The sequence below is a fragment of the Streptomyces sp. NPDC050732 genome, from assembly GCF_040654255.1.
Taxonomy (GTDB): Bacteria; Actinomycetota; Actinomycetes; order Streptomycetales; family Streptomycetaceae; genus Streptomyces.
The window spans coordinates 57,672-113,708 of the sequence record NZ_JBFAHP010000028.1 but is presented as its reverse complement, the minus strand read 5'-3'; the positions used below and the strand labels follow the sequence as shown (position 1 = coordinate 113,708).

53 protein-coding genes and 1 pseudogene (2 of these 54 running past the window's edge) are annotated in these 56,037 nt (G+C 70.6%); 30 read left to right on the top strand and 24 right to left on the bottom strand.

Translation table 11 applies throughout. The features are described 5' to 3' along the window. A protein-coding gene (locus AB0H82_RS24845) for a gluconate:H+ symporter (RefSeq protein WP_362996215.1) crosses the window boundary here: on the top strand, window positions 1-466 show its final stretch. Its footprint begins 1,025 nt before the window's first position; the window shows 466 of its 1,491 coding nt (coding positions 1,026-1,491); its start codon lies off the left edge, out of view; its stop codon occupies window positions 464-466. 67 nt (window positions 467-533) lie between these two features. Here AB0H82_RS24845 and AB0H82_RS24840 read toward each other — a convergent pair whose 3' ends face one another. The 3 genes and pseudogenes from AB0H82_RS24840 to AB0H82_RS24830 all read right to left on the bottom strand — a co-directional run bounded on the left by AB0H82_RS24840 (window position 534) and on the right by AB0H82_RS24830 (window position 3,067). Continuing rightward, the gene (locus tag AB0H82_RS24840; RefSeq protein ID WP_362996213.1) at window positions 534-725 is read right to left on the bottom strand and encodes a hypothetical protein; all 192 of its coding nucleotides are present in this window, start codon (window positions 723-725) and stop codon (window positions 534-536) included. Window positions 726-748: 23 nt separating this feature from the next. Beyond that, window positions 749-1,165 (bottom strand): annotated as a pseudogene (locus AB0H82_RS24835) (Scr1 family TA system antitoxin-like transcriptional regulator); the annotation flags it as partial. 558 nt (window positions 1,166-1,723) lie between these two features. Next, window positions 1,724-3,067 (bottom strand): M14 family metallopeptidase, encoded by a 1,344-nt coding sequence (locus tag AB0H82_RS24830; protein WP_362996212.1) that lies wholly within the window; start codon window positions 3,065-3,067, stop codon window positions 1,724-1,726. A 305-nt stretch (window positions 3,068-3,372) separates the two neighbouring features. Between AB0H82_RS24830 and AB0H82_RS24825 the strand changes: the two genes are divergently transcribed. The 14 genes from AB0H82_RS24825 to AB0H82_RS24760 all read left to right on the top strand — a co-directional run bounded on the left by AB0H82_RS24825 (window position 3,373) and on the right by AB0H82_RS24760 (window position 15,449). Further along, window positions 3,373-4,704: an Nramp family divalent metal transporter gene (locus AB0H82_RS24825; protein ID WP_362996210.1), complete on the top strand. Its 1,332-nt coding sequence runs from the start codon at window positions 3,373-3,375 to the stop codon at window positions 4,702-4,704. An 81-nt stretch (window positions 4,705-4,785) separates the two neighbouring features. Next, a complete protein-coding gene (locus tag AB0H82_RS24820) occupies window positions 4,786-5,697 on the top strand; it encodes a hypothetical protein (protein ID WP_362996208.1) in 912 nt (303 codons plus the stop codon). A gap of 105 nt (window positions 5,698-5,802) precedes the next feature. Continuing rightward, window positions 5,803-6,513 carry a Flp pilus assembly protein CpaB gene (gene cpaB, locus AB0H82_RS24815; protein WP_362996207.1) on the top strand — a complete coding sequence of 237 codons (711 nt, stop codon included), beginning with the start codon at window positions 5,803-5,805 and terminating at the stop codon, window positions 6,511-6,513. A gap of 10 nt (window positions 6,514-6,523) precedes the next feature. Then, window positions 6,524-8,137, top strand: coding sequence for an AAA family ATPase (locus tag AB0H82_RS24810; RefSeq protein WP_362996205.1), 1,614 nt, complete (start codon window positions 6,524-6,526; stop codon window positions 8,135-8,137). A 35-nt stretch (window positions 8,138-8,172) separates the two neighbouring features. Beyond that, window positions 8,173-8,496: a TadE/TadG family type IV pilus assembly protein gene (locus AB0H82_RS24805; RefSeq protein WP_362996251.1), complete on the top strand. Its 324-nt coding sequence runs from the start codon at window positions 8,173-8,175 to the stop codon at window positions 8,494-8,496. Window positions 8,497-8,556: 60 nt separating this feature from the next. Further along, window positions 8,557-9,894 carry a CpaF family protein gene (locus tag AB0H82_RS24800; RefSeq protein ID WP_362996203.1) on the top strand — a complete coding sequence of 446 codons (1,338 nt, stop codon included), beginning with the start codon at window positions 8,557-8,559 and terminating at the stop codon, window positions 9,892-9,894. Then, window positions 9,891-10,838, top strand: coding sequence for a type II secretion system F family protein (locus AB0H82_RS24795; protein ID WP_362996201.1), 948 nt, complete (start codon window positions 9,891-9,893; stop codon window positions 10,836-10,838). Before AB0H82_RS24800 ends, AB0H82_RS24795 begins: the two co-directional genes overlap by 4 nt. A 34-nt stretch (window positions 10,839-10,872) precedes the next feature. Further along, window positions 10,873-11,763, top strand: coding sequence for a DUF5936 domain-containing protein (locus AB0H82_RS24790; RefSeq protein ID WP_362996199.1), 891 nt, complete (start codon window positions 10,873-10,875; stop codon window positions 11,761-11,763). Window positions 11,764-12,071: 308 nt separating this feature from the next. Next, a complete protein-coding gene (locus tag AB0H82_RS24785) occupies window positions 12,072-12,290 on the top strand; it encodes a hypothetical protein (RefSeq protein WP_362996249.1) in 219 nt (72 codons plus the stop codon). Continuing rightward, on the top strand, window positions 12,287-12,892 hold the full coding sequence (locus tag AB0H82_RS24780; RefSeq protein ID WP_362996247.1) for a pilus assembly protein TadG-related protein: 606 nt from the start codon (window positions 12,287-12,289) through the stop codon (window positions 12,890-12,892). The genes AB0H82_RS24785 and AB0H82_RS24780 overlap by 4 nt, the downstream gene beginning before the upstream one ends. Before the next feature lie 32 nt (window positions 12,893-12,924). After that, window positions 12,925-13,539 (top strand): hypothetical protein, encoded by a 615-nt coding sequence (locus tag AB0H82_RS24775; RefSeq protein WP_362996197.1) that lies wholly within the window; start codon window positions 12,925-12,927, stop codon window positions 13,537-13,539. A 3-nt stretch (window positions 13,540-13,542) separates the two neighbouring features. Then, window positions 13,543-14,193 carry an OmpA family protein gene (locus AB0H82_RS24770; protein ID WP_362996195.1) on the top strand — a complete coding sequence of 217 codons (651 nt, stop codon included), beginning with the start codon at window positions 13,543-13,545 and terminating at the stop codon, window positions 14,191-14,193. Between the two features lie 16 nt (window positions 14,194-14,209). After that, on the top strand, window positions 14,210-15,049 hold the full coding sequence (locus AB0H82_RS24765; protein ID WP_362996193.1) for a methyltransferase domain-containing protein: 840 nt from the start codon (window positions 14,210-14,212) through the stop codon (window positions 15,047-15,049). Window positions 15,050-15,077: 28 nt separating this feature from the next. Then, window positions 15,078-15,449 carry a helix-turn-helix domain-containing protein gene (locus tag AB0H82_RS24760; protein WP_362996191.1) on the top strand — a complete coding sequence of 124 codons (372 nt, stop codon included), beginning with the start codon at window positions 15,078-15,080 and terminating at the stop codon, window positions 15,447-15,449. Window positions 15,450-15,660: 211 nt separating this feature from the next. On the opposite strand, the gene AB0H82_RS24755 is transcribed toward AB0H82_RS24760, so the two are convergent. Beyond that, window positions 15,661-16,038 (bottom strand): DUF192 domain-containing protein, encoded by a 378-nt coding sequence (locus AB0H82_RS24755; protein ID WP_362996245.1) that lies wholly within the window; start codon window positions 16,036-16,038, stop codon window positions 15,661-15,663. A 355-nt stretch (window positions 16,039-16,393) separates the two neighbouring features. Between AB0H82_RS24755 and AB0H82_RS24750 the strand changes: the two genes are divergently transcribed. Continuing rightward, entirely contained in the window at window positions 16,394-16,936 is a 543-nt protein-coding gene (locus AB0H82_RS24750; RefSeq protein ID WP_362996189.1) for a hypothetical protein, read from the top strand. Between the two features lie 69 nt (window positions 16,937-17,005). On the opposite strand, the gene mgrA is transcribed toward AB0H82_RS24750, so the two are convergent. Next, window positions 17,006-18,043 (bottom strand): L-glyceraldehyde 3-phosphate reductase, encoded by a 1,038-nt coding sequence (mgrA, locus tag AB0H82_RS24745; RefSeq protein WP_362996187.1) that lies wholly within the window; start codon window positions 18,041-18,043, stop codon window positions 17,006-17,008. Window positions 18,044-18,172: 129 nt separating this feature from the next. Here mgrA and AB0H82_RS24740 point away from each other — a divergent pair, with 129 nt between their 5' ends. The 4 genes from AB0H82_RS24740 to AB0H82_RS24725 all read left to right on the top strand — a co-directional run bounded on the left by AB0H82_RS24740 (window position 18,173) and on the right by AB0H82_RS24725 (window position 23,149). Then, a complete protein-coding gene (locus AB0H82_RS24740; protein WP_362996185.1) occupies window positions 18,173-18,934 on the top strand; it encodes an isoprenyl transferase in 762 nt (253 codons plus the stop codon). A gap of 306 nt (window positions 18,935-19,240) precedes the next feature. After that, window positions 19,241-20,563, top strand: a complete 1,323-nt coding sequence (locus tag AB0H82_RS24735) for a PhoH family protein (protein WP_362996183.1) — start codon at window positions 19,241-19,243, stop codon at window positions 20,561-20,563. A 371-nt stretch (window positions 20,564-20,934) separates the two neighbouring features. Next, window positions 20,935-21,681: a lytic transglycosylase domain-containing protein gene (locus tag AB0H82_RS24730; RefSeq protein WP_362996181.1), complete on the top strand. Its 747-nt coding sequence runs from the start codon at window positions 20,935-20,937 to the stop codon at window positions 21,679-21,681. Window positions 21,682-21,820: 139 nt separating this feature from the next. Beyond that, on the top strand, window positions 21,821-23,149 hold the full coding sequence (locus AB0H82_RS24725) for an AI-2E family transporter (RefSeq protein WP_362996179.1): 1,329 nt from the start codon (window positions 21,821-21,823) through the stop codon (window positions 23,147-23,149). Between the two features lie 77 nt (window positions 23,150-23,226). Here AB0H82_RS24725 and AB0H82_RS24720 read toward each other — a convergent pair whose 3' ends face one another. After that, window positions 23,227-23,757, bottom strand: coding sequence for an alkyl hydroperoxide reductase (locus AB0H82_RS24720; protein ID WP_362996177.1), 531 nt, complete (start codon window positions 23,755-23,757; stop codon window positions 23,227-23,229). A 15-nt stretch (window positions 23,758-23,772) separates the two neighbouring features. After that, complete coding sequence (locus AB0H82_RS24715) at window positions 23,773-24,327, bottom strand: peroxiredoxin (protein WP_150171589.1); 555 nt, start codon at window positions 24,325-24,327, stop codon at window positions 23,773-23,775. Between the two features lie 141 nt (window positions 24,328-24,468). Between AB0H82_RS24715 and AB0H82_RS24710 the strand changes: the two genes are divergently transcribed. Further along, on the top strand, window positions 24,469-25,413 hold the full coding sequence (locus AB0H82_RS24710; protein ID WP_362996243.1) for a LysR substrate-binding domain-containing protein: 945 nt from the start codon (window positions 24,469-24,471) through the stop codon (window positions 25,411-25,413). 131 nt (window positions 25,414-25,544) lie between these two features. On the opposite strand, the gene AB0H82_RS24705 is transcribed toward AB0H82_RS24710, so the two are convergent. From AB0H82_RS24705 to AB0H82_RS24695, 3 genes are read right to left on the bottom strand one after another with little or no spacing between them, the layout of a single operon-like run. Further along, complete coding sequence (locus AB0H82_RS24705) at window positions 25,545-27,890, bottom strand: FtsX-like permease family protein (RefSeq protein WP_362996175.1); 2,346 nt, start codon at window positions 27,888-27,890, stop codon at window positions 25,545-25,547. Then, the gene (locus AB0H82_RS24700; RefSeq protein ID WP_362996173.1) at window positions 27,887-28,573 is read right to left on the bottom strand and encodes an ABC transporter ATP-binding protein; all 687 of its coding nucleotides are present in this window, start codon (window positions 28,571-28,573) and stop codon (window positions 27,887-27,889) included. Before AB0H82_RS24700 ends, AB0H82_RS24705 begins: the two co-directional genes overlap by 4 nt. Next, window positions 28,570-29,097, bottom strand: a complete 528-nt coding sequence (locus AB0H82_RS24695) for a PadR family transcriptional regulator (RefSeq protein WP_268773229.1) — start codon at window positions 29,095-29,097, stop codon at window positions 28,570-28,572. The genes AB0H82_RS24700 and AB0H82_RS24695 overlap by 4 nt, the downstream gene beginning before the upstream one ends. Before the next feature lie 238 nt (window positions 29,098-29,335). Here AB0H82_RS24695 and AB0H82_RS24690 point away from each other — a divergent pair, with 238 nt between their 5' ends. Next, entirely contained in the window at window positions 29,336-31,597 is a 2,262-nt protein-coding gene (locus tag AB0H82_RS24690) for a transglycosylase domain-containing protein (protein ID WP_362996171.1), read from the top strand. A 98-nt stretch (window positions 31,598-31,695) separates the two neighbouring features. Here AB0H82_RS24690 and AB0H82_RS24685 read toward each other — a convergent pair whose 3' ends face one another. The 4 genes from AB0H82_RS24685 to AB0H82_RS24670 all read right to left on the bottom strand — a co-directional run bounded on the left by AB0H82_RS24685 (window position 31,696) and on the right by AB0H82_RS24670 (window position 36,707). Then, complete coding sequence (locus tag AB0H82_RS24685) at window positions 31,696-33,612, bottom strand: SpoIIE family protein phosphatase (RefSeq protein WP_362996241.1); 1,917 nt, start codon at window positions 33,610-33,612, stop codon at window positions 31,696-31,698. 195 nt (window positions 33,613-33,807) lie between these two features. Further along, complete coding sequence (locus AB0H82_RS24680) at window positions 33,808-34,449, bottom strand: class I SAM-dependent methyltransferase (RefSeq protein WP_362996169.1); 642 nt, start codon at window positions 34,447-34,449, stop codon at window positions 33,808-33,810. A 116-nt stretch (window positions 34,450-34,565) separates the two neighbouring features. Next, a complete protein-coding gene (locus AB0H82_RS24675; RefSeq protein ID WP_362996167.1) occupies window positions 34,566-35,252 on the bottom strand; it encodes a DUF402 domain-containing protein in 687 nt (228 codons plus the stop codon). A 42-nt stretch (window positions 35,253-35,294) separates the two neighbouring features. Continuing rightward, window positions 35,295-36,707, bottom strand: a complete 1,413-nt coding sequence (locus AB0H82_RS24670; RefSeq protein WP_362996165.1) for a class II fumarate hydratase — start codon at window positions 36,705-36,707, stop codon at window positions 35,295-35,297. A 206-nt stretch (window positions 36,708-36,913) separates the two neighbouring features. Here AB0H82_RS24670 and AB0H82_RS24665 point away from each other — a divergent pair, with 206 nt between their 5' ends. Beyond that, on the top strand, window positions 36,914-38,380 hold the full coding sequence (locus tag AB0H82_RS24665) for a ricin-type beta-trefoil lectin domain protein (protein WP_362996239.1): 1,467 nt from the start codon (window positions 36,914-36,916) through the stop codon (window positions 38,378-38,380). A 93-nt stretch (window positions 38,381-38,473) separates the two neighbouring features. Here the strand turns inward: AB0H82_RS24665 and AB0H82_RS24660 are convergent, their stop codons facing one another. Next, complete coding sequence (locus tag AB0H82_RS24660; protein WP_362996237.1) at window positions 38,474-40,141, bottom strand: fumarate hydratase; 1,668 nt, start codon at window positions 40,139-40,141, stop codon at window positions 38,474-38,476. 205 nt (window positions 40,142-40,346) lie between these two features. Between AB0H82_RS24660 and AB0H82_RS24655 the strand changes: the two genes are divergently transcribed. Continuing rightward, window positions 40,347-41,003 (top strand): DUF1707 domain-containing protein, encoded by a 657-nt coding sequence (locus tag AB0H82_RS24655; RefSeq protein WP_362996163.1) that lies wholly within the window; start codon window positions 40,347-40,349, stop codon window positions 41,001-41,003. Window positions 41,004-41,130: 127 nt separating this feature from the next. Next, window positions 41,131-41,544 carry a WhiB family transcriptional regulator gene (locus tag AB0H82_RS24650; protein ID WP_362996161.1) on the top strand — a complete coding sequence of 138 codons (414 nt, stop codon included), beginning with the start codon at window positions 41,131-41,133 and terminating at the stop codon, window positions 41,542-41,544. A 116-nt stretch (window positions 41,545-41,660) separates the two neighbouring features. Here AB0H82_RS24650 and glpX read toward each other — a convergent pair whose 3' ends face one another. After that, window positions 41,661-42,692, bottom strand: a complete 1,032-nt coding sequence (gene glpX / locus AB0H82_RS24645; RefSeq protein ID WP_127909988.1) for a class II fructose-bisphosphatase — start codon at window positions 42,690-42,692, stop codon at window positions 41,661-41,663. 127 nt (window positions 42,693-42,819) lie between these two features. On the opposite strand from glpX, the gene AB0H82_RS24640 reads away from it, so the two are divergent. Continuing rightward, window positions 42,820-43,338 (top strand): DUF4245 domain-containing protein, encoded by a 519-nt coding sequence (locus tag AB0H82_RS24640; protein WP_362996159.1) that lies wholly within the window; start codon window positions 42,820-42,822, stop codon window positions 43,336-43,338. 81 nt (window positions 43,339-43,419) lie between these two features. On the opposite strand, the gene AB0H82_RS24635 is transcribed toward AB0H82_RS24640, so the two are convergent. From AB0H82_RS24635 to AB0H82_RS24620, 4 genes are all read right to left on the bottom strand, one after another. Beyond that, window positions 43,420-44,010 (bottom strand): malonic semialdehyde reductase, encoded by a 591-nt coding sequence (locus AB0H82_RS24635; protein WP_362996157.1) that lies wholly within the window; start codon window positions 44,008-44,010, stop codon window positions 43,420-43,422. 167 nt (window positions 44,011-44,177) lie between these two features. Then, window positions 44,178-44,456 (bottom strand): exodeoxyribonuclease VII small subunit, encoded by a 279-nt coding sequence (locus tag AB0H82_RS24630; RefSeq protein WP_362996155.1) that lies wholly within the window; start codon window positions 44,454-44,456, stop codon window positions 44,178-44,180. Window positions 44,457-44,465: 9 nt separating this feature from the next. Continuing rightward, window positions 44,466-45,674 carry an exodeoxyribonuclease VII large subunit gene (gene xseA, locus AB0H82_RS24625; protein ID WP_362996153.1) on the bottom strand — a complete coding sequence of 403 codons (1,209 nt, stop codon included), beginning with the start codon at window positions 45,672-45,674 and terminating at the stop codon, window positions 44,466-44,468. Window positions 45,675-46,131: 457 nt separating this feature from the next. Then, window positions 46,132-47,487 (bottom strand): APC family permease, encoded by a 1,356-nt coding sequence (locus AB0H82_RS24620; RefSeq protein WP_362996235.1) that lies wholly within the window; start codon window positions 47,485-47,487, stop codon window positions 46,132-46,134. Between the two features lie 242 nt (window positions 47,488-47,729). On the opposite strand from AB0H82_RS24620, the gene AB0H82_RS24615 reads away from it, so the two are divergent. Together AB0H82_RS24615 and ppgK are read left to right on the top strand one after the other, a co-directional pair. Then, on the top strand, window positions 47,730-48,722 hold the full coding sequence (locus AB0H82_RS24615) for a 4-hydroxy-3-methylbut-2-enyl diphosphate reductase (RefSeq protein WP_362996151.1): 993 nt from the start codon (window positions 47,730-47,732) through the stop codon (window positions 48,720-48,722). A 41-nt stretch (window positions 48,723-48,763) separates the two neighbouring features. Next, the gene (ppgK, locus tag AB0H82_RS24610; protein WP_362996149.1) at window positions 48,764-49,504 is read left to right on the top strand and encodes a polyphosphate--glucose phosphotransferase; all 741 of its coding nucleotides are present in this window, start codon (window positions 48,764-48,766) and stop codon (window positions 49,502-49,504) included. Window positions 49,505-49,534: 30 nt separating this feature from the next. Here the strand turns inward: ppgK and AB0H82_RS24605 are convergent, their stop codons facing one another. Then, window positions 49,535-50,089 (bottom strand): DUF6542 domain-containing protein, encoded by a 555-nt coding sequence (locus AB0H82_RS24605; RefSeq protein WP_362996147.1) that lies wholly within the window; start codon window positions 50,087-50,089, stop codon window positions 49,535-49,537. Window positions 50,090-50,411: 322 nt separating this feature from the next. Here AB0H82_RS24605 and ychF point away from each other — a divergent pair, with 322 nt between their 5' ends. Then, the gene (gene ychF, locus AB0H82_RS24600; protein ID WP_362996146.1) at window positions 50,412-51,500 is read left to right on the top strand and encodes a redox-regulated ATPase YchF; all 1,089 of its coding nucleotides are present in this window, start codon (window positions 50,412-50,414) and stop codon (window positions 51,498-51,500) included. 90 nt (window positions 51,501-51,590) lie between these two features. On the opposite strand, the gene AB0H82_RS24595 is transcribed toward ychF, so the two are convergent. From AB0H82_RS24595 to AB0H82_RS24585, 3 genes are all read right to left on the bottom strand, one after another. Continuing rightward, complete coding sequence (locus AB0H82_RS24595) at window positions 51,591-52,700, bottom strand: hypothetical protein (RefSeq protein ID WP_362996144.1); 1,110 nt, start codon at window positions 52,698-52,700, stop codon at window positions 51,591-51,593. 2 nt (window positions 52,701-52,702) lie between these two features. Then, window positions 52,703-53,755, bottom strand: a complete 1,053-nt coding sequence (locus AB0H82_RS24590; protein WP_362996142.1) for a hypothetical protein — start codon at window positions 53,753-53,755, stop codon at window positions 52,703-52,705. 109 nt (window positions 53,756-53,864) lie between these two features. Next, on the bottom strand, window positions 53,865-55,007 hold the full coding sequence (locus AB0H82_RS24585) for a threonine synthase (RefSeq protein ID WP_362996140.1): 1,143 nt from the start codon (window positions 55,005-55,007) through the stop codon (window positions 53,865-53,867). A 268-nt stretch (window positions 55,008-55,275) separates the two neighbouring features. Here AB0H82_RS24585 and AB0H82_RS24580 point away from each other — a divergent pair, with 268 nt between their 5' ends. Beyond that, window positions 55,276-56,037, top strand: partial view of a S8 family peptidase gene (locus tag AB0H82_RS24580; protein WP_362996138.1) — the 5' end (the start) only. Its footprint extends 813 nt past the window's final position; the window shows 762 of its 1,575 coding nt (coding positions 1-762); its start codon is at window positions 55,276-55,278; its stop codon lies off the right edge, out of view.

Genomic DNA, 56,037 nt, shown 5'->3' with positions numbered 1-56,037 from the left:
CCTCGAAACGGTGTCGACTTCGTCCCTCAAGCCGGTCGGCAACATCCTGCTCGTGGTCGGCGCCGGCGGGATCTTCGGCGCGGTCCTCAAGGCGAGCGGCGTCGCCGGGGCCCTCTCGGACACCTTCCAGGACGTGGGCCTGCCCATCATCGTCCTGGCCTACCTGCTCTCCCTGGTGCTGCGCGTCGCCCAGGGCTCGGCGACGGTCGCGATCGTCACGACCGCCGGCATCGTCGCCCCCCTCCTCGCCGAGGGCGACCACTCCCAGGCCTTCGTCGCCCTGGTCATCATGGCGATCTCGGCGGGCTCCATCTTCGCCTCGCACGTCAACGACGGCGGCTTCTGGATGGTCGCGAAGTACTTCGGCATCAGCGAACGGGACACGCTGAAGACGTGGACCGTACTGGAGTCGGTGCTGTCGGTGGCGGGGTTCGCGGTGGCGGCTCTGGTGAGCCTGTTCGTGTAGCGCGTACGTGGATGGGGGGAGGCGTCCGGCAGTGCTGCCGGGCGCCCCCCATTGTTCGCGGTGCTCGCTAGAGGAGGTGGTCGGCCTTGCCGGCTTTGATGTCGTGGATGAGGGTGAGGAGGGCTTCGCGGGTGTCGGTGAGGTAGTGGTCCTCTTGGCCGGCGATGGTGATGTAGGCGTTGCCGGTGGCGTCGGTGCCTATGCGGAAGCAGGAGTTTCCCTCGCCGCAGAAGGGGTCTTCCCAGTTGATGTCGGGCATCGGAACGTCTCCTCAGAGTTGGCCTGCTCGGACTTCTTCAGCAGGTGTTCGAGTTGGGCGCGCGCCACATCCCGGCCGCCGAACTGCATGCGCAGAGCGGCCTCGTGGACGAGGGCTACGAACTCGGGTGGGCTGTCCCCTTCCAGGACCTGCTGACGCTCCACGCGATGAGCGAGGCGCAGGGCGACCTCGTGCGGTGGAAGTTCCGGGATCACGACACGGAACAGCGCCAGCGCATGGTCCGAGGTCTGGAGCAGGCCGGGGATGTGCACGGTGTATGCGGCACGCATGCGTACGGCGTAGAACTCCAACTCCGCGATGTCCAGCAGGGCTTGAGGGAGCGATTCGCGGTACTTGTCCCACCAGCCTCGTTGGCCCGGCTGGGCCATGTCCGCCAGTGCGTCGACGTACATCTTGTCCCGGCACTCGCAGCCGCTCAGGGGCGGTGTTGGGGTGCGGCGGGACCGCTGGTTGGGGGGCGTATTGGCCGTTCGGGGGGGCGTGCGGCATACGCATTCGCAACTTTCCCAAAGTAGGTCCCCGGGCGGCGGCCTCTCCCTCCCGGCCTCGCCCTTTCGGCCTGGCGACGCATTGCATGTGAATGGGGGCGCGCGGCCTCCCGGTTCACTACTTTTCCAAAGTAGGTGCCCGGCTGCCGGGCTGGACGGGTGGCGGGCGCTGGGTTGTGCCGGCGCATCGTTCGTGAGGGCCGCCGCCCACGTTGGGCCGGTCCGCACCCGGCAGCGAAAGCCGATGACCCATCCCAGCGATCCCGTCGGCCCCACCCCTGGCCGTCCGGGTCAAAGTCTGCGTGCGGTGGAGGGGCGGCAGTCAAGGGTGGAGCGAAGCGGAATCGGCGGAGCCGACGCGCAGCGCAGCGGAGTGCCCTTTACTGGCGGCCCGGAGGCGCCACACTCCGCAAAAAACCGGGCGGCCCCGGTGCCCGCCAACGACACCGGCCCACCGAAGTCTCCGGGGACTCCGGTGGGCCGTAAGTGTCAGGCCGTGCAGTACTGCTGTTCCTTGCCGATTGAGCGGTACATGCAGTCCGAGTTCTCCAGGAGTTGCAGGACCGCGTCGCGGTTGCGGGACGTCTCCCGCTCGATCACCTCGTCGGGCGGGTAGAAACCGCCGCCGCCGGCGGACGACGGATACATCTCGAAGGTGTAGCTGAAGATCTTCTGGCTGCCCCACAGCCAGTCGTTGATCGACCCGTCCGTGATGTAGAGGTCGCTGGACTGCTGGGGCGTGTAGCCGTTGCTCGCGGCCATCTTCCGGCCGACGGTGGCGTGCGCGTCACGGTCGTCCTGGGTGAGGCCGGGGCCCGTGTCGCTGTACGTGTAGCCGTACGGCCACAGGACCAGTTCGCTGTACGTGTGGAAGTCGATGGACGCCCTGATCTGCTGCTTGCCTCCGACGACACGGCTGCGGACGAAGTTGGAGACGACCTTCACCTCGGGGGCGGACTCGGCGCTCGGGCCGCGGTACGTCTCGGAACCCGTGCTGCCCGAGGAGCCGCCGCAGCAGCCCCAGCGGTAGGCCCAGTTGCGGTTCATGTCGGTGCCGACGTTCGACGAACCGGCGTTCGGCTGACGGTTCTTGCGCCAGCTGCGGTAGGAGCCGGTCGCGATGTCGTACTCGCCGCCGTCCGGGTTCAGGTCCGGCACGATCCAGATCTCGCGCTCGTCGACCATCTTCTTGACCCGGGCGTCGGTGGCGTAGTCGTCGCCCAGTTCGCGCAGCAGGTAGAGGGCCATCTCCACCGTCAGGTGCTCGCGCGCGTGCTGGTGGTGGGTGAAGAGGACCTCGGGCTCGGCCTCGTCGGTGCCGACGTTGTCGCTGATCTTGATGGCGACGATGTCCCGGCCCTGGTAGGACTTGCCGATGACCCGCTTGCTCATGAGGTTCGGGTGGGCCGCGACGCGCTGGTCGATCGCCGCGGTCATCTCCGCGTAGTTGTGGTAGCGCGAGTCGGCGGGCGGGAAGTCCTTGGCCTCCACCGGATTGCCGTTCGTCCGCTTCGGGGGCCCGGCCAGCGGCTTCAGCTCGTAGCCGGCCTTCCGGAGCGCCGCGGCCTCGGCGGCGTCCGCCGAGACGACCACCGCGTGGGCGTCGGCCTCGTCGATCGAGACGCCGGTGCGGGCGAGCGCGGTGCGCGCGGCGCGGTCGTCGCGCAGCGGGATCTCGTACTGGCGTGTTTCCTCGTCCGCGGCGGTCGCCGCGGAGCGCGGGGCCCGGTCGGCGTCGCCCGACGAGGCGTTGGCGGTGAGGGGGGCCGCGAGGGTGAGGGCGAGCAGGGCCGCGAGGGCGGCGGATCTCCTGCCGCGTATGCGGAGTCGCATGAAGTCTCCTCAGGGGTGGGGGGGTTGTTCAGTGCGACGTGCGGGGCACTACGTCGGGGTACGACGTGCGATGCGACGTGCGAATGCGTCGTGCGAATGTGACGTACGGGTGCGTCGTGTGAATGCGTCGTGCCGCATGGCGTGCGGGGCGACGCGCGGGCCCATCGTGCGCGCGTGGCATGGCCCCGTCAACGCTGTCTTTGGCCAATCCGTGCGGGGGCGCGCGCCCCGGGCGCGAAACCGGAGAGGGCTCGGCCCCCCGACGACCCCTTGTGCCCCGGCCGTCCATGCGCTTTCTTGATCGCATGGCTGAAACCACAGGCAGCGCCACCGGCACGGGCGACGCGGCACCGCGGCCGCGCAAGTCGAGCTGGAAGTACATCGGCCCCGGCATCGTCGTCGCGGCGACCGGCGTCGGCGCGGGCGACCTCGTAGCGACCCTGATCGCGGGCAGCAACTTCGGCTACACGCTGCTGTGGGCCGCCGTCCTCGGCTGCGTCGTCAAGATTTCGCTCGCCGAGGCGGCGGGGCGCTGGCACCTGGCCACCGGACGCACCCTCTTCGACGGCTGGGCGAGCCTCGGCCGCTGGACGACGTGGTTCTTCGTCGTCTACGTCGTGATCTGGGGGTACGTCTACGGCGCCGCCGCCATGTCGTCGTCCGGGCTGCCGCTCCAGGCGCTCTTCCCCGACGTCATGGAGCTCAAGTGGTGGGGCATCCTCACCGGGCTCGTCGGCCTGGTCTTCGTCTGGTTCAACAAGTACGCCGTCTTCGAGAAGGTCATGACGGTGCTCGTCGGCATCATGTTCGTCGTCACCGTCTACCTCGCCGTCCGCGTCACCCCGCACCTCGGTGACGCCTTCGCGGGCCTGCTGCCCGTGCTGCCCGACGAGAAGGACTCGGTCCTCAACACGCTCGGCCTGATCGGCGGCGTCGGCGGTACCATCACCCTGGCCGCGTACGGCTACTGGGTCAACGCCAAGGGCTGGACCAACACCGGCTGGATGAAGGTGATGCGGCTCGACAACCGCGTCGCGTACATCACCACCGGCATCTTCGTCGTCTCCATGCTCTTCGTCGGCGCCGAGCTCCTGCACTCGGCGAACGTGGCGATCGCGAGCGGCGACAAGGGACTCGTCCAGCTCTCCGACATCCTGGAGAAGGAGTACGGCGACGCCACCGCCAAGCTGTTCCTCGTCGGCTTCTTCGCCACGTCGTTCACCTCGCTGATCGGCGTGTGGCACGGCGTGAGCCTGATGTTCGCGGACTTCGTGGAGCGCTACCGCAAGCAGCGCGTCGGCGCCGGGAGCCAGGCGCTGACCGGCGAGGAGGTGGCGTCCGGCACCCACGAGAAGTCCGTGCCGTTCCGCGCGTACCTGCTGTGGCTGACGTTCCCGCCGATGATCCTGCTCTTCCAGGGGCAGCCGTTCCGCCTCATCATCATCTACGGCGTCCTGGGCGCGGCCTTCATGCCCTTCCTCGCCCTCACCCTGGTCTGGCTCCTCAACTCCGCGCGCACCCCGCGGGAGTGGCGCAACGGCTGGCTCAGCAACGGCATGCTGACCATCGCGGGACTGCTCTTCCTGGTGCTGTGCGTCAAGCAGATCACCGACCAGGACTGGAGCAGCTTCTTCTAACTCATGAACAGTGGGAAGTTGGGTGTTGAGGCACCCATGACGTGGATATGGTGCTGAGGCAGGAGTGCACGAGGACCGGGGGTGTACGCGTTGCCGACCGCCATAGCCGTCACCGGACCCGACCTCGTGCTGCCGTCACCCGACCGGCACACCCCGTCGGCCGCCGTCCTCCAGTCGGCCGTGCAGTCCCCGCGCACGTACTCGCTCGATCAGGCGCTCACCGAGATGCACACCCTCATCGAGCACCACGGGTACGTGATCGCCCTCTGCCCGTCCTCCGCGCCCGCCTCCGTCGCCCAGCGCCTGCACGCGGTCCGCTCGGTCCTTGAGAGCGACCGCATCGCCGTCGTCCGCTCCGACCTGCCACCGCTCGGGCTCGCCGTACTCGCCCTCCAGTTACGGCAGTTGTCCATCTGCGACTTCAGCCCCGGCGTCCTGGCCTCCGCCGCCCGCCTCCTCTCCCACTACATCCACGCGGGCGCCCTGCTCGGCTCCGTCACCCGGCTCGACCGGGTCCCCGTCACCCTCCAGTCGCACGCCAAGTCGTGGGTCCCCGGCACCCAGTTCGCCGTCCTCGCCACGCCGCGGCCCGAGCTGGTGAAGGTCTCGGGCGGCGACGAGGCGCACCTGCCGGGACCCGGATTCGGTACGCGGATGCTCTACGCCACGGGCAAGCTGGCGCCCGGCTGGGTGACCGGCACGCTCGCCCCCGCCTGGCAGTCCCAGGAGGTCACCGAGGCCCGGCTGCCCGGTGAGTCCGCGCGCTGGTGGGCCACCGGCAGACTCGTCGAGTTCGCCGCCGCCATCCCCGACATCTCCGTCCTCTACCAACTGGTGTCGTCCGTCCGCCGCGACGACTGCCACTGGTGCGGGCTCGAACTCATCGGCGACCGCTGCGCGTTCTGCGCCGCCCCGCTGCCCCCGCCCTCCGAACGCCCCTCGCAGCGCACCCTCGCGCACGGCGTCACCGCCCTGCCGCGCGGCGCGACCTAGGCCAGGACCGACCGACCCAGCACCTCGTACGCGACCGACGACCGCACGTGCGCCACCCCGCTCACTGTCCGTAGCCAACCGCATTCGATCGAGGTAGTCCGGCCCATGAACTCTCGCCAGCGCCGCGGTGTCATCCTGCTGATCCTGTCGGTCCTGTGCGCGATCGGCGCGTTCGCGGGGGTCCTCTCGGTGATCCGCGACGCCAACTCGAAGGTCGGCCCCGAGGTGCCCGCGTACAAGCTCAAAGAGGACATCGCGCCCTACAAGGAACTGACCGCCGACCAGTTCGAGAAGGTCGAGATGCCCGAGCGGTGGCTGTCCGACAACGCGGTCACGGACCTGGGCCGGATCCGCGGCAAGATCGCCGTCACCCAGCTGCGGAAGGGCTCGCTGCTCCAGTCCGACATGATCGTCGGCCGTCCCGAACTCGGCCCGGGCCAGCAGGAGATCGCCATCATGATCGACGCGGCGACCGGCGTCGCCGGCAAGATCACACCGGGTTCGAAGGTCAACATCTACGCCACCTTCAAGGGCGAGACCGACAAGGCGAAGGACCAGTCCAAAGTCATCGTGGAGGGCGCCAAGGTGCTCGACGTCGGCAAGCTCACCCCGCTCGAACCCGACCAGGACGACCGCACGCGCCGCAGGGCCACGGAGGCGGTGCCGATCACCTTCGCCCTCGGCACGGCGGACGCGCAGCGCGTCGCGTACGCCGAGTCGTTCGCCACGCACGTCCGGCTCGCCCTCGTCGGCGCGGGCGGCGACGCGACGGTCCCGCCGCGTGACCGGACGTACACCCTCGACGAGGACAAGTAGGAGGTCTCGGATGACCACTCGGATCCTCCCGGCCGTCGGCGACATCGACGCGGCCCGCGCGCTGTCCATCCTCACCGGTCAGCTGCCCGACACCGAACCCGCGCCGCCCGTCACCGACTCCACGGCGCTGCTCGACACCCTCGCGCGGCTCGCCGCCGAGTCCGTCGATGAGCTGCCCGAGGTCGTCCTCGTCCACGAGCGGATCGGGCCTGTCCCGGCCCTCGACCTGATCCGGGACCTCGTCCTGCGCTTCCCGGCGGTCGGTGTCGTCCTGATCACCGCCGACACCAGCCCCGGACTCCTCACCGCCGCCATGGACTCCGGGGCGCGCGGCATCGTCGGCCTCCCCCTCGCCTACGACGCCCTCGCCGAACGCGTCCAGGCCGCCGCCTCCTGGTCCACGGGCATGCGGCGCCACCTCGGCAACGGCAGCGGCGGCCTGGAGGTGTACGCGGGCGCCGGACCGGGGACCGGCACCGTCGTCGCGGTCAGCGGAGCCAAGGGCGGCGTCGGGACCACCGTGACGGCCGTCCAGCTCGCCCTCGCCACCGCCGCCTCCGGCCGCTCCGTCGCCCTCCTCGACCTCGACCTCCAGTCCGGGGACGTCGCCTCCTACCTCGACGTGCAGTTCCGGCGCTCCATCGCCGACCTCGCCGCCATCTCCGACATCACGCCCCGCGTCCTCCAGGACGCCGTCTACACCCACGAGACCGGCATCGGCCTCCTTCTCGCCCCCGCCGACGGCGAGCGCGGCGAGGAGGTCACCGACCGCGTCGCCCGCCAGACCATCGGCGCCCTCCGCGCCCGCTACGACGTCGTGGTCGTCGACTGCGGCGCCTACGTCACCGGGGCGAACGCCACCGCCGTCGAACTCGCCGACCAGGCACTGCTGCTCGTCACCCCCGACGTCGTCGCCGTCCGCGCCGCCAAGCGCATGGTGCGCCTCTGGGACCGCCTCCAGATCCGCAAGGCCGAGGAGACCGTCACCGTCGTCAACCGGTACGGCAAGGGCACCGACATCCAGCCCTCCCTCGTCGAACGCGTCACCGGCACCCGGACGGCCCGCTCCACCGTGCCCGCCGGCTTCAAGGAACTGCAGGCCGCCGTCGACGCGGGCCGCATGCAGGACCTCGACAGCCGCTCCTCGGTGAAACAGGCACTGTGGGGCCTCGCGGGCGAACTGGGCCTGGTCGAGGCGGACCCGCCGGCCGGCGGCGGCAAACGCGCGCTGTCCCTGCGCAGAAAGGCGGCGGGCGGCGACCGGGGCGCGGTCACCCTCGAATTCGCCGGGATGTTCCCCCTGCTGCTCGCGGTCATGGCGATCCTCTGGCAGTGCGCGCTGTACGGCTACACGTACTCCCTCGCCGGGAACGCGGCGGACGAGGCGGCGCGGGCCGCCACGGCGGCGTACGCGGCGGGGGAGGGCGCGGCAGGCGCCTGCGACGCCGCGGCCCGCGAACACCTCCCCGACGCCTGGCAGGACGCGTCGGTGGAGTGCACGGACGCGGGCACGGTCTGGAAGGCCCGCGTCTCGGTGGACGTACCCGTGTTCTTCCCGGGCTTCGACGCCGGATGGCGCGTGGACGGAAAGGCAGGCGCGGCGAAGGAGGGGGAGGACGGGTGAAACGGCCGCGCAGGTGGGACGACCGGGGCGTATCCATGCTGGAGTTCGCCGGATTCCTGCCCATCCTCCTGATCATCGGCCTCGCCGCGATCCAGCTCGGCCTCGTCGGCTACGCCGCCAACCAGGCCGGCTCCGGCGCCCGCGCTGCGGCCCGCGCGGCCTCGCAGGGCGACTCGGGGGAGGCGGCCGGGGCGGCGGCCATGGACGGGGGCCTGACCTCCTCCATCGGCGTCAGCCAGGGCGGTACGACCACGACGGCCACCGTGGAGGTCCAGGTCCCGACGCTGCTCCCCTTCGTGGACACGGACTGGAGCGTCACCAAGGAGGCCACGATGCCGAACGACGACGACGCCGACTGAACCCGCGTACAGCTGACCGAGCCCGAACCCACGTACGGCAGAACGAGGTTGAAGGACGACATGAGCCTGCGCGACCGCGTGGCCCCCACCCGCCAGACCGAGCCGAGCCGCGACGACGGCCTCGTCGCCGTCTACCGCTCCAAGCTCCTGGAGGAGATCGACCTCGCCGAGATGTCGTCGCTCGCGGCGGCGGACCGCCGCGTCCGCCTGGAGCGCGTCCTCGGCCACATCATCAGCCGCGAGGGCCCCGTCCTCTCCACCTCCGAGCGCGCCCAGCTGATCCGCCGCGTCGTCGACGAGGCTCTCGGACTCGGCGTCCTTGAACCGCTCCTCGCCGACACCTCCATCACGGAGATCATGGTGAACGGCCCCGACTCGATCTTCGTCGAGCGCGCCGGGCGGGTGGAGCAGCTCCCCCTCCGCTTCGCCTCCAACGAGCAGCTGATGCAGACCATCGAACGCATCGTCTCGACGGTCAACCGCCGCGTGGACGAGTCGAACCCCATGGTCGACGCCCGTCTGCCCACCGGCGAGCGCGTCAACGTGATCATCCCGCCGCTCGCCCTGACCGGCGCCACCCTCACGATCCGCCGCTTCCCGCGCGCGTACACGCTCCCCGAACTCATCGGCCTCGGATCGCTCGACGAGCACATGCTGATGCTGCTCGCCGCGTTCGTGCGGGCCCGCTTCAACCTCATCGTCAGCGGCGGCACCGGAACCGGCAAGACCACACTCCTCAACGCCCTGTCCGGGCTGATCCCCGCCCACGAGCGCATCATCACCATCGAGGACTCGGCGGAGCTCCAGCTCCAGCAGGAGCACGTGATCCGCCTCGAATCCCGGCCGCCCAACGTCGAGGGCAAGGGCCACATCACCATCCGCGACCTCGTCCGCAACAGCCTCCGCATGCGCCCCGACCGCATCATCGTCGGCGAGGTCCGCGGCGGCGAGACCCTCGACATGCTCCAGGCGATGTCGACAGGACACGACGGCTCGCTCGCCACCGTCCACGCCAACACGGCGGAGGACGCCCTCATGCGCCTCCAGACCCTCGGCTCCATGTCGGAGGTCCAGATCCCCTTCGAGGCCCTGAAGGACCAGATCAACTCGGCCGTCGACGTCGTCATCCAGCTCGCCCGGCACGGCGACGGCTCCCGCAAGGTCGCCGAGATCGTGCTGCTCGTCTCGCGCGGACGCCAGCAGTTCCGCATCGTGCCGGTCACCCGCTTCGTGCCGTACCCGCTCGGCGCCGACCGGACCGTCCACGGTCACTTCGAACACCTGCCGCTGCCGCGCGAGATCGCCGACAAGCTGTACGTCGCGAACGAACCGGTGCCGCCGGCGTTCGGCGTGGCGGAGGCCATCGACGTACTGGACGCAAGGGACGCGATCGGATGAACGACCCCGCCCTCCTCGCCCTGGGCGCCACGATCCTGACCGGCACGCTCGCGGTCGCGGGCGTCCACACGTACGCGTCGGGCCGCGCCCAGCGCCAGGCCCTGGTCGACCGGCTCGCGCTCGGCCCCGGCACGGGGGACGGCGGCCCGCACGGCCGCGCCCGCCGCTTCGCCGCCGTCGACCGCAGGCTGCGCCGCACCCGCCTTGGCCGGTCGATCCACCTGCGCCTGTCCTCGACGGGACTCGACCTGACGGCCGGCGAATTCTTCACCTACGTCGTCGCGGTCGTCGCCGCCCTCTGGCTGATCGCGGCGGCGACCCTGGCCCCGTTCTTCGGCCCGATCGCCGGCGTCGTGGCCATATGGGGAGCGACCGCCTTCCTCAACTGGCAACGCCAGAAACGCATCGAGGCGTTCATCAACCAGCTCCCGGACGTGGCCCGCATCCTGGCCAACGCGACGGCGGCGGGCCTGGCCCTGCGCACGTCCCTGGCGATGGCGGCGGAGGAACTGGAAGCACCGGCGGGCGAGGAACTCTCCCACGTGGCAGACCAGTTGACGCTGGGCCGCTCCATCGACGACACGCTCGGCGAACTCGCGGAACGCCTCCCGTCCCGCGAGCTGATCGTCCTGGTCACCACCCTCGTCCTCTCCAACAAGGCGGGCGGCACGGTGGTCAACTCCCTGCGCAACCTCACGCAGACCCTGGAGGACAGGAAAGAGACGCGGCGCGAGGTCCGCACGATGCTGTCGGAGGTCCACGCGACGGCGTTCACGGTCCCGCTGCTCGGCCTGGGCTCCCTGCTCCTCATCAACTCCTCGAACGAGGGAGCGCTGGCGCGCGTGACCGGCTCACCCCTGGGCCAGACGCTGATCCTGATCTCACTGGGCCTGTACGGCGTCGGGTTCTTCGTGATCAGACGCCTGGGAAAAATCGAAGTGTAGGACAGGCCTGGAGAGGTCTAGGAGGGGAGATACGTTGCTGGGCTTGCTGTTGGCGGCCGCGATGGGACTCGCCGTGGCCGGCGTCTGCCAGGGCGTCCGCATGTACCGCGCGGACGCCAAGCTGCCCTCCGACCTGGCCGTGGCCCTGGAGGTCGGCGCGACCCGCGTCTCGGCTGCGGGCTCGGCGGTGGACCGCCTGGGCATGCGCTTCGCGCCCCTGGTCCTGCGCGCCATGGGCCCGAAACGGGTCGACGCCAAGCGCCGCAGGATCGACATGGCGGGCAACCCGGGCGGCCTGACGATAGACCGCTACGCGGCGCGGCGGGCGGTCTACGGCGTCTTCGGCCTCGTCCTCGGCCTGGTGTTCTTCGCGAACGGCTCGCCGCTCTTCGGCCTGCTCACCCTCGTCTTCGGGGCGGTCGCGGCGGACGCGCTGATCTGGCAGGCGATCCGCGAACGCCGCGAGGTCATCGACCGCACCCTCCCCGACTTCCTCGACGTCCTCGCGGTCGTCGTCTCGGCGGGCCTCGGCTTCCGCCAGGCACTGGACCGGGTGGCGGAGCGGTACGAGGGGCCGTGGGCGGACGAACTGCGCATCACGCTCCGCCAGATGGACATGGGCGTCAGCCGCCGCCAGGCCTTCGACGAACTGCGCCGCCGCAACGCGTCCGAGCAGGTGGCCCAGTTCGTCTCCGCCCTCCAGCAGGGCGAGGAACTGGGCTCCCCGATCGCGGACACGCTGATCCAGATCGCGACGGACATGCGCCGCACGGACGCGCAGAACTCCCGCCGCAGGGCGGCGAAGACGATCCCCAAGGCGACGATGGTCACGCTGGTCTTCATGCTCCCGGCCACGATGATCCTGATCGCCTCGGGAATGTTCCTCGGTTCGGGTTCCGACTTCGGTTCGATTCTGGGGCGTTGAGGATGCGTGGGGGTGCGGTGGGTGCGGTGGGTGCGGTGCGGATTTCGGAAACATCGACTTCGCGAAAGCTCTTCGCGGCTGCAACTCGATGTGGGACAATCGGATCCGAGTTCACGGTTCGCGGGATTCGCGGGAGGGGACTTCGTGCATGGTGATCTCACCGAGGGGGAAGAGAACCCGCCAACTTGCGGGCCGGGCACCCCGGATACCGCATGCGTCGCGCAGAGTTGCTGCCGACGCACGCCGTGTGGCGTACGTTGCCTCTGACCACAAAGGGCGCGGTATCGGGTGGGAGAGAAGGGTCCGTCGTGCTGAAGGAACGCGTGCTCAATGTCTGGGTCTACTGGACGGTTTCCGTGGCGTCCCGGGTTCGGGGGAGGGAGCGGGATGCGGGGGCGGGGTTTGTGGAGTATGCGGGGCTGATGATTCTTATTGCGGGGATCTTCGTCCTGATCGACGGCTTGGGCCTCGACGGCCAGATCTCCGGCGCCATTCAGGACGCCGTCTCGGACGTGGTCGGCGGCTGAGGCACTGCCTCGGCCACGATGACAGAGGGCAGACGCTCCCCATCTACATCTGGTTGACGGGGATTCTGCTCTTTGTTGCTCTCGCGTTCTTTGCCTTCGCTCAGGCCGCATCCGCGCGAAACGGCGCGCAAACTGCCGCAGACGCCTCTGCCTTGGCGGCAGCCCAGGACGCCCGGGACGAACTCATGGACGGGCTCGGGCTGTCCATCGGTGAGGGTGACGACTGGCTGGACTGGCTGGCAGGCGACAAGCCCATGGGGGGCGGAGCCCAGGGCGCGGCGGAGGCACTGGCTGCCGACAACGACGCGACCGTCCTCGTCTCGCCCGTCGAAGTGAACGGATACCCGGGCTTCCGCGCGGAGATCGAGACCCTGTACACCGTCGGCGATTCGATCATCCCGGGTACAGAATCCAAGCATGCGAAGGCCGACGCCACCGCGATCATCAAACCGCGCTGCGACCTCACCCCGTCGTCGGACCCCGAGAAGGCCGTGGAGTTCGAGTGCGACGGTGGGGAATCCTTCGAAATCGATCCGGACGACTTCGAACTGGACGATCTCCCGGACGGTTCCGTGCTGTTCTCCGTCCAGCTGGCCGAGTGACAAGCGATCGACGAGAGAAGGAAGCCGTAGCGATGAATAGTCGGCGTACCTCGATGACCCGCAGGGCAATGACCGCTGTGGCGATCACGACTGGGCTGGTCTTCACGGTGGCCGGCTGCGGCGGTGGAGACGGTGAAGGTGACGGTGACAAGTCGGAGAAAAAGTCCTCTCCCACATCATCTGCCCAGCAGAGCGGGGGCGATGAGGAGAATGACAAGGGTGACGATGAGGCCCCCGCGACGGACGAGGTGTTGGCCGAAGTCAAGGGCGAGGAGAGCATCACGCTGACAGTCACGTCCGCTGTGCGTGACGAGGGAGGCTTCGTGACGGTCTCCGGAAAAGTGACGAACAATGGCGGCAGGTTCTGGGCGGCCGCCAACTGGCGCGGCGAAGAGCGGGAGCTGAACAAGAACGGCTCGTCCGTGGCAGGGGCGAGTCTGATCGACAACGAGGGCAAGAAGAAGTACCTCGTACTCCGGGACACGCAAGGCCGCTGCCTGTGCACCAAATTCACAGGCGGCGTAAAGCCGAGCCAGACAGCCGACTGGTACGCCCAATTCCCCGCCCCGCCCGAAGGAACCACCAACGTCACCTTCCAGGTGGGCGCCATGCCCCCCGCGCCCATCGAGATCTCCGAGGGCGAGTGACCCATGACCCGCCACCTCCGCCGCACCGCCGGCACCGCGGGCACCGCCACCCTCACCGCGCTGGCCCTGCTGCTCGGCCCCGCACCGAGCTGGGCCGACGACGACCCCCCCGCTCCCCCCGGCAGCACCACCACCTCCCCACCCCCCCAAGTCGACTCCAACAGTCCGGGGCTGAAGCTCGGTGACGGGGCCACGCTCGCGCCTGCCAAGGTGTTGGACATCAAGTCCGTCGTCGAGGATCTCGGCGGTGAGGAGCGGCGCGAGGACACCAACACGGACGTGAAGTTCGCGCTGCAGGCGGAGGTCCTGTTCCCCAAGGACAGCGCGAAGCTGAACCCGGACGCGAGCGCCCGGATCAAGGCCATCGCGGAGGAGGCCGAGGCACAGAAGGCCACGGACGTAAGGGTGTTCGGCTTCACGGACAACCTCGGGTCCTACGGCCACGGCAAGAAGCTCTCCCGTGAGCGCGCGGAAGCCGTCCACGACGAGCTGTCGAGCCACCTCGGCCCCGAGGTCACCTACTCCGTGCGCGGTTACAGCGAGGACTACCCCATCGCGGACAACGGCTCGGAGGAGGGTCGCAAGAAGAACCGCCGCGTCGAGGTCTCGTTCCCGCGCGGCGCGACAGAGGCGGACGTCCGGCCGGGCCGGTAAATGTCAGGATTGGCCCATGAGCGGCAGCAGCAGCGACAACAACAGCCCGGGCTCCGGGGCCACGGGCGCCCACGCCAGGGAACGCCCCTTCGACGACCTCCTCGCCGAAGCCGAGGCCGCACCCACCGAAGGGTGGGACTTCTCCTGGTTCGAGGGGCGGGCCACCGAGGCGCGGCCCTCGTGGCGGTACGCCGAGGCGATGGCGCGGCGGCTCGCGGAAGCCCAAGCGAGCCTCGACATCCAGACCGGCGGCGGCGAGGTGCTGGCCTCCGCCGCCACCCTGCCGCCCCTCGCCGTCGCCACGGAGGGCTGGCCCGCGAACGTCGCCAAGGCCACCGCCCTGCTGCACCCGCGCGGCGTCGCCGTCGTCGCCTCGCCCGAGGACGCGCCGCTGCCGTTCGCGGACGGGGCGTTCGACCTCGTCACCAGCCGGCACCCGGTCAAGGCCCACTTCGACGAGATCGCCCGCGTGCTGCGCCCCGGCGGCGCGTACTTCGCCCAGCACGTCGGGCCCGCCAGCGTCTTCGAGGTCGTGGAGTACTTCCTCGGGCCGCAGTCGGAGGAAGTCAGGAACGGCCGGCATCCCGACCTTGAGCGTGCCGAGGCCGAGGCGGCGGGCCTGGAGGTCGTCGACCTGCGGGCGGAGCGGCTGCGGATGGAGTTCCACGACGTCGGCGCGGTCGTCCACTTCCTGCGCAAGGTGGTGTGGATGGTCCCCGGCTTCACCGTGGCGGAGTACCGCCCGCGACTGCGCGAGCTGCACGACCGCATCCGGGCGGAGGGCCCCTTCGTGGCCCACAGCACGCGGCACCTCTTCGACCTCCGCAAGCCGGTACTGTCGACTGTCGATCGGTAAGTGAGCGTGCGGAGCAGAGGAGTTGGCCGTGCCGAAGGACAGTAAGCCGTACGCCTGCGGGCTCGACGCCGCGGTGGACGTCGTCGGCGGCAAGTGGAAGCCCATGATCCTGTGGGCGCTGCACTCGGGCAGGACGCTGCGCTTCGGCGAGCTTCGGCGGCATATCGCCGGTGTCAGCGAGAAGATGCTGATCCAGCAGCTGCGCGAGCTGGAGTCCGACGGCATCGTGCACCGCGAGGTCTACCGCGAGGTGCCGCCGAAAGTCGAGTACTCGCTGACCGGACTCGGCGAGTCCCTCAACGCGGCGCTGCTTCCCCTGGGGTTGTGGGGTGACGAGCACATGCAGCAGGTGATCGCGAACAAGGCGGGAGCCGGCAGCGCGTCGGATAGTGCGGCTTAGGCCCGCAATTGGGGCGGATCGCCGCAGGGTGCGCTCATGTCGCACTTCGGGACGTACGCACCGTAATGGAAGTCGTGATTCCGCATCGTTATCGATACTGGCTCGATCCGCCCCTGAACGTCGCGTAAGTTCAGACCAAGGCTAATTCGCGTGAGCAAACTCGCGCGGGCGGTGCCGCGCGGTGGAGGGGGCCGCGCGGCACCGCGAGCCGTCACCCGGCGCCGTCTCCCGCACCGCGCACGACGATCCGCGCACCCCGGCGTACGCCCCACCGGGCCATCGCCCCGGCCGCCGCCTCGATCACGTGCCGGGCCCGCGGCCGCGGCACTCCGATCCGGCCCGGCCGCATCGTCCGGACGGACAGCACACGCCACTCACGGTCGAGATACGCCACATCAATGGCGAACCGCATCCGCAGTGTGTGCACGCCGCTCGCCGGCGTCAGCAGGAGCGCCCCCTCCACGCCCGTGCGCCCGAGCAGCCCCCGGCGCCGCGCCCGCGCCGAGTCGGCGATCTCCAGCGGGATCTCCGCCGAAATCGCCGCCGGAGTCCCCGGCGGGACCTCCGGCGGGGGAGCCGAGACCGTCATCGTCGCCATGCCCGTGAAATTAGCGGTTCGGCGCTCCGGGGCGTCAAGCGCGTGAAGCTCGCGGGGGTCCCCCTCTCGGAGTACCGCCACGCCCGGCCGAAATACGCCCCCGAACCCGGGATTCCGCCGGTAGAACGGGATCGCGCAGTCGTCGGCCGGTCTCGGAGAGTAGTTGTTTCCCGTCGATGCACCCAGCAGCACTTACGAAGGGTTATGGTGGAAACCCCCCCTCGGGCCGGTCCGTCTCCCCCCCCACGGACCGGCCCGTTTTTTTGTGCACTTTTCCGTGCCACGGCGCGGCCGGTGCGCACGGCGCCGCGAAGACGAAGATCGACATCCCGTTATCGTCAGGTACATGTCGAACCAATTCCCCCCACCGCCCGCTCCCCGGCCCGACCCGCAGCCCGGCCTGCCCACCTACAACGGCCCGGCTCAGGACCCCGCCCACGCGTACGGCCCCGGATACGGCACCGGCTACGGTCCCGCACACGGACACGGCTACGGGTACGGACCGGGATACGGGCCCGGCCCGATGGCCCCGCAGAGCATGCCGGGTGTCGTCCGCGCCGCGCAGATCGTCATCTGGGTCCTCGGCGGGCTCACCGTCATCGGCAGCATCCTGCTGATCGCCCTCTCCGACCCGGAGACCGGAGGCGCCGCCCTCGGCGTGAACATCTGCCTCCTGGTCGCGGCCGGCCTGGCCTTCCGGTTCAACACCGCGGGCAACGGCATACGCGTCACGTGCATCGTCCTGATGAGCGTGCAGATCCTCTTCGGACTCGGCGGCGCGGCCGCCGGCAACCCGGGCGGCCTGCTGCCGCTGCTCGGCTCGATCGCCACGGTCATCCTGCTCTCGCAGGGCGCCGCCGGCGCGTGGTTCAAGCGCCCGCGCGCCTGACCGCGCGCCAGTCGTGAACGGAGCCCCGGGCCGGAACGGCCCGGGGCTCCACCACATCCACCCGCCGGGTCAGCCCCGGCCGGCCCAGATGTTCGTGCCGGGCGTCGACACCGCGAACGTGTCGATCGCGGTCAGTTCGGCGTCCGTCAGCTTCGGGCCGGCGAGCGCCGCCACGTTCTCCTCCAGCTGCTTGACGCTGGAGGCGCCGATCAGCGCGGACGTCATCCGCTCGTCGCGCAGCACCCAGTTGAGGGCGAGCTGCGCGAGGGACTGACCGCGGCCGGCCGCGATGTCGTTCAGGCCGTTGAGCCGGCGTACGACCTCGTCGCTCAGGAGCTCCGGGTCGAGAGACTTGCCCTGCGTCGCGCGCGAACCCTCCGGGATGCCCTTCAGATACTTGTTCGTGAGCAGGCCCTGGGCGAGCGGCACGAAGGAGATGCAGCCCATGCCGGCCGCCTCCAGCGTGTCGAGGAGACCGTCCTCCTCGGTCCAGCGGTTGATCATGGAGTACGACGGCTGGTGGATGAGCGCCGGGACACCCATCTCCCGCAGCAGCCGCGCCGCTTCGGCCGTCTGCTCGCTGTTGTACGAGGAGACGCCCACGTAGAGCGCCTTGCCCTGCTGGACGGCCGAGGCGAGGGCGCCCATCGTCTCTTCCAGCGGGGTGTCCGGGTCGAAGCGGTGCGAGTAGAAGATGTCGACGTAGTCGAGGCCCATGCGCGAGAGCGACGCGTCCAGGGACGACAGGAGGTACTTGCGGCTGCCCCACTCGCCGTACGGGCCGGGGTGCATGAGGTAGCCGGCCTTGGTCGAGACGATCAGCTCGTCGCGGTACGGGGCGAAGTCCTGTGCGAAGACCTTGCCGAAGTTGAGCTCCGCCGAACCGGGCGGCGGACCGTAGTTGTTCGCCAGGTCGAAGTGCGTGACGCCCAGGTCGAAGGCGCGGCGCAGGATCGCGCGCTGCGTTTCGAGGGCCTTGTCGTCACCGAAGTTGTGCCAGAGGCCGAGCGAGACGGCGGGCAGCTTCAGACCGCTGCGGCCCGTGCGCCGGTACTCCATCGAGTCGTAGCGGTCCGGTGCCGCGCGATACGTAGACGTGTCGTTCATGGGCACGAAACTACTTCAGCGGCCCGCGCCCCGACTGTGGAGGGACGCTGGAGCGGCGGTAGGGTGTCGCCCTCGGGGTTGCTCTGGGCGCGCCCCTTGAGGACCGCCATCTGCTGGAGGCTGACACACGTGAACCTGCGCGACCTGGTGTACGGACTTTACGCACGCCGGGTGGAAGGCCGCCTCGACCACGACCAGGTCCCCAAGCACATCGGGGTCATCCTGGACGGCAACCGCCGCTGGGCGAAGGCGGCGGGCGGGACCACCGCACAGGGCCACCAGGCGGGCGCACACAAGATCGAGGAGTTCCTCGGCTGGTGCGCCGAGACGGACGTCGAAGTCGTCACGCTGTGGATGCTCTCGACGGACAACTTCGACCGGCCCGACGACGAGCTCAAGCCGCTCCTCGGCATCATCGAGGCCACGGTCCGCTCGCTCGTCGCGGACGGCCGCTGGCGTGTGCACCACGTCGGCGCACTCGACCTGCTGCCGGCCCACACCCAGACGGTCATGAAGGAAGCCGAAGAGGCGACCCACCACAACAAGGGAATACTGGTCAACGTCGCCGTCGGCTACGGCGGCCGCCAGGAGATCGCCGACGCCGTCCGCTCGCTGCTCCTGGAGAACGCGGCCAACGGCGCGAGCCTGGAGGACGTCGCGGAGAGCGTCGACATCGACCAGATCTCCAAGCACCTCTACACCAGCGGCCAGCCGGACCCCGACCTGGTGATCCGTACGAGCGGCGAACAGCGGCTCTCCGGATTCATGCTCTGGCAGTCCGCTCACTCGGAGTACTACTTCTGCGAAGTCTTCTGGCCGGCCTTCCGCAAGGTCGACTTCCTGCGTGCGCTGCGTGATTACGCCGCGCGCCACCGCCGTTACGGCGGCTGACCCGATCCGCCCCTGAGGTCGGGGTAACCGGGAGTTAACCAACGCGTCGTCATATGCCCTGGCATGGCTGCGCTTGTTCGAGGGAATAAGCCTTCCAGGTCGACGTCCGTGCAGTATCCGAAAGGGACGTCGTATCTCAGCGGACGGCATCGGGCCGTCCGCCCGGGAGGCCCTTTGCACCAGGACGACCGTGTGCGCGACACGGGCGACGTGGAGGGCCGGCGCTCGGCCCACGCATCGTGGCCCGTGCCCGGTCCAGAACCCTCCCGTCGCTCCCCGACCTCATCCGAGGGGGTACGTCCTTCCGTGGTGACCAGCACAAAGCGCCGCATGCCCGACAGGCGCACCTATGTTCTCGACACCAGCGTCCTGCTGGCCGACCCGAACGCCCTGATCCGCTTCGACGAGCACGAAGTAGTGCTGCCCGTCGTCGTGGTGACGGAGCTGGAGGCCAAGCGGCACCATCCGGAGCTCGGCTACTTCGCCCGGCAGGCGCTGCGCCTGCTGGACGACTTCCGCATCCGGCACGGCCGCCTGGACGCCCCGATCCCGATCGGGGACCTGGGCGGCTCGCTGCGCGTCGAGCTCAACCACTCCGATCCCGGCGTGCTCCCGGCCGGCTACCGGTTGGGGGACAACGACTCTCGGATTCTCGCCGTAGCACGCAACCTCCAGGCCGAGGGGTACGACGTCACCGTCGTCTCCAAGGACCTCCCGCTCAGGATCAAGGCCTCGTCGGTGGGGCTGCTCGCCGAGGAGTACCGCGCCGAGCTCGCCATCACGGACTCCGGCTGGACCGGCATGTCCGAACTGACCCTCTCCGGAGAGCAGGTGGACCTCCTCTTCGAGGAGGACCAGCTGTACGTCCCCGAGGCGGCCGACCTGCCCGTCCACACGGGCCTCACCATCCAGTCGGAGAAGGGCAAGGCCCTCGGCCGCGTCACGGCCGAGGGCAATGTCCGGCTCGTCCGCGGCGACCGGGAGGCGTTCGGCCTCAAGGGGCGGAGCGCCGAGCAGCGGGTCGCGCTCGACCTGCTCCTCGACCCGGCCGTCGGGATCGTCTCGATGGGCGGCCGCGCGGGCACCGGCAAGTCGGCGCTCGCGCTCTGCGCGGGCCTGGAGGCCGTCCTGGAGCGCAGGCAGCACCAGAAGGTGATGGTCTTCCGGCCGTTGTACGCGGTGGGCGGGCAAGAGCTCGGCTATCTGCCCGGCACCGAGGCCGAGAAGATGGGCCCCTGGGCGCAGGCGGTCTTCGACACGCTCGGCTCGGTGGCGGGGAAAGAGGTCATCGAGGAGGTGACGGCGCGCGGGATGCTCGAAGTGCTGCCGCTCACCCACATCCGCGGCCGGTCGCTGCACGACGCGTTCGTGATCGTGGACGAGGCCCAGTCCCTGGAGCGGAACGTCCTGTTGACCGTCCTGTCCCGGATCGGGGCGAACTCCCGTGTCGTACTGACCCATGACGTGGCCCAGCGCGACAACCTCCGCGTGGGGCGGTACGACGGAGTGGTCGCCGTCGTCGAGAAGCTGAAGGGCCATCCGCTCTTCGCCCACGTCACGCTCACGCGCTCGGAGCGTTCGCAGATCGCGGCCCTGGTGACCGAAATGCTGGAGGACAGCCACATCTGACGCGGTATGCACGGTGGTTGGCGCCGTCCGGCGAAGCGAGCGAGCCTAGCCGGGCGGCGTCTTCGCGTGTGCCTGTTTCCGTAAAACTCCTGGGGCAAACGGGGTGTGAGCTTTCCCACGCAACGGAGAATTGCCTTGCGGCGTCGAGCTGGGGCAGAGTCTCAGTCCTGTCAGGCCCCGCATGCGACACACGTGTACCCCCAGCGGTACGAGACAACAGAACTTCATAGTGACCGTCGCATGCCGCCCGAGCACCACGCGGCGCTCCCCGCACGGGAGTTGTCCACCGGGTCCGTGCCTCCCGTGACCGATCGCAAGCGGAGGCCAGCGCCAGGGGCACGATTGCGTCCGCGAGGTCACCTATGCGGGCGATGCTGGAAGGAAACCGTGTGAGCCGGATTTCGGTCCGGGGATTCGCCGTGGCTTCGGCCACCGCGGTCACCACCGTCGGCGCTGTCGTGGGTGTCGCCTCGGGCGACACCCAGCCCTCGAACACGAATGACATCGAGGCAGCGGCAAGCGACGCGACGCTCCTCGCAGACATACCCGCGGGTCAGCAGGCCCAGGTCCAGACCGCGTCCCTGACGCAGCAGGCCGACGCGCAGGCCATGGCCGCCGACACCGCCGCGAAGAAGACCGCAGCGGAGGAGGCCCGCAAGCAGGCCGCCGCCTCGGCGATCGAGAAGCAGAAGGCCGCGGAGAAGGCCGAGAAGGCGGAGGCGGACCGGAAGGCCGCCGAGAAGAAGGAGCGTGAGGAGAAGGCCGAGTCCAAGGCCAGCCGCTCCTCCGCCCGCGACGCCTCCAGCTTCACGCCCCAGAGCTCTTACACGGTCGCTCAGGTCCAGGCGATGGCACGGCAGATGGTCCCCGGCGACCAGTTCCAGTGCTTCAGCAACATCGTCAACCACGAGTCCACGTGGAACTACAAGGCGCAGAACGCCTCTTCGGGTGCCTACGGCCTCGTCCAGGCGCTGCCCGGTTCCAAGATGGCCTCGGCGGGCGCCGACTGGCAGACCAATCCGGCCACGCAGATCAAGTGGGGCCTGAACTACATGAACGACCGCTACGGAAGCCCGTGCGGCGCCTGGAGCTTCTGGCAGGCCAACAACTGGTACTAGGCCCCGCAGCAACGGCCGTACCGCGCTCAACCTCTGGAGACCCCTCACCGTCCTACGGTGGGGGGTTTCTCCCGTGTACGGTCGGTGCGGACAACTCCAGGGAGGAGTGGTGGGGAAAGACGGGGGAAGAGGACGGATCATGTCGCGAGTGCCAGGATGGTTCGACCGGCTCGGCGCCGGACTGAGCGGAGTGGGCGAGCGGTTGAACGAGCGGCGCGAGAAGAACGCCGACCGGGACACCGACCCGGAGACCGGCGAGCCGGGTGACGTCGTCACCGGCGAGCACGAACAGGAGTACGTGCCCCCGCCGCCCGACTACGCGCCCGCCGTGGCCCCCAGACCCGATCCCGCGGCGGCCGTGCCGTGGGGGATGCGGGTCGCCGCCGAGGCCGGCTGGCGCCTCCTCGTCCTCGCGGGCACGCTCTGGGTCCTGATGAAGGTCATCAGCGCGGTACAGCTGGTGGTGCTCGCCTTCGTGGCGGCCCTGCTGATCACCGCGCTGCTGCAGCCCACGGTGGGCCGGCTGAGGAATCTCGGGCTGCCGCGCGGTCTCGCGACCGCGGTCACCGCGATCCTCGGCTTCGTCATCATGGGCCTGGTCGGCTGGTTCGTGGTCTGGCAGGTCATGGAGAACGCCGACGAACTGTCGCGGCAGGTCCAGGACGGCATCGAGGACCTGCGCAAGTGGCTGCTCAACAGCCCCTTCCACGTGACCGAGGACCAGATCAACGACATCGCCAAGAGCCTGCGCGACGCGGTCGGCGCCAACACGGAGGAGCTCACCTCCGCGGGCCTCGAAGGCGTCACGGTCATCGTCGAGACGCTGACCGGCATCCTGCTCGCGATGTTCTCGACGCTCTTCCTGCTCTACGACGGCAAGCGCATCTGGCAGTGGTTCCTGAAGCTGGTGCCCGCCCAGGCGCGCCCCGGCATCGCGGGCGCGGGACCGCGGGCCTGGCGCACCCTCACCGCCTACGTGCGCGGCACGGTGATAGTGGCCATGATCGACGCCATCTTCATCGGCCTCGGCATCTACTTCCTCGGGGTGCCGATGGCGGTGCCGCTCGCCGTCATCATCTTCCTGGCCTCGTTCGTGCCGCTGGTCGGCGCCGTGGTCTCCGGTGCGCTCGCGGTGGTCGTCGCGCTGGTCACGCAGGGCGTGTTCACGGCCGTGATGGCGCTGGCCGTGGTCCTCGCCGTGCAGCAGATCGAGGGGCACATCCTGCAGCCGTTCATCCTCGGCCGCGCGGTGCGGGTGCATCCGCTGGCGGTGATCCTCTCGGTCGCCGCGGGCGGCATGGTCGCCGGGATCGGCGGGGCGGTCGTGGCGGTGCCGCTGGTGGCCGTCACGAACACGGTCGTCGGCTATCTGCGGGCGTACTCCCGTGAGGCGGCCCTCAAGCAGGCGCCGCAGCCGCGGGGGGCGACGGCGACGGACGCCGCCGCGGCGGAGCCGCCGCAGAAGTGACCCGTACATACGAGTGAGCCGTACATACGGAAGCGGGGCCCGGAACCATAGGTTCCGGGCCCCGCTTCCGCATGGGGTTACGCGAGGTGCGCCTCGGAGTCCAGCGTGACGCCCACGGCCTGGATCACCGCGGCGATCTTGAAGGCCTCCTGGATCGTCTCGCGGTCGACACCGGCCTTGCGCAGGACCTGCTCGTGCGAGTCCAGGCACTGGCCGCAGCCGTTGATCGCGGAGACCGCGAGGGACCACAGCTCGAAGTCGACCTTCTCCACGCCCGGGTTGCCGATGACGTTCATCCGCAGACCGGCGCGCATCGTCCCGTACTCCGGGTCGGAGAGCAGGTGACGCGTGCGGTAGAAGACGTTGTTCATCGCCATGATGGCGGCGGCCGACTTGGCGGCCGTGTACGCCTCGGGGGAGAGGTTCGCCTTCGCCTCGGGCTCCAGCTCGCGCAGCACCTGCGGGGAGCGCGACGCGATGGCGCAGGCCAGCACGGTGCCCCACAGCTGCTGCTGCGGCAGGTCGCTGTTGCCGATGACCGAGCCGAGGTTCAGCTTCAGGTCCTTGGCGTAGTCCGGTACGGCGGACTTCAGTTCGTCGAGTGCCATGTCAGAGGCTCCTGTTCACTCGCCGGAGAGCAGCGCGACCGGGTCGAGGGTCTCGTCGCCCTTGCTCCAGTTGCAGGGGCAGAGCTCGTCGGTCTGCAGGGCGTCGAGGACCCGGAGGACCTCCTTGGGGTTACGGCCCACGGAACCGGCGGTCACCATCGTGAACTGGATCTCGTTGTTCTGGTCGACGATGAAGACGGCGCGCTGCGCGAAGCCGTCCTCGCCCTCGATGCCGAGGTCACGCATGAGCTCGTGCTTCGAGTCGGCCAGCATCGGGAAGGGCAGGTCCGTCAGGTCCGGGTGGTCCTTGCGCCAGGCGTGGTGCACGAACTCGGAGTCGCCGGAGAAGCCGAGGATCTGGGCGTCACGGTCGGCGAACTCGTCGTTCAGCTTGCCGAAGGCCGCGATCTCGGTCGGGCACACGAAGGTGAAGTCCTTGGGCCACGCGAAGACGATCTTCCACTTGCCCTCGTAGGTCTTGTGGTTGATCTGCTCGAACTCCTTGCCCTGCTCCAGCGAGACGCAGGCGGTCAGGTCGAACTCGGGGAACTTGTCACCGACAGTGAGCACACGTACTCCTTGCGCGAAGAGAGTCCCTTTTGGGGACTTTCCTGTGGGGTTGGACTGCTGTCGATGGTGGCACAGGGTGCATTGATTAGGGAAATAGCTAGAGTGGGTCGTGTTGATCGGAGGTAGCTATCAGTGCGAGCCATAAATAGGGGCAAGCAACCCAGTGGCAGACAGCCCAGCCTGGCGCAGCTCCGCGCCTTCGCCGCCGTGGCCGAGCATCTGCACTTCCGCGATGCCGCCGCGGCGATCGGCATGAGCCAGCCCGCGCTCTCCGGGGCCGTGGCGGCGCTGGAGGAGGCACTGGGTGTCCAGCTCCTGGAGCGGACCACGCGCAAGGTGCTCCTCTCGCCCGCCGGCGAGCGGCTCTCGCTGCGGGTCAAGGCCGTCCTCGGCGAGGTCGAGGCGCTCATGGAGGAGGCCGACGCGGTCAAGGCGCCGTTCACCGGGGCGCTGCGGCTCGGGGTGATCCCCACCGTGGCGCCGTACCTGCTGCCGACCGTGATCGGCCTGGTCCACGAGAAGTATCCGGACCTGGACCTCCAGGTGCACGAGGAGCAGACCTCCTCGCTCATCGAGGGGCTCACGGCTGGGCGCCTCGACCTGCTGCTGCTCGCGGTGCCGCTCGGGGTGCCCGGCGTCACGGAACTGCCGCTGTTCGACGAGGACTTCGTCCTCGTCACGCCCCTCGACCACTGGCTCGGCGGCCGTGAGGGCATTCCTCGCGAGGCGCTGAAGGAGCTGAACCTGCTGCTTCTGGACGAGGGCCACTGTCTGCGGGACCAGGCGCTCGACATCTGCCGGGAGGCGGGCCGCGCGGACGCGCCCGTCACCACGACCGCCGCCGGGCTGTCGACCCTTGTGCAGCTGGTCGCGGGCGGCCTCGGGGTGACGCTGTTGCCCCGCACGGCGGTGCGGGTCGAGACGACCCGCAGCAATCAGCTCCTCACCGGGTACTTCGCCGATCCCGCGCCCACGCGGAGGATCGCTCTCGCGATGCGGACGGGGGCGGCGCGGGCCGCCGAGTACGAGGAGTTGGCCGCCGCCTTGAAGGAGGCGGTACGGCCTCTTCCGGTGCGGGTGGTGTGATTCCGCGGGCCGGTGGGGGCTGGTCGCGCAGTTCCCCGCGCCCCTAGAAGCCCCCCCGCGCCCTTAGAGCCTCCCCGCGCCCCTCAGAGCCTCCCCCCCCCCGCTCCTCAGGGGCACCCCCCGGACGGGGGCTACTCCGTGCGCAAGCCGTCCGGGCGCATCATGCGGCGTAGGGGTGGGAGGCTCAGCAGGGTTACTGCTGCGACCATTGCTGCGCCCGCGCCCGTCAGGGGGACGAACGACCACCAGTCCGTGACGCTCTTGCCGATCATGCGGGTCATGACCACGCCGAGGCCGAGGCCGCCGGCGATGGCCAGGGCCAGGCCCAGGGCGACCGGGATCGCCGTCTGCCACAGCAGGGACCACGCCATCGACGAGCGGCGCGTGCCGAACGCGGTGAGGGCGGCCAGCAGACGCTTGCGCTCGCGGAGTTGCTCGATCAGCGACACCAGCATCGACGCGGCGATCAGCGCCATCGTGACGCTCGCGCCGATCTGCAGGCCGCGCGCGATGGACGCGTACTGCTTGTCGCGGTCGACCGCCTTGATCGAGTCGACGCCCAGGAAGGGGCTGATGCGGGCCGCCGCGTTGCGTACGTGCTCCTCGGCGTCCGGCGTCCTCGGGTCGAGCTTGACCCAGGAGGTCGTACTCGCGTCGTCCAGCATCTTGATGTCGACCGCACCGGTCGTGGCGAAGATGCCGTCGAACCTCGTGCCGGACGGGTTGGGCCGGGCCTTGACGGTGCGTGAGTCCTTCGGCAGCGTCCACAGGACCGGCTTCGCGTCCTTGTCGAAGTCGGGGTCGGGGCCGACGTTGACCGGCTTGCCGGGGCGTGCGGTCGTGTCGACCCAGTCGTTCTGCTCCCGGCTGCCCGTGTGCGAGACGAAGGTGTCGCCGTCCTTGCAGGAGCCGAGGTCGGCCAGCTCGCGCAGGGTCGCGCAGGTGCCGATGGTCAGCTCCGTGGTCGGCGTGATGCCGTTCTCCTTCTTGCCGCCGGGCCGGGTGACGTACGCCTGCACGGTGCCGATGACCTTCGTGACGCCCTCGGTCCCCGCGAAGTCGTCGATCATCCGCTGGGCGAGGGGGCCACTGCCGGTGCTGCTGCGGACCGTCAGCTGGGCGCGCGTCGGGTCCTGCCCGGTGAGCTGGTTGAACTCGTCGTGCATGGACGCGAACATCATCTGCAGCGCCACCGCACCGGCCACCGCGACGGTGATCCCGCTGACCGCGCGGGACGCCGTGCCCGACGTCAGCTGCAGTCTGCGGACGGCGAGCTGCCAGGGCACGGGACCGCCGCGCAGCCGCCCCACGACCGCCTCGACGAGCCAGGGAAGCAGCGCGCTGAGCCCGATCAGGGCGAGCGCCGAACCCACCGCGATCGCCGTGACGTTGACGGCGTCGTTGCCCATGTCGGCGTCGATGCGGCCGGAGAGAAGCAGGATGGCGATGCCGGCGGCCGGCAGGACCACCCGCCACCACAGGCGGCGCCTGCGCTGCTTGCCGCCCCTGACCACGCCGAGCGGCTCGATGGCGACCGACCGCAGCGAAATCAGCGTCACCAGGACCGCCGATACCGGCACGGCCACCGCGACCAGCGCCACCAGGCCGGGCGCGGGCACCATGTCGGACGGGTACGCGCTGACGTTCGTCAGGTCGACCACGCCCACGAGCTCCCGGAGGAGGAGGAAGAGGACGGCGCCGGCCGCGAGGCCGAGCAGCGCCCCGAACAGCGCCTCGCCCGCGGCGATCCTGCGCACCGAGCGGGCGCTCGCGCCGACGAGGCGCAGTGCGGCGAGCCGCCGGTCGCGCCGGTCGCCGCCGAACCGGACCGCGGTGCCGATGAAGATCGCCACGGGGGTGAGCAGGACGACGCAGATCAGCACGACGAGTGCCATCAGGAACGGGTCGAGGGGCAGGGAGTCGTCCTGGCCGAAGCGTGCGACGCGGTGGGCGCCCTGCGCGGAGGTGAGCGGGTCGGCCCCCACGTAGTAGTAGAGCTCCAGCGGTGACATGAGTCCCGCCTCGCCGATGGTGCCCACCTGGCGGTACTTGCCGAAACGCTCCGTGAGGAGTGCGTTCGCCGGGTCGTCGAGCAGGTCGCGCAGCGCGGGCGAGACGACCATCTCGCCGGGGGCGGGGATCCTGTCGAGGCCCGGCGGCAGCACCGGGTGGTCGCCGTCGGCCTGCAGGAACTTGCCGGTCGCGGTGCGTCCGTGGAACTCGGTGCCGGTGTCGCGCACCATGATCGTCGTATCGTCGGCCTTCAGCGGCTTGCCGTCCATCGCGGCGTACGGCGTGCGGGCGACCGCCCGGTCGTCACGGTTCTGCAGCATGTTCGGCACCGAGGCCGCGCCGAGCAGCAGGGCGACGCCGAGGCCGACGCCGACGGCGGTCAGGATCGTACGGATCCAGCCCTCGCGGCCGCCGCCCGCCGCGAACCGTATGCCCATGCCGAGGTCGCGGGCCCAGGCACTCATACGATCCGCTCCATGTCGCGGGAGCGGCCGTCGCGCACGATGATCTCGCGGTCGGAGTAGGCGGCGACGCGGGTCTCGTGGGTGACGAGGACGACGGCCGCGTTGGTGGAGCGGGCCGCGTCGGTCAGGAGTTCCATGACGCGTTCGCCGTTGAGCGAGTCGAGGGCGCCGGTCGGCTCGTCGGCGAAGATCACGCGTGGGCTGGTGGCGAGGGCGCGGGCCACGGCGACGCGCTGGCCCTGGCCGCCGGAGACCTCACCGGGCCGCTTGGCGGCGACGTCGTCGACCTCCAGGCGCTCCATCCAGGAGCGGGCGGTGGCCTCGGCCTCCTTGCGCTTCGCGCCGTTCAGCCGCAGCGGGAGCGCGACGTTCTCGACGCAGGTGAGCTCGGGGACGAGCTGTCCGAACTGGAAGACGAAGCCGAACTCGGTGCGGCGCAGCGCGCTCAGCTCGGCGTCCGAGAGCCCGGTCAGCGAGCGGCCGTTGTACGTGATGGAGCCCTCGTCGGGACGGACGATCCCGGCGAGGCAGTGCAGCAGGGTCGACTTTCCGGAGCCGGAGGGACCCATGACGGCGACGACCTCGCCGGGGTGGATGGAGAAGCCCGCGCCGTCGAGCGCGGTGGTCGGGCCGTACGCCTTGCGGAGTCCGTGGGCCGCGAGAAGGGAACCTGCGGGGGTCATGCGGAGCGCACCTCCTGGGCGAGCTTGCCGAGGCGCGCGGCGGTGAGCTCCAGCCAGCGCAGATCGGCTTCGAGGTGGAACAGCGCGTGGTCGCAGATCAGCTGGTCGGCGAGGTCGCCCTTGCGCTTGCGGTCGGTGAGGATGCGCATCAGGCGCAGGTGTTCGGCGCGCTGGACGTCGAGGAGTTCGGCGGCGTCGCGGTCGGTGAGGAGCGCGAGGACGACCTTGGTGTAGAGGGTCGACTGGAGGTAGGGCTCGGGCTTCTCCGGGGTGGCGAGCCACCGCTGGACATCGGTGATGCCGGCTTCGGTGATCGCGTACCGCTTGCGCTCGGGGCCGCCGCCCGCCTCTATCCCGTCGACCTCGACGAGACCGTTCTTCAGCAGCCGGGACATGGTCGAGTAGACCTGCCCGTAGTGCAGGGGCTTGTCGTGCCCGAACTTCTCGTCGAAGGCGCGCTTGAGGTCGTAGCCGTGCCGGGGGCCGGACTCCAGAAGTCCCAGAAGGGTGTGGCCAATGGACATGCCGAGCACTGTACACGGTGTGTATACGTGCGGTGTATACGCCCGGTGTAGAGATCGTATGTGCGAGGAGTGGGCAACCATCGGGGGCCCGCGAACGTCGGTTCCTAAGGGACAGGTGCTCATTGTCACGTCCGCAAAAGACCGGATCGGCAGGAGTTTGTCCCAGGGTGCGGTGTTAGCTTCATGAGCTGACTCGACGTACGCATGTTGACTAGACGGAAGCGGAGCACTCTCAGTCATGGGCCGAGCCGAAGAACGACAAGCGCGGCAGCGCGGTGCCCGCAGGGCAGCGCGCGGGCGCCCGTCCGGCGGGGGCAAGCCCAAGCGCACCGGCATACGCCGCTTCTTCACCTGGAAGAAGCTCCTCGGGACGTTCTTCGGGTTCTGCCTTCTCGGCATGCTCGGTTTCGTGATCCTGTACCTGGTCGTCGACATCCCCAAGGGCAACGCCGCCGCGCGGATGCAGAGCAACATCTACAAGTTCAGCAACGGCGAGGTCATCGCGCGCACCGGCGACGTGAACCGCGAGATCGTCGACCTGGACAAGGTGCCCGAGGGCGTCCAGAAGACCTTCATCGCCGCCGAGAACAAGTCCTTCTACAAGGACGAGGGCATCGACTTCAAGGGCACGGCGCGCGGCGTCCTCAACACGCTGACCGGCAAGGGCAAGCAGGGTGGCTCGACGATCACCCAGCAGTACGTGAAGAACTACTACCTCAGCCAGGACCAGACCGTCAGCCGCAAGCTGAAGGAACTGGTCATCTCGCTGAAGGTGGACCGCGAGAAGAGCAAGGACGACATCCTCGCGGGCTACATCAACACCAGCTACTACGGCCGCGACGCCTACGGTATCCAGGCCGCCGCCCGCGCCTACTACGGCGTCGACGCCAAGGACCTGGAGGTCGACCAGGGCGCCTACCTCGCCGCCCTGCTCCAGGCCCCCAGCCAGTACGACTGGGCGGCCGCGACGCCGACCGGCAAGAAGCTCGTCAAGCAGCGCTGGAACTACGTCCTCGACAACATGGTCGAGGAGGGCTGGCTGGACTCCGCCAAGCGTGACGCGATGAAGTTCCCCAAGCCCGACGAGCCCAAGGCGCCGCCCGGCCGCGAGGGACAGATCGGCTACCTCGTCGAGGAGGCCAAGCGGGAGGTCCTGCGCAACAGCGGCCTCAGCGAGGCCGAGTTCATGGCCGGCGGTTACACGGTCACGCTGAACATCGACCCCAAGAAGCAGAAGCAGCTCGAAGAGGCCGTCGACAGGAAGCTGAACGACCGGCTCGACCGCAAGAAGAACAAGGCGGACGCGCGGGTCCAGGCGGGCGCCGCGTCCGTCGACCCCAAGACGGGCAAGGTCCTCGCCATGTACGGCGGCGAGGACTACGTGAAGCACTACACGAACAACGCCACCCGCCGCGACTACCAGTCGGCCTCCACCTTCAAGCCGCTGATCCTCGCCGCGGCCCTGGAGGAGGGCGCGACGACGCAGGACGGCAAGCCGATCACGGCGGGCACCGTCTACGACGGCACCAGCGGGCGCCCGGTCAGGGGCAGCGAGGTCGGCTTCGCGCCGCCGAACGAGGACGGCGTCAACTACGGACCCGTCACCGTCCAGAAGGCGATGAACAAGTCCGTCAACTCCGTCTTCGCACAGATGGGTGTGGACGTGGGCATGCCCAAGGTCATGGAGACCGCCGGCAAGCTCGGCATGGACGTCAAGGGCCTGCCCGCCGTGCCCGCCCAGACCCTCGGCTCGATGGGCGCGAGCCCGCTGGAGATGGCCGGCGTCTACGCCACCCTCGACAACCACGGCAAGAAGGTCACCCCGGCCCTGGTCCGCTCCGTCGAGCACAAGGACCGCGCGGTCGACCTGCCGGACCCGATCGGGGAGCAGGTCGTCAAGCGCGGCACCGCCGACTCCGTCACCTCGGTCCTGACCGGCGTGGTCGACGACGGCACGGGCGGCGCGGTGCGCCACCCCGCGCAGGACGTGGCAGGCAAGACCGGTACCTCCGACGACAACAAGTCGGCCTGGTTCACCGGCTACACGCCGAAGCTGGTCACCTCCGTCGGCCTCTTCGGCGAGGGCGCGCCCGACACCAAGGAGAAGGGCCAGCAGGTGTCGATGAAGGGCGCCGGCGGCCGGGCACGCATCGACGGCGGCAGCTTCCCCGCCCAGATCTGGGCGGCGTACACCTTCGACGCCATGGGATCCCCCAGCTCCTTCGACCTCGACACGAACATGGGCGCGGCCATCGCCCCCGTCCCCGACCCGACGTCGAAGGCCCCGAAGGAGCCGTCGAGCACGCCGACCGAGCCCGAGGACGACGACGAGCCGACGAAGAAGCCGTCGAAGACGCCGAGCCCGTCGGAGTCGTCGACGACGCCGACGCCGACACCGACGCCGACCAAGACGACTCCGACGCCGACGGAGGAGCCGGACCCGTCGAGCTCCATCACGATCCCGGAGGATCCGGAGGACGGCCGTCCCGGCAGGGACTGACCCGCGTACACCTGCGTACGCCCGCGTGCACGAGAGGCGCCCCGGACCGATGCGGTCCGGGGTGCCTCTCGTATCTCCAGGCGTACGAGCCTCGTGGCTCAGTTCCGGTTCAGCTCGAACCAGACGACCTTGCCGGTGCTCAGCCGCGTGGCGCCCCAGCGCCGCGCCATCTTGTTGACCAGGTACAGACCGCGGCCGCCCTCGTCCGTGGCGCGCGCCTGGCGCAGCCGCGGCAGCTGCGGCACGTCGTCGCCGACCTCGCAGCGCAGCACGTCGGTGCGGAGCAGGCGCAGCGTGATCGGCCGCGACGCGTACCGCACGGCGTTCGTCACGACCTCGCTGACCAGCAGCTCCACCGAGTCGGTCAGCTCCTCAAGACCCCAGCGCACCAGGGCGCTGCGGGCCAGGCGGCGGGCGCGGGACGGCGTCGCGTTCTCCGGTTCGAGGAACCAGTACGCCACGTCGCTCGGCGCGATCCCGTCGAAGCGGGCGGCGAGCAGCGCGATGTCGTCGTCCCGGTCGCCAGGGCCGAGCATGTCGAGCACCTCGTCGCAGAGCGCCTCAAGGGGCGGCGGATGGTCCGGGCCCGTCAACTGGGCGGTGGCGGCGAGCCTTTCACGCAGCTGCTCTATGCCGGTCCACACGTCGCGCAGGCGGGACTCGACGAGCCCGTCCGTGTACAGGAGCAGGGTGGCGCCCGCGGGGGCGTCCAGCTCCACGGCCTCGAAGTCGACGCCGCCCACACCGATGGGGGCGCCCGGCGGCACCCGGAGCACCTCCGCGCGGCCGCCCAGGTGCAGCAGGACGGGCGGCGGATGGCCCGCGTTGGCGATGGTGATGCGGTGCGAGACCGGGTCGTACACCGCGTACAGGCAGGTGGCCATGCGGTCGGAGCCGAGCCGCTGGGCCTGCTCGTCCAGGTGGTGCAGGACCTCCTGGGGCGGCAGGTCGAGCCCGGCCAGGGTCTGCGCGGTCGTCCGCAGCTGGCCCATGATGGCCGCCGACGTCATGGAGTGCCCCATGACGTCACCCACGACCAGCGCGACGCGGCTGCCGGGCAGCGGGATCGCGTCGTACCAATCGCCACCGACCCGGGCCGTCTCGGCGGCCGGGAGATAGCGCGAGGCGAGCCGCACGCCGGTCGGGCGGGGCAGCGTCTCGGGCAGCATGGTGCGCTGCAGCTCGTCGGCGATGTACGCCTCGCGGCCGTACAGGACGGCCTTGTCGATGCCGAGCGCGCTGTGGGTGGCCAGCTGGGCGGCGACGAGCAGGTCGTCCGTCTCGAACGCGGGCCGGTCGGGGCGGCGCAGGAACACGGCCGCGCCGATCACCCGGCGGCGGCCCCGCAGCGGCGCGAGGATGCCCCGCTGACCGCCCGGCAGGGTGCGCCCCTCGCCGAGCAGTTCGGGCAGCGCGGCGCGGGCCGCCGCCGAGTCCGCGAAGACCGGGCGCACCCCGCGCAGCACCTCGGCGAGCGCGCCGCCCGGCCGCACCTCGCACAGCTCGGCGCTGCCCATCACGTCGGTGATGTCGGACTGGACGACCTGGAGCGCGGGCAGCGTCGTGCCGCCGCTCTCGGTGTCGGGGTCCTCGGCGCCCTCCTCGATGGAGCGCAGCCGGTCGGAGCGGCGCAGGCGCAGGACCAGCGGGCCCGTGGGCCGCTCGTCGCCGACGGGCAGCGGGTCGCGCAGATAGACCAGGATCGCGTCCGAGAACGTCGGCACCGTCGCCCGGCAGAGCCCCATCACGATCTCGTCGAGGTCGATGCCGCGCGCGATGCGCCGGGTCGCGGCGCCCACGAACCGCAGCCGGTCGCCGTCGCGCCGCATCGCCACCGGTCCTGAGCCCGGGGGCCTCGGCTGCCCGGAGCGCCGCTCCGCACCGTCCGGCGGGCCGAGGGGCCCGGCCGGCGCGTGCCCCGGCTGCGCCGGCACGCCGCCCTCGGGCGCGGGGCGCGGCCGGTGCGGGTCGGGCTCGGCGGCCGAGGGCTGGGAGTGCTCACCGGACGGCGGCACGTGGGCGCCCGAGGACGCGTCGCCTCCCGGGGGTTCGGGGGAACGCAGCAGCGCCCCGCGGGGATCCGCGGGGGCGGTCGGCCGGGCAGCTGGTGCCTTGCGACCCTCGTGGGGGGTGAGGTGCTCCGTCACGCGTTTCGAATCCGTCCGTCCGGGGCTGCGCGGGCGTGCGCGCCGTCCAGCGTTGCACGTTGCTCAGCCGCGTCGGCAGTGCAGGAAGATCTGGTGCTCGGGTGGTACGTCGGTGCTCGCGGGGGCGTACGAGTACGTGTCCTCGCCGGTGATCTCGAAGCCCGCGTCCCGCACGACCTGCCGCAGTTCGTCCCGCAGGTAACCCGATACCCGGATTGTGTGCCCCAGGAACGGAATCGCCGCGTCGTCCAGGTCGGCCTCGACCATGGACAGCTCCATCAGGCCTCCCGGCAGCAGCAGCCCGTGCAGCAGCCGCAGCGCCTCGGGGATCTCGGCGCGCGGCAGCATCAGGAGGGCGAAGAAGCACGCGACACCGTGGAACCGGCCGACGCCGCCCGGGCCCTCGGCCCGCAGGTCGGCGATGTCGAGTTGCCGGAACTCGGCTGCCGGGACGTTCTTTCCCGCCAGGTCCAGCATGCCCGCCGAGATGTCCGTGCCGAGCACCGAGTGGCCGGATTCGGCCAGCTGCCGGGCGGTCGGCAGACCGGTGCCGCAGCCCACGTCGAGGACGCGGGAGCCGGGCGGGAGCGCCGCGGCGAGCCGGCGGCCCGCGGCCAGCTGACCCTCCTTGTGCGGGAAGGCCCTGTCGTACTGCTGCCCGATGGCGTCAAAGGCCTCGGCCTGACCTCTGCGGTCCTCGCTCACGTTCTGCCGCCCCTCGATGACTTCCTGTCAGGCACCGCGCAGACCCACGGAGTTGCTGTTGCGCGCCCTTGCGGAGGACGATCCTACGTTTGAACCGCAGGGGCGCATCAAGGGTCTCACGACGAGACATGCGCGGGCGTACGGTCCCAGTCATCCGGAAGGGGCGGTACGACCCAGGACGGATCGGGGCGCCAGTGCTGCCAGCCGTCCGAAAACGGTGCCCCCCATTCGGCGATCACGTCGAGCGCGGCCCGGCCCGCCGCGCGTACCTCAGCGGCCTTTTCCGCGTCCATCAGGCCCACCCTGCGGGCCTGGGCGAACTCGTCCTCGTCGTGCCAGCGCCAGCTGCGGTCCGGGCGCACGGAGATGTCCAGAAAGTGATCCTCGGAGTCGACGCCGCCGGCCCACCGGGCGCGCGGCTCCTCCAGGTTCACGTACCAGTTCTTGAACCGCCATCCCGGGTCCCAGAACAGCCAGACCGACCAGGGGTCGCCGGGCCGCGCGAGTTTGAGGACGCCGGTGCCGAACCAGCGGTCCCTGCGGACGACGCGCGGCTTGGTGTAGCGGGTGGCGAGCGGCTCGCGGTGCAGGGGCGTCCCGTCGGCGATCACCGGCTTCACGCATTCGGTGCCGGGCGCCATCCACACGGCGAGCAGCTCGTCGGTGTCCCTGACGACGGTGACGGGGCGGCAGATGTGCACCCGATGGCCGGAGTTCTCCCGGTACCGCCACAGGATGTGGTCCCCGGGCGCCCACCGCACCACCCCGCCACCGGCCGCCGTCTTCCCGTCGAGGTCTGTCATGCACAGATACTAGACGCCGCCTCCACCGGGGGGCGGGCCCCGCTAGGGATGCGTCATGCGCAGGACGTCCAGCGCTTCGTCCAGCTGCTCCAGGGAGAGATCGCCCCGGTCGACATACCCGGCCTCCAGGACGACCTCACGAATCGTCTTCCGCTCGGCCAAGGAGCGCTTCGCGACCTTCGCCGCCTCCTCGTACCCGATGTACTTGTTCAGCGGCGTCACGACGGACGGCGACGACTCGGCGTACTCGCGCGCCCGCTCGCGGTTGGCGGTGATGCCGTCGACGGTCCGGTCGGCGAGCAGCCGGGACACGTTGGCGAGCAGCCGGACGGACTCCAGTACGTTCTTGGCGATGACCGGCAGCATCACGTTCAGCTCGAAGTTGCCCGCCGCGCCCGCCGCCGCGACCGTCGCGTCGTTGCCGGTGACCTGCGCGGCGACCATCAGCGCGGCCTCCGGGATGACCGGGTTCACCTTGCCGGGCATGATCGACGAGCCGGGCTGCAGGTCCGGCAGGTTGATCTCGGCGAGGCCGGTGCGCGGGCCCGACGCCATCCACCGTAGATCGTTCGCGATCTTCGTCAGGCCGACGCCGATGGTCCGCAGCTGCCCGCTCGTCTCCACGATGCCGTCGCGCGCGCCCTGCGCCTCGAAGTGGTCGCGCGCCTCGGTGAGCGGCAGCCCCGTGGCCCGCGCGACCTCGGCGATGACGGCCGCGGAGAAGCCGGGCGGGGTGTTGATGCCGGTGCCCACGGCGGTGCCGCCGAGGGGGAGTTCCGCGAGCCGGGGGAGCGAGGCGCGCAGCCGCTCGACGCCGTACCGCACCTGCGCCGCGTAGCCGCCGAACTCCTGGCCGAGCGTCACCGGCGTCGCGTCCATGAGGTGCGTGCGCCCGGACTTCACGACGTCCGCGAACTCCTCGGCCTTGCGCTCCAGGGCGGCGGCGAGGTGCTCAAGGGCGGGGATCAGGTCGTTGCTGACCGCGCCCGTCGCCGCGATGTGGATCGAGGACGGGAAGACGTCGTTGGAGGACTGCGAGGCGTTGACGTGGTCGTTGGGGTGGACGTCGCGGCCGAGCCGTTCCGTCGCGAGCGTAGCCAGGACCTCGTTGGTGTTCATGTTGGACGACGTGCCGGAGCCGGTCTGGAAGACGTCGACGGGGAAGTGGTCGTCCCAGCGTCCTTCGGCGACCTCGGCCGCCGCGTCCGCGATCGCCCCGGCGATGTCCTTGTCGAGCACCCCGAGCTCTGCGTTGACCTTGGCGGCGGCCGCCTTGATCTGTGCGAGGGCGGCGATGTGGGCGCGCTCCAGGACCTGCCCGGAGACGGGGAAGTTCTCCACCGCGCGCTGGGTCTGGGCACGCCACTTGGCGTGCGCGGGGACCCGCACCTCGCCCATGGAGTCGTGCTCGGTCCGGTACTCGCCGGTGCGGTCGTCGCTGGCGTCGCTGGTCATGCCCTGAACCTACCTCTCCGCTCAAACCCCGTGAAAAGTTGAGCACTTGTCTTGTTCCAGGTATTCCCAAGCCTGCTACCCACCAGTAAAAACCCTGGGTAACACCACACCGGGGAGGCGCAATGGAGCGCATCAGACACAGTGGCCGAAACAGCGGCCGGAGGCGCCTGCGAGGTTCGTTCGCGGCAGCCGTCGCGATGGCGGCGATGCTCGGCACGGCGGCGGCCTTACCCGCGCAGGCGGCGGACGGCAGCGACGCGCGGGCGGCCGCCGCCACCCCGCTGCCGCCCGAGCTGGAGAAGATCCGTGCGGCGGAGGCCACCAAGCTCTACGGCAGCCCGGCCGAGCGCCCCATGGCCGACCGCAAGACCGGCCTGATCTCGCTCGGCGACAGCGAGATCTCCGGCGAGGGCGTCGGCCGTTACGAACCGGGCACGGACGGCCCCGACAACTGGTGCCACCGCTCGCCGGACGCCGCGATCCACCGCACCGGCATCCCGGCCGACGTCACGTACAACGTCGCCTGCTCGGGCGCGCAGACCGTCAACATCAGGATCGGCGGCCAGAAGCAGTACGCCGACGAGCTGGTGCAGAGCGACAGCCTCGCCATCAAGGCGCGCAACACGAAGATCAAGACGATCCTGCTCGTCATCGGCGCCAACGACGACCTGCAGTTCGCCCCGGTGATGACGGACTGCGTCACCCGCTACCTGCTCAGCCAGGGCCCCTGTGCCGGCAAGTACGACGACGGCTGGCAGGCGCGCGTCGACGCCCTCGTGCCCAAGGTCGAGCAGTCCATCCGCGACCTGAAGACCGTCATGAAGGACGCGGGCTACCAGGAGGGCGACTACAAGCTCGTCGCCATGGGCTACCCGAGTCCGATCGGACCGGACTTCCGCGACAACCCGGACTTCCCCGGCAAGCTCGCCTGCGGCGGCCTCGGCTACGACTCCGACACCGAGTGGGGCCGCAACATCGCGGTGCCCGCCTTCGAGACCGGCATGCGCAGGGCCGCGCGGAACGCCGGCGCGACCTACCTCGACAACTCGCGCCTCTTCCACGGCCACGAGGTGTGCATGGAGGACACCTGGGCGCGCGGTCTCTACGTGGACCTGTCCAACCCGTTCCCGCCGGACTCCAACTCGGTCCGCCAGTCCTTCCACCCCAACGCCCGCGGCCACGCCGCCTTCGCGTCCTGCCTCACCCAGATCAACGCCTCCGGCGCGCGCGAGGCCGGTTGCGCGGACCCGGCGAGCACGGGCAGCCCGAAGCTGTACGAGCTGGCGTGGGACGACGCGTTCAAGCCCCTGAAGAACGAGGCCACCGGCGCCTGCGTCGACGTCGACGCCTCGAAGAGCCGCAACGGCACCAAGGTCCAGGGCTGGGACTGCACCGGCAACCGCAACCAGACCTGGTGGTACGACGGTGCGCGCGGGTCCCTGCACACCGGACTGACCCAGGACCGCTGCCTGGACGTGCCCGACGGCTCGTACAAGGAAGGCGCGGCGGTCACCCTGTGGAACTGCCACGGAGGCGGCAACCAGAAGTTCGTCCGTGAGGCCGGGACGCTGCGGCCCGCCGCCGCGAACGGGCTCTGCCTGACCCTCGCTGGGGGCAAGGAGCCGGTGCGGCTCCAGAAGTGCACGGGGGCTGCGAACCAGCGGTTCGCGTAGGGCCTTCGGGGGACTGCGCGGACTGCCTCCGCGGGCGCGTTGTGGCTTGTCGCGCAGTTCCCCGCGCCCCTGACGGGGCGCCCCGCCCCGGCGCTACGCCAGGCCAGGCCCCCGCACCGGAATGTGTGTGAACGTCGGCTCGGGGGCCGGGTTCTGGAAGAAGTCGTTGCCCTTGTCGTCGACGACGATGAAGGCCGGGAAGTCCTCGACCTCGATCTTCCAGACCGCCTCCATGCCGAGCTCTTCGTACTCGACGACCTCGACCTTCTTGATGCAGTCCTGCGCGAGGCGCGCGGCCGGGCCGCCGATCGAGCCGAGGTAGAAGCCGCCGTGCGCGTCACAGGCGTCGGTGACCTGCTGGGAGCGGTTGCCCTTGGCGAGCATCACCTTGGAGCCGCCCGCCGCCTGGAACTGCTCCACGTAGGAGTCCATGCGGCCGGCCGTCGTCGGGCCGAAGGAGCCGGACGCGTAGCCCTCGGGGGTCTTCGCGGGACCGGCGTAGTACACCGGGTGGTCCTTCAGGTACTGCGGCATCTCCTCGCCCGCGTCGAGCCGCTCCTTGATCTTGGCGTGCGCGATGTCGCGGGCCACCACGAGGGGGCCGGTGAGCGAGAGGCGGGTCTTCACCGGGTGCTTGGTGAGCTCGGCGAGGATGGCGTCCATGGGCTGGTTGAGGTCGATCTTGACGACGTCCGCCGATTCGTCCAGGTGCTCGTCCGTGGTCTCCGGCAGGAACCGCGCCGGGTCCGTCTCCAGCTGCTCAAGGAAGACGCCCTCGGCGGTGATCTTCGCGGTGGCCTGGCGGTCGGCCGAGCAGGAGACGGCGATCGCGACGGGCAGCGAGGCGCCGTGGCGCGGCAGGCGCACCACGCGGACGTCGTGGCAGAAGTACTTGCCGCCGAACTGCGCGCCGATGCCGATCTTCTGCGTCAGCTCGAAGACCTTCTCTTCGAGTTCCTTGTCCCGGAAGCCGTGCCCGGTGGGCGAACCCTCGGCGGGCAGCTCGTCGAGGTAGTGCGCGGAGGCGTACTTCGCGGTCTTCAGGGCGAATTCGGCGCTGGTGCCGCCGACGACGATCGCCAGGTGGTACGGCGGGCAGGCGGCCGTACCGAGGGAACGAATCTTCTCCTCCAGGAACTTCATCATGGAGGCCTCGTTCAGGACGGCCTTCGTCTCCTGGTAGAGGAACGACTTGTTGGCGGAGCCGCCGCCCTTGGCCATGAAGAGGAACTTGTAGGCGCCGCCGTCCGTGGCGTACAGCTCGATCTGCGCCGGGAGGTTGGAGCCGGTGTTCTTCTCCTCCCACATGGTGAGGGGAGCCATCTGCGAGTAGCGCAGGTTCAGCTTCGTGTACGCGTCGTAGATGCCCTTGGAGAGCGCCTTCTCGTCCTCACCTTCGGTGAGGACGTTCTGGCCGCGCTTGCCCATGACGATGGCGGTGCCGGTGTCCTGGCACATGGGGAGCACGCCCGCCGCCGCGATGTTCGCGTTCTTCAACAGGTCCAGCGCCACGAACTTGTCGTTCGACGACGCCTCGGGGTCGTCGACGATGCGCCGCAGCTGGGCCAGGTGCGCGGGCCGCAGATAGTGCTGGATGTCGTGGATCGCCTCGGCGGCGAGCTTGCGCAGCGCCTCCGGGTCGACCTTGAGGAACGTCCGCCCGTCGGCCTCGAAGGTGGAGACACCCTCGGAGGTCACCAGCCGGTACGGGGTGGTGTCCTCTCCCAGCGGGAGCAGATCGGAGTACTCAAACGCCGGGATGGGTGGGCGGGGGCTAACAGACATTACGGCCATTCCTCACTCGGCAGACAGCGGCGCGGCCTCCATTGGCGACGCGCCAACCAGCGTAGAACGCGCCCGGCGGACCGTTCCTGTGAGGTAAGGCTCAGTAGAGGCGTGCACCAAGAGGCGATAGACGCGATACAGGGGCTAGTCGCGATCTATCGCGTTTGGGTACGCTGCTTCCGTGGACCTCCAAAAGCAGCCTCCAGTGCTCCGCGCATCCGACGCCGACCGGGACCGCACGGCGGACATCCTCCGCGACGCCCTGGCCGAGGGCCGCCTGACCGCCGAGGAACACTCCGAGCGGATCGACGGGGTCTACCGCGCCAAGACCACCGCCGAGCTTGAGCCGCTGATCAGGGACCTGCCCGCGGGGCACGACCAGGCGGCCGCCCGGGGGCGCGCGCCGGAGCCCGCGCCGGCCAGGCCGTCCCCCGGAGCCGTCCCGCCGGTCGCGGACGAGAACCTCGTGGCGGTGCTCAGCGGCTCGGTGCGCAGGGGCCGCTGGCGGGTGGCCCGCCGCACCCACGCGTACGCGATCCTCGGCAGCGTCGAGATCGACCTGAGCGAGGCGATCTTCGAGCAGCGCCAGGTGGTCATCAAGGCCGTCGCGCTCTTCGGCTCGGTCGAGATCCGCGTCCCGGAGAACGTGTCGCTGCGCGGCACCGGCACCGGCGTCCTCGGCAGCTTCGAGGTGGACACGCTGGACTCCCCGGACCAGGACGCCCCCGTCGTCTATGTGGACGGCTTCGCGGTCCTCGGCAGCATCGAGGCGCGGCCCACGCGCGGCAAACTCGTCCGCGACCTGCACCGGCGCGTGCGCAAGCACCTCGGGCACTGACGGCGCACGGGCCGGCACGGGGAGGCCGGGCTTCCGGACATCGGAACTCAGTGCATAGGCGCGCACACAGCGGGTAGAGCTTGCTGCATCGTCTCTCGCTCGCGAAGCCGTCGTCAGGAGTAGACCCGTGCTGCAACCGTCGCGTCAGTCTCTGCAGGTCGCCGCCGTTCCGGGCGATGGGGTATCCCCTGCACGAGCGGAGTCGAGTGCTCGGGGAAGGGTGCCCGTGCGAGATCGGGACGATGACGCTCCATGGCACACCGAAGCCGTGTGCCGTCGTGACGAGGCGGGACTGTTCTTCGCCCCGTCCAAGGAGCCGACCGCGGCGCGGCTCTCCCGGGAGGAGGCGGCCAAGCGCGTCTGCGCCCGCTGTCCCGTGATGGTCGAATGCCGCGAGCACGCCCTCCTGCAACCCGAGCCGTACGGCGTGTGGGGCGGCCTCACCGCCGCCGAGCGCCGCGTGGTCCTGGCGCGCCGGCGCAGGCGCGACCTGGAGCTGCAGAAGACGGCACACGCGGCGGGCATCGCCGCGGCGGGCTAGCCCCTCCGGGCCCCCGCATTCATGCAGCTACGCCGAAGGGGGCGTCCCCCGCACGGGACGCCCCCTTCGACGTATGGACTCTCGACGTATGGCCTCTTGCGCTCCGGGCTGCTCGGCTACTTCGCCCGGTCGAAGTCGATCGCGCTGTACGCGCGCAGCTTCGAGAGCCGGTGGTCGGAGTCGATCTTGCGGATCGTGCCCGACTTGGAGCGCATGACCAGCGACGACGTCGAGGCGGTGGCCGCGCGGTAGCGGACGCCCTGGAGCAGTTCGCCGTCGGTGATGCCGGTCGCGACGAAGAAGACGTTGTCGCCCTTGACCAGGTCGTCGGTGGAGAGCGTGCGGTCCAGGTCGTGGCCCGCGTCGAGGGCGCGCTGGCGCTCCGCGTCGTCCTTGGGCCACAGCTTGCCCTGGATGACGCCGCCCAGGCACTTGATCGCGCACGCGGAGATGATGCCCTCGGGGGTGCCGCCGATGCCCATGAGCAGGTCGACGCCGGTGCCCTCGCGGACGGCCATGACCGACCCTGCGACGTCGCCGTCGGAGATGAACTTGATGCGGGCGCCGGTCTCGCGGATCTCCTTGACGATGCCCTCGTGGCGGGGGCGGTCCAGGATCATGACCGTGACGTCCTCGGGCGAGGAGTTCTTGGCCTTGGCGACGCGGCGGATGTTGACCGAGGCGGGTGCGTTGATGTCCACGTAGTCCGCGGCCTCGGGGCCGGTGACCAGCTTGTCCATGTAGAACACGGCGGACGGGTCGAACATGGCGCCGCGGTCGGCGGCGGCCAGCACGGCGATCGCGTTCGGCATGCCCTTCGCGGTCAGCGTCGTGCCGTCGATCGGGTCGACGGCGATGTCGACCTCGGCGCCGGTGCCGTCGCCGATGCGCTCTCCGTTGAAGAGCATCGGGGCTTCGTCCTTCTCGCCCTCGCCGATGACGACGACGCCGTTCATGGAGACGGTGTGGACGAGGGTCCGCATGGCCCTGACCGCGGCGCCGTCCGCGCCGTTCTTGTCGCCGCGGCCGACCCAGCGGCCCGCGGCCATGGCGGCCGCCTCGGTGACCCGGACGAGCTCCAGGGCGAGGTTGCGGTCGGGAGCCTCGGGGGAGACCTCTAGCTCGGACGGAAGATGATGCTCGGTCATCGGGACGCACCTCTCTGCTGATACGACGACGGCCGGATGAGGGATTGTGACGACTCTATCCGTAGGTCGACAAAATGAGCAGAGGGGCCCACGCATGAGCGGACCGGGCGCCTGAGAACATGGGGGCGTGGCAGGAAGACAAGGCACTCAGACCGTCAAGAACATGCTGTGGTCGTTGGTGGTGATCGCGCTCGCCGCGGGCGTGATCTACATCTTCATCCCGCACAACGAGTCCAAGAGCTCCGTGAAGCGGGTGGACTACCGCGTGGAGCTCCTGACGGCCCGCCGGGCCGCGGAGTACCCGGTGGCGGCGCCCGAGGGCCTGGCCAAGGCGTGGAAGCCGACGTCCGTGCGGTTCAACGGCGTGGACCACGACGCGTGGCACCTGGGCTTCCTCGACCCGGACGAGGAGTACGTCGCGATCGAGCAGTCGACGGAGAAGCCGTCCGCCTTCATCAAGAGGGTCACGCAGGGCGCCGCGAAGTCGGAGGCCGCCGAGGAGATCGGCGGCCGCACCTGGCAGCGGTACGAGGGCTCGAAGTACGACGCCCTGGTGATCGAGGGGGAGGGCGCCACGACGGTGGTCACGGGCACGGCGTCCTTCGATCGGCTGGCGAAGATGGCGGAGTCACTGAAGATGTCCTGAACCACCTGGCCGCAGACACTGGCCGCAGACGCGTGAAAGGGCCCCCGGCGGTGTGCCGGGGGCCCTTTCGCGTGCCGTGCGTCAGACCGTCGTGACGACGTCCTCGTAGGCCAGGCGCGGGGAGCGCGGGAACCAGGCGTCGTCGCCCGGCTTGCCGATGTTGACGACCATCAGCGGGGTGTGGTCGTCGTCCAGGAACTCCTTCTGGACGCCGGCGTAGTCGAAGCCGGTCATCGGGCCCGCGGCCAGACCGGCGGCGCGCACGCCGACGATGAAGTAGCCGGCCTGCAGCGTGGCGTTGACCAGCGCGGCCTGCTCGCGGACCGGGCGCTCCGCGAAGAAGACGTCCTTGGCCTGCGGGAAGTGCGGGAACAGGGCGGGGAGCTCGTTGTGGAACTCGTTGTCCGCGGAGAGGATCGCGACGAGCGGCGCGGCGGCCGTCTTCGGGCGGTTGCCCTCCGCCATGTGCTGGACCAGGCGCTCGCGTGCCTCGGGGGAGCGGACCAGGGTGACGCGCAGCGGCGACTGGTTGAAGGCGGTCGGGCCGTACTTGACCAGGTCGTAGATCGCCTGGACCTGCTCCTCGGTGACCGGCTCGTCCGTGAAGGTGTTCGCGGTGCGGGCCTCGCGGAAGAGCAGGTCCTGGGCGGCGGGGTCAAGGGCGAGAGACATGGATCAACCTTCTTCGACGTACGGGGTGTGTCTGCCGGCCCGTTTCCGGGCTCGTGCAACGACAGTACGCCGCCACTGTTCAACTTTCAACCAAAACTGGAGTTGGGTGATCCGGTTCACAAACAGCAGGTCAGGACGGTTTTGCCACAGGCGTGCCGCTCTCCGCCTCAGACCTGGCCGTCGGCGCCCGGGTCTGCTCCCGTGCCGTCGTCCGTCTCGGGACCCGCCAGGGCCGCGTCGAGCCGGGCGCGGGCGCCGTCCAGCCAGCGCCGGCAGATCTTCGCCAGCTCCTCGCCGCGCTCCCACAGGGCGAGCGACTCCTCCAGGGTCGTCCCGCCGGTCTCCAGGCGGCGTACGACCTCGATCAGCTCGTCCCGCGCCTGCTCGTAGCCGAGCGCGTCCGCGGCGTCGGCGGCGTCCGTGGCCCGGTCCGTGTTGCTGGTCATGCGCCCACCCTAATGGTCGACTCGTACGGTGAATTCTCCCTCGGCCACGCGCGCCCTCAACTCGTCGTCGGGGCCCACCTCGGCCGGGGCCCGGACGACCGCGCCGTCCGGTTTCTGCAGCACCGCGTACCCCCTCTGGAGGGTCGCGGCGGGGGAGAGGCCCACCACGCGCGCGTGCGTGTGCGTCAGCTCCGAGGCCGCCCGGTCGAGGAGGTGCCCGAGCGTGCGGCGGCTGCGGTCGACGAGCGCCGCGACCTGCTCCTCGCGCTCCTCCACCATGCGGTGCGGGTGCTCCATGGACGGGCGGCCCAGCGCGTGCGCGAGACCGCGGGTCTCCCGGTCCAGGAAGGCGTCCATGCTGCGCCGGGCGCGGTCCCGGAGCCACTGCACGCGCTCGTACTCCTCGCCGACGTCCGGCACGACCTTCTTGGCGGCGTCGGTGGGCGTCGAGGCGCGCAGGTCCGCCACGTGGTCGAGGAGCGGATTGTCCGGCTCGTGGCCGATCGCCGAGACGACCGGCGTACGGCACGCGGCCACCGCGCGCACCAGCTGCTCGTCCGAGAACGGCAGCAGATCCTCCACGCTGCCGCCGCCGCGCGCCACGATGATCACGTCGACGCCGACGTGGGCGTCCAGGTCCTTCAGGGCCTGCACGACCTGCGGCACCGCGTGCACTCCCTGGACGGGGACGTTGCGCACCTCGAAGCGGACGGCGGGCCAGCGGTGGCGCGCGTTCTCCAGGACGTCCCGCTCGGCGGCCGAGGCGCGGCCCGTCACCAGGCCGATGAGCTGCGGCAGGAAGGGCAGCGCCTTCTTGCGCTCGGGCGCGAAGAGGCCCTCCGCGCCGAGGCTCTTCTTCAGCTGCTCGATCCGCGCGAGCAGCTCGCCGACGCCGACCGGCTTTATCTCGGCGGCCCGCAGCGACAGCTGTCCCCGCCGCTCGTACCACTCCGGTTTGGCGCGTACGACGACGCGGGCGCCCTCGGAGACGACGTCCGCCACCGCGTCGAACACCTGGCGGTAACAGGTGACGCTCACCGAGATGTCGTGGGACGGGTCGCGCAGCGTCATGAAGACGACGCCGGCGCCGGGTCTGCGGGACAGCTGCGTGATCTGTCCCTCGACCCAGATGGCACCGAGCCGGTCGATCCACCCGCCGATGAGCCGGGACACCTCCCCTACGGGGAGGGGGGCGTCCGCGGAGGTATTGAGAGGCATGCGCCGAGCGTAGTCGGGCCGCTCGGCCTTTGGCGGTGCTGTGCCTGGCGCGGGGGCCTGTGTGGGTGTCTGCCTCTGCCATTGCCTCTGCCTCTGCCGGGTGCGGGGCGTCTGTGGCTGGCCGCGCAGTTCCCCGCGCCCCTGGGGGGGCCGGGCCGGTTCCTGATGTGCGGGTTGTTCTTGGCTGGTCGCGCAGTTCCCCGCGCCCCTGGGAAGACTTCGGCCGGCCCCGTGGGTGGGGCGCCCCGGCAGGGGCATCAGGGGCGCGGGGAACTGCGCGCTCAGCCCCCACCGGCCGGCAGACGCAGTCCGGACCGGGCCACCCCAGGGGCGCGGGGAACTGCGCGCTCAACCCCCACCGGCCGGTACACGCTGTCCGAGCCGAGCCACCCCAGGGGCGCGGGGAACTGCGCGACCGGCCGGGGACGGCCCGCAGGCGTGCGGGAGAGGCGGTGCGCTACGCCTTTTCTGCTCCGGAGCCGGAGGAGGCGGAGGGGCCAGAGGAGGCGGAGGGGCCAGAGGAGGCGGAGGGGCCAGAGGAGGCGGAGGGGCCGAGGTCCGTGTCGCGTCCCGTGCCCTGGGCCGCAAGCACCACCAACCCCACCGCCAGCCACACCGCCCCCACCACCTGCGCGGAGCCCGAGGCCTCCCAGATGACCGCCACCACGATCGCCGCCCCCAGGACGGGGATGAGGACGTGGCGCCACCAGGAGAAGACCGCGTCGCGGTGGCGCAGCGCGAACCAGCCCACCACGCTCGCGTGCAGCAGCAGGAACGCCGTCAGGGCGCCGATGTCGACCACCGACACCAGGTGGTCCATGCCGTCGTCCCTGCGGGCCGCCCACACCGCGGCCACCAGCGTCACCACCGCCGCGCACAGCAGCGCGACCCGCGGCGTACCGGAGTACGTCTTCGCCAGGACCCCCGGCAGCCGCCGGGCCCGTGCCATCGCGAAGAGCAGCCGCCCCGCCGCCGCCTGCCCCGCCAGCGCCGCGAACGCCGCGCCGATCGCCTTGCTGACGGCCACCAGGTCGTGCAGCCACGACCCGGCGGCCGAGTCCACGGAGTCGTAGAAGGCCGTGCCCTGCTTGCCGGGGTCCGCCGCGAGCTCGGCCGACGACAGCGGCTCCAGGAGCGCCACCAGATACGTCTGGGCGACGAACAGCACGCCCGCGAGCGCCAGACAGAACAGCACCGCCCGCGCGACCTTCGCCGAACCGCCCGTCACCTCCTCGGCGAAGGACGCGATGGCGTCGAAGCCCAGGTAGGAGAGGACGGCGATCGACACCGCGCCCACCACCGCCGACAGCGCGAACGCCCCCTGCGAGCCGTCACCGGTCAGCGGCGAGAGCCAGTCCCGCTGCGCCCCGTCGCGGACCAGCACCACCACGGCCGCCACCACGAAGACCAGCAGCACCACGACTTCCATCGCGAGCACCGCGAAGCCCACCCGCGCCGCCGTCCGCACGCCCCACAGGTTCAGCGCGGTCGTGATGAGCACCGCGAGGGCCGTCCACACCCACCGGGACACCGACGGCACCAGCGAGTTCATGGCGATCCCGGAGAAGAGGTAGGCGACCGCCGGGATGAGGAGGTAGTCGAGCATCGCCATCCACCCGGCGATGAACCCGGGCCCCTTGCCGAGCCCCGCGCGCGCGTAGGCGAAGACGGACCCCGCCTGGGGGACCACCCGCACCATCTGGGCGTAGCTGAATGCGGTGAACGCCATGGCGACCGTGGCGATCAGATAGACGAGGGCGACCGCGCCGTGCGACTTCGCGTCGAGCGTCCCGAAGACGCCGACCGGCGCCATGGGGGCGATGAAGAGCAGTCCGTAGACGACGAGGTCCCGGAAGCCGAGACTGCGCCGCAGCCCGTCACCCCGGGAGGGCTCGGCTTCCCCCGCGGGCTCGGCGTGGGCTCCCGTACTGGCGGACTGTCCGGACATGGTGCCTCCGTGCCTCCGTGGAGCGCCGTAAGAGCGACGCGTAGATCAACGCAGGTCCCCAGTCTCCCCAACCGGGCGATCTTTGACGCGCTGGACGCGGCCTTACGATGGTGTGCATGACTGCTACGCCTGGCTCCCGCCGTGTCCTGCTCGCCGCTCCCCGTGGCTACTGCGCGGGCGTGGACCGTGCCGTGATCGCCGTCGAGAAGGCCCTGGAGCAGTACGGGGCCCCGATCTACGTCCGCCACGAGATCGTCCACAACAAATACGTGGTGCAGACCCTGGAGAAGAAGGGCGCCATCTTCGTCGACCAGACGGCGGAGGTCCCCGAGGGCTCCATCGTCATGTTCTCCGCGCACGGCGTCGCGCCGACCGTCCACGCGGAGGCCGCCGAGCGCAGGCTCGCCACCATCGACGCGACGTGCCCGCTGGTCACGAAGGTCCACAAGGAAGCGGTCAGGTTCGCCAAGGAGGACTACGACATCCTCCTCATCGGGCACGAGGGCCACGAGGAAGTCATCGGTACGTCGGGTGAGGCGCCCGACCACATCACGCTGGTCGACGGCCCCGAGGACGTCGCGAACGTCGAGGTCCGCGACCCGGACAAGGTCGTCTGGCTCTCCCAGACCACACTCTCCGTGGACGAGACCATGGAGACCGTCGACGCCCTGAAGGGCAAGTTCCCGAACCTCCTCTCGCCCCCCAGCGACGACATCTGCTACGCCACGCAGAACCGCCAGACCGCGGTGAAGAAGCTCGCCGAGGACGCGGAACTGGTCATCGTCGTCGGCTCCAAGAACTCCTCGAACTCCATCCGCATGGTCGAGGTCGCCCTGGACGCCGGCGCCGCCGCCTCGCACCTCGTCGACAACGCCGGCGAGATCGACGAGGCCTGGCTGGAGGGCGTCACCACGGTCGGCCTGACCTCGGGCGCCTCCGTGCCGGACGTCCTCGTCGACGGCGTCATCGAATGGCTCGCCGAGCGGGGCTTCGAAGACGTGGAGACGGTGAAGACCGCCGAGGAGTCCATCACCTTCTCCCTCCCCAAGGAGCTCCGCAGGGACCTGCGCGCCGAAGCGGCCGAGCTGTCCCAGCGCTGAAAGACGGGCTCCGGGAGCGCGGGCGCCGTACGGTGGGAGCCATGCAGATCTTCGGTGTGGACATCGGCGGTTCCGGGATCAAGGGCGCTCCCGTTGACCTGGATCAGGGAGACCTGACACAAGAGCGGCACAAAGTGCTGACCCCGCATCCGGCGACGCCGGAGGCCGTGGTCGACGGTGTGTGCGAGGTCGTGGAGCACTTCGGCTGGAAGGGAGCCGTCGGGGCGACGTTCCCCGGCGTGATCACGGGCGGCACGGCGCGCACCGCCGCCAACGTCGACAAGAGCTGGATCGGCAAGGACATCCGCACGCTGGTCTCCGACCGGCTCGGCGGGGTTCCCGTCACCGTCCTGAACGACGCGGACGCGGCGGGCGTCGCCGAGATGCACTTCGGCGCGGGCCGGGACCGCACCGGCACGGTCATCCTGCTCACGCTCGGCACGGGCATCGGCAGCGCGCTCTTCACGGGCGGCCGCCTCGTCCCGAACACGGAGCTCGGCCACCTTGAGCTGCACGGCCACGACGCGGAGAAGAAGGCCTCCTCCAAGGCGCGTGAGGACGAGGACCTGAGCTGGGAGCACTGGGCGCGCCGCGTACAGAAGTACCTCGCGCACGTGGAGATGCTGTTCTCCCCGGAGCTGTTCATCATCGGCGGCGGTGTGAGCCGCAAGGCGCACAAGTTCCTGCCGCTCATCGAGGGCATCTCGGCGGAGATCGTCCCGGCCCAGCTGCAGAACAACGCGGGCATCGTGGGGGCGGCGATGGCGGCGGCAGAGGCGTAGCCTCCGCGCCCGTCCCCGGCCCTCTCGCTCCTACGCGGTCGGCAGGCGCTTCCCGCGGGTCGGGCCCGAGCCGGTGCCCGGGCCCTGCGCGGGACGCTCCTGCCGCCGCTGCGCCATCAGCCTGACCTTCCGTACGGTCACGACGAGCCCGGCGACGAGCGTCCCCGCGTACAGCCAGCCGGCGTGCAGGGCCAGCGTCGTCACGAGCCCCATGAACTGGCCGCCGACCCCGCCCGTGCCCCCGGAGACGGGCAGCACGCCGGCCGCGAAGGCGATCGGCACGCTCACCGGGGCGGTGACCAGGTCGGCCGGGCGCACCCAGAGCGCGGTGAGCGTGGCCACGGGCAGGAACAGCACGCCGTACGCGACGACGGAGTCGGCCCCGACCAGCCGGAGCAGACAGGCCAGCACGAACATCACGGCCGTACAGAAGAGCCCGCTGCCCAGCCCGGTCAGCCGGGGGTTCGGCATGCGCCGCAGCGAGCGGTACAGCGTGCGGTACAGCGGTGCCCGGCGCAGGGCACGGAGGAACGGCGGGACGGGCCGGCGCGGGCGGGGCGCGGCCCGGTACACCGCGCCCGGCACGGGCCCGCCCTGCGGGGGCAGCGGTGCGGTCCGGCGCGGTGGCCGGGCCGGTGAGGCGGTCCCGGATGCGGACCGCGCGGTCTTGGGTGCGGACTGAGGGGGACGCGTCCTGTGTTGCTCCACTGGACCAACCTAGGCGGGGTACGCCGCCGATTCCGTCGCGGGACACGCCTTTGGGACGACCTTGGCCATGCGTTCGAAGCGGAGGAGACGGGCAGGCGGGGGCGGCGACGGCACGCCGTAGACTGGGGGATCGCCCCACGGTCGCTACGGCCCTCCGGGCCGTCCACCCACACAGCCCTCACGTACGGGAAGTCGCAACGTGTCGCTCACGATCGGAATCGTCGGTCTGCCCAATGTCGGCAAGTCGACCCTGTTCAACGCCCTGACCAAGAACGACGTCCTTGCGGCCAACTACCCGTTCGCCACGATCGAGCCGAACGTCGGCGTGGTGGGCGTCCCGGACCCCCGCCTGACCAAACTGGCGGAAATCTTCAGCTCCCAGAAGGTCCTCCCCGCGACGGTCGACTTCGTCGACATCGCGGGCATCGTGCGCGGCGCGAGCGAGGGCGAGGGCCTGGGCAACAAGTTCCTCGCGAACATCCGCGAGTCGGACGCGATCTGCCAGGTCATCCGCGCCTTCAAGGACGAGAACGTCGTGCACGTCGACGGCAAGGTCTCGCCCAAGGACGACATCGAGACGATCAACACCGAGCTGATCCTCGCCGACCTCCAGACGATCGAGAAGGTGCTTCCCCGCCTCCAGAAGGAGTCGCGGATCAAGAAGGACATCGCCCCGAAGGTGAAGGCGGTGGAGGAGGCCAAGGAGATCCTGGAGCGCGGCGACACGCTCTTCTCCCAGGGCATCGTCCAGGGCTCGGAGCGCACGGAGCTCCTCCACGACCTGCACCTCCTCACCACGAAGCCGTTCCTCTACGTCTTCAACGTGGACGAGGACGAGCTGACGGACGACGACTTCAAGGCGGAGCAGCGTGCGCTGGTCGCCCCTGCCGAGGCGATCTTCCTCAACGCCAAGCTGGAGGCGGACCTCGCCGAGCTCGACGACGAGGAGGCCCTCGAACTCCTCCAGTCGGTGGGCCAGGAAGAGCCCGGCCTCGCCACCCTCGCCCACGTCGGCTTCCGCACCCTCGGCCTCCAGACCTACCTCACGGCAGGCCCCAAGGAATCCCGCGCCTGGACGATCCCCCAGGGCGCCACGGCCCCCGAAGCGGCCGGTGTCATTCACACCGACTTCCAGAAGGGCTTCATCAAGGCGGAGATCATCTCCTTCGAGGACCTGGTCGAGACCGGCTCGGTCGCCGAGGCCCGCGCGAAGGGCAAGGCCCGCATGGAGGGCAAGGAGTATGTGATGCAGGACGGGGATGTGGTGGAGTTCCGCTTCAACGTGTAGTCGGCTCTCACCGCACACGATCCTTCAGCTGCTCCGAACGGCAGCGGCCCGGAGTGGCCGGAGACGGTCGCGACGACCCGTGGGACGGCATCAGTCGAAGCGCAGGATGCGGGGTGCGAACGTGTTCTCGGGGCCCGCGGCCCTGCCGACCGACCACACCGACCCCGTGCCCGGCACCGGTGCCAGCTGCATTCGCTGGGATTCGCCCTCTCCGGCCACCGTCGGCTCGTCGTAACCGGTGAACGACTGTCCGTCCCAGGCGAGGAAATCCGGTCCGGAGACGAAGGGCGGCCAGCTTCCCGGTGGGCCGTACTTCTGTGAGCGGGCCACCGAGACCCAGCCCAGCTCGCCGGAGGGGGCGGGCGCCAGCGAGGTGACCGAGCCGAAGTCGGTGGGGACGGTCACCCGGTTCCACGCCTGTCCGTCGAAGCGGACCAGGAGCGGTGGGATCGGCTTGCCGACCGGGCCGCCGACGAACCCGGCCGTGCCGCCCGCCCACACCTCCGTGTCGGAGACCGCGTAGACGCTGCCCACGGCCGCCCGCGGGAAGCCGAACACGGTCGTCTGTTCCCACGTCTTCCCGTCCCAGTGCGACACCGCCGCACCCGTGTGCGTGTCGCCCGCGGCCCAGACGTCGTCCGCCGCCTTCACGTGCAGGCCGTACACGGACCCCGGCGGCACCGGCATCTCCTGCCAGCCGGACCCGTCCCTGCGCAGCAGCGCCTGCGCGCCGGGCCGCGAACCGATCAGCCAGGTCTCGCCGCCGCCCGCCACGACCTTGGTCGGGGTGACGTCGCGCGGTGCCCGGCTCTCGCGCCAGGTCTTGCCGTCGAAGCGGAGCAGGCGCGCGCCGCCCGCCGTGTCGCGGCCGACCGCCCAGGCCTCGGTCGGTGAGGGCGCCGCGACGGACAGCAGCTCTCCCTGCCAGCCGTCGCCCGGCAGCTTCTGGCGCTGCCACGCGGTTCCGTCCCAGCGCAGGAGCAGCGGGAAGCCCGGCGCCTCGCGGCCGACGGCGTCGGTGCCCACCGCCCACGCCCGGTCGGGGCCGAACGCCACCGCCTCGTTCACCCCGGCCTGCGGGCGCACCTGCGCCGGGACCGGGACGTGCCGCCAGGCCCCGGTTTCCGCCGCGGCCGAGGACAGCACGGTCACGAGGGTCATGGCGACGGCGAGGGCCGCGACGAGAAGTCTGCGTGCCATGGTCAGCCTCCCAGCCGCTCGCTCATCAGATTCGGTTTCGAGCCGTAGATCTCGAAGGTCCCGAAGGACAGCAGCGAGGAACCGGCCCTCGCCAGCGCGGTCGGCTTGACGTGGATGGCGTTCGGGCGCTCGGGGCCGTACGAGAAGGTGGTGCGGTCGCCGTCCACCCGCGCGTACTTCGACTGGAACGCGCGGTCGCTGCGCACCGGCAGCCAGAGCGCGCCGTCCGGGCCGCGCACCAGGGCCTCGGTGAAGGTGTTGCCCAGCGGTGGGTAGCTGGTGCGCCAGGTGCGGCCGTTCCACGTCATCAGGTAGGTGCGGGTCGCGTTGTCGATGTACTGGGCGCCGCTGACCGTGGCGTGGCCGGACCGGTCCAGCATGATCGTGTGCACGTTGCCGTTGGCCGGCAGCGTCACCTGCGCGTCCCGCCACGCCGTGCCGTCCCAGCGCAGGATGGCGGTGCCGGTGCTGGTGTCCGCCCAGGCCCAGGCGTCGGTGGCGGTACGTGCGGTGACGCCCGCCACGAAGTGCACGTCGGGCGGGGCGGACTGGGTCGTCCAGCGGGACCCGTCGTAGTGCAGCACCTTCAGCCCGGCATCGTCCTGACCGACCACCCAGGCCGCGCCGGGCACGGCGGCGAAGTCCTGGTAGACCCACATGGTCTGCGGCAGCGGGACGGCGCTCCACTTCCCTGCGGACCGGCGCAGGATCTCCCCCGCCCCCTCGCCGTCGGTGTGGAAGAACCACACCTCGTCGCCGACGATCTGCACCTTGCTGAGCCGGCCCGGCTCACCGGCTCCGGGGAAGGTCGTGTCCCGGCTCCACGCCGTGCCGTTCCACCGGTACAACAGCGGCCGCATCTCGTCCGCGGTGTACTCGTACCCGGCCGCCCACGCCTCGCCCGGCCCGCGGGCGGCGAGGTCGTACACGTCGGTGGGCGGGGCCGCCGCGGGCACCGGCAGCGCGGACCAGCCCGGCGTCACGGCCGTGGCCGGCGACACCGACATGGCGCACGCGAGCACCAGGCAGACAACAACCGCACGGAGACCGTTCACGAGACCCCCAAGGGTGCGAAGGTCGCACAGGCTATGGGCGTTCACACATCCGTGCACAGGTGGCATCCGGCCGATGCACCCTGCCCCGCCCGTCCCTCGCTCCCCTCCTTCACCCCGCCGATCCCGCCAACCCCGTCTTCGCCCCCGCCCCGCACAGCGGAACCACCGCCGTCAGCTCCCCGAGCGCCCCGTCCCGCACGGCCGCCCAGCACGCCACGCCCGTCGACTCGACGTAGAGCCCGCGGGCGGCCAGATCCCGCTGTGCCGCCGCGATCTGCGCCTCCGTCACCGTCAGAAACGCACCTTCCGAATCGCGTACCGCGCGCAGGATCTGGCGGGCGCGGAGCGGGCGGGGGATCGCGATGCCCTCCGCGTGGGTCGGCGCCATCGGGGTCTCGCCGACGACGTCGTCCGCGCCGGCCCGCCACGCGGCGGCGAGCGGGGCGACCGCCGCGGACTGCACGGCGTACAGCGCGGGCCGGTGTGCGATGAGCCCGGCCGCGTACAGCTCGCGGACCGCGAGGGCCGCGCCGAGCAGCAGCGTGCCGTTGCCGACGGGGACGACGAGGGCGTCGGGGAGGCGGCCGCCGAGGTCCTCCCAGAGTTCGTGGACGTACGTCTTGGTGCCGTGGAGGAAGTAGGGGTTGTGGACGTGCGAGGCGTAGAACGTGCCCGGCGTGTCGGCGGCGGCCCGCGCGGCGAGGGCCGTCGACTCGCGGTCGCCCCCGACGACTTCGAGGCGCGCCCCGTGCGCGCGGATCTGCTCCAGTTTCTTCGGCGACGTACCGGCGGGGACGTATACGGTGCAGTCGAGTCCGGCGCGCGCGCAGTACGCGGCGACGGCCGTGCCCGCGTTGCCGCTGCTGTCGGCGATCACCCGGTCCGGGCCGAGGCGCTGTGCGAGGGCGGCGAGCAGCACCGCGCCGCGGTCCTTGAAGGAGAGCGTCGGCATCAGGAAGTCCAGCTTGGCCGAAACCGGCCCCGCGAGCGGCACGAGGGGTGTGCGGCCCTCGCCGAGGGAGATCGCGGGGGCGGGGAGCGGCAGGCACTCCGCGTACCGCCACAGGGAGTTCACCCGTCCCGCGAGGGCCTTGAGGGGTGCGGGCACGGGGGAGAAGTCCAGGTCGAGGGGGCCGCGGCAGGTGGGGCAGGACCATGCGAGGGTGCCCGCGGGGACGCGCGTTCCGTCGGCCGGGCAGAGGGAGTCGGGCAGGGCGGTCGTGGCTGTCGGGGCGTCCGGCACGTCTGTCATGCGGGCAGGCTAATTGGGGCGGTTGTTGAAGCTGGGACGAGAGAGGCGTGTGGCGGCTGCTGAGGGGCCGTCATGGCAGGGCTCCGGGGCCGGGTTACGTCCGGTCCTGACTCTTGTGGGATTCCTATGGATCCGCCAATCTTTCGTCCCGACGGAGGCAAGAGCAGGCATGGCGTCTTGACATGCCCCTGCCGCATGTCCCCGCGAGTGTGGGCACCACGGCACCAATCCCCCACCAACGCACCACCTATTGAGGAGGACCCCTCAGATGGCAGTGATGCGTCATAACCGCCGAAGACTGGCCGGGATCAGCGCGACAGCGGTCGCGGCCCTCGCCCTCGGCGTCGTCTCCGCCCTCCCGGCGAACGCGCAGCCGGACCGGGCGGAAGGCCTGATCGAGAACGCCGGCGCGCCCGGCGCGATCAAGAACAGCTACATCGTGAGCCTCGACAAAGACGGCCCCAAGGCCCGCTCCGCCGCGGGCAAGGCCCTCGCCAAGGAGTACGGCGCCAAGATCGAGCGGACCTACGACAAGGCACTCAACGGTTACGCGGTCGAGCTCTCCGAGGCCGAGGCGAAGAAGTTCGCGGCCGACCCGGCCGTCGACGCGGTCGTCCAGAACCGGACGTTCACTGCCTCCGCGACCCAGACGAACCCGCCGTCCTGGGGCCTGGACCGCATCGACCAGAAGACGCTGCCGCTGGACCAGAAGTACACCTACCCGGACTCCGCGGGCGAGGGCGTCACCGCGTACGTCATCGACACCGGCGTCCGCATCAGCCACACCGACTTCGGCGGCCGCGCCTCCTACGGCTACGACGCCATCGACAACGACAACACCGCGCAGGACGGCCACGGCCACGGCACGCACGTCGCGGGCACCGTCGCGGGCACGCTGCACGGCGTCGCCAAGAAGGCCAAGGTCGTCGGCGTCCGCGTCCTGAACAACCAGGGCTCCGGCACGACCGCGCAGGTCGTCGCGGGCATCGACTGGGTGACCAAGAACGCGGTCAAGCCCGCCGTCGCCAAC

Coding starts and splice junctions, on each gene's coding strand:
- AB0H82_RS24840 (WP_362996213.1), bottom strand. CDS start 725: ATGCCCGACATCAACTGGGAAGACCCCTTCTGCGGCGAGGGAAACTCC.
- AB0H82_RS24830 (WP_362996212.1), bottom strand. CDS start 3,067: ATGCGACTCCGCATACGCGGCAGGAGATCCGCCGCCCTCGCGGCCCTG.
- AB0H82_RS24825 (WP_362996210.1), top strand. CDS start 3,373: ATGGCTGAAACCACAGGCAGCGCCACCGGCACGGGCGACGCGGCACCG.
- cpaB (WP_362996207.1), top strand. CDS start 5,803: ATGAACTCTCGCCAGCGCCGCGGTGTCATCCTGCTGATCCTGTCGGTC.
- AB0H82_RS24810 (WP_362996205.1), top strand. CDS start 6,524: ATGACCACTCGGATCCTCCCGGCCGTCGGCGACATCGACGCGGCCCGC.
- AB0H82_RS24805 (WP_362996251.1), top strand. CDS start 8,173: ATGCTGGAGTTCGCCGGATTCCTGCCCATCCTCCTGATCATCGGCCTC.
- AB0H82_RS24800 (WP_362996203.1), top strand. CDS start 8,557: ATGAGCCTGCGCGACCGCGTGGCCCCCACCCGCCAGACCGAGCCGAGC.
- AB0H82_RS24795 (WP_362996201.1), top strand. CDS start 9,891: ATGAACGACCCCGCCCTCCTCGCCCTGGGCGCCACGATCCTGACCGGC.
- AB0H82_RS24775 (WP_362996197.1), top strand. CDS start 12,925: ATGAATAGTCGGCGTACCTCGATGACCCGCAGGGCAATGACCGCTGTG.
- AB0H82_RS24770 (WP_362996195.1), top strand. CDS start 13,543: ATGACCCGCCACCTCCGCCGCACCGCCGGCACCGCGGGCACCGCCACC.
- AB0H82_RS24765 (WP_362996193.1), top strand. CDS start 14,210: ATGAGCGGCAGCAGCAGCGACAACAACAGCCCGGGCTCCGGGGCCACG.
- AB0H82_RS24755 (WP_362996245.1), bottom strand. CDS start 16,038: ATGACGGTCTCGGCTCCCCCGCCGGAGGTCCCGCCGGGGACTCCGGCG.
- AB0H82_RS24750 (WP_362996189.1), top strand. CDS start 16,394: ATGTCGAACCAATTCCCCCCACCGCCCGCTCCCCGGCCCGACCCGCAG.
- mgrA (WP_362996187.1), bottom strand. CDS start 18,043: ATGAACGACACGTCTACGTATCGCGCGGCACCGGACCGCTACGACTCG.
- AB0H82_RS24730 (WP_362996181.1), top strand. CDS start 20,935: ATGCTGGAAGGAAACCGTGTGAGCCGGATTTCGGTCCGGGGATTCGCC.
- AB0H82_RS24725 (WP_362996179.1), top strand. CDS start 21,821: ATGTCGCGAGTGCCAGGATGGTTCGACCGGCTCGGCGCCGGACTGAGC.
- AB0H82_RS24720 (WP_362996177.1), bottom strand. CDS start 23,757: ATGGCACTCGACGAACTGAAGTCCGCCGTACCGGACTACGCCAAGGAC.
- AB0H82_RS24705 (WP_362996175.1), bottom strand. CDS start 27,890: ATGAGTGCCTGGGCCCGCGACCTCGGCATGGGCATACGGTTCGCGGCG.
- AB0H82_RS24700 (WP_362996173.1), bottom strand. CDS start 28,573: ATGACCCCCGCAGGTTCCCTTCTCGCGGCCCACGGACTCCGCAAGGCG.
- AB0H82_RS24695 (WP_268773229.1), bottom strand. CDS start 29,097: ATGTCCATTGGCCACACCCTTCTGGGACTTCTGGAGTCCGGCCCCCGG.
- AB0H82_RS24690 (WP_362996171.1), top strand. CDS start 29,336: ATGGGCCGAGCCGAAGAACGACAAGCGCGGCAGCGCGGTGCCCGCAGG.
- AB0H82_RS24675 (WP_362996167.1), bottom strand. CDS start 35,252: ATGACAGACCTCGACGGGAAGACGGCGGCCGGTGGCGGGGTGGTGCGG.
- AB0H82_RS24670 (WP_362996165.1), bottom strand. CDS start 36,707: ATGACCAGCGACGCCAGCGACGACCGCACCGGCGAGTACCGGACCGAG.
- AB0H82_RS24665 (WP_362996239.1), top strand. CDS start 36,914: ATGCTCGGCACGGCGGCGGCCTTACCCGCGCAGGCGGCGGACGGCAGC.
- glpX (WP_127909988.1), bottom strand. CDS start 42,692: ATGACCGAGCATCATCTTCCGTCCGAGCTAGAGGTCTCCCCCGAGGCT.
- AB0H82_RS24635 (WP_362996157.1), bottom strand. CDS start 44,010: ATGTCTCTCGCCCTTGACCCCGCCGCCCAGGACCTGCTCTTCCGCGAG.
- AB0H82_RS24630 (WP_362996155.1), bottom strand. CDS start 44,456: ATGACCAGCAACACGGACCGGGCCACGGACGCCGCCGACGCCGCGGAC.
- xseA (WP_362996153.1), bottom strand. CDS start 45,674: ATGCCTCTCAATACCTCCGCGGACGCCCCCCTCCCCGTAGGGGAGGTG.
- AB0H82_RS24620 (WP_362996235.1), bottom strand. CDS start 47,487: ATGGCGCCGGTCGGCGTCTTCGGGACGCTCGACGCGAAGTCGCACGGC.
- AB0H82_RS24615 (WP_362996151.1), top strand. CDS start 47,730: ATGGTGTGCATGACTGCTACGCCTGGCTCCCGCCGTGTCCTGCTCGCC.
- ppgK (WP_362996149.1), top strand. CDS start 48,764: ATGCAGATCTTCGGTGTGGACATCGGCGGTTCCGGGATCAAGGGCGCT.
- AB0H82_RS24595 (WP_362996144.1), bottom strand. CDS start 52,700: ATGGCACGCAGACTTCTCGTCGCGGCCCTCGCCGTCGCCATGACCCTC.
- AB0H82_RS24585 (WP_362996140.1), bottom strand. CDS start 55,007: ATGACAGACGTGCCGGACGCCCCGACAGCCACGACCGCCCTGCCCGAC.